The sequence below is a fragment of the Streptomyces sp. RKAG290 genome (assembly GCF_023701695.1).
Taxonomy (GTDB): Bacteria; Actinomycetota; Actinomycetes; order Streptomycetales; family Streptomycetaceae; genus Streptomyces.
In genome coordinates, this window is sequence record NZ_JAJOZC010000001.1 from 6,890,849 (window position 1) to 6,948,519 (window position 57,671).

The 57,671-nt window shown below is 71.2% G+C and carries 42 protein-coding genes, 3 pseudogenes and 1 riboswitch (2 of these 46 running past the window's edge); of the genes and pseudogenes, 25 read left to right on the forward strand and 20 right to left on the reverse strand.

All coding sequences use genetic code 11. The annotated features are described in order from the left end of the window. On the reverse strand, positions 1-290 hold the 5' portion of the coding sequence (locus LNW71_RS30510; protein WP_250972197.1) for a GH92 family glycosyl hydrolase. Its footprint begins 2,992 nt before the window's first position; the window shows 290 of its 3,282 coding nt (coding positions 1-290); its start codon is at positions 288-290; the stop codon falls past the left edge of the window. 330 nt (positions 291-620) lie between these two features. On the opposite strand from LNW71_RS30510, the gene LNW71_RS30515 reads away from it, so the two are divergent. Further along, positions 621-971: a hypothetical protein gene (locus LNW71_RS30515; RefSeq protein ID WP_250971137.1), complete on the forward strand. Its 351-nt coding sequence runs from the start codon at positions 621-623 to the stop codon at positions 969-971. Positions 972-1,003: 32 nt separating this feature from the next. Next, on the forward strand, positions 1,004-1,174 hold the full coding sequence (locus LNW71_RS30520) for a hypothetical protein (protein ID WP_250971138.1): 171 nt from the start codon (positions 1,004-1,006) through the stop codon (positions 1,172-1,174). Between the two features lie 75 nt (positions 1,175-1,249). Here LNW71_RS30520 and LNW71_RS30525 read toward each other — a convergent pair whose 3' ends face one another. Beyond that, positions 1,250-3,460 carry an AAA family ATPase gene (locus LNW71_RS30525; RefSeq protein WP_250972198.1) on the reverse strand — a complete coding sequence of 737 codons (2,211 nt, stop codon included), beginning with the start codon at positions 3,458-3,460 and terminating at the stop codon, positions 1,250-1,252. Positions 3,461-3,671: 211 nt separating this feature from the next. After that, positions 3,672-4,805 carry a GH25 family lysozyme gene (locus LNW71_RS30530; protein WP_250971139.1) on the reverse strand — a complete coding sequence of 378 codons (1,134 nt, stop codon included), beginning with the start codon at positions 4,803-4,805 and terminating at the stop codon, positions 3,672-3,674. Positions 4,806-4,959: 154 nt separating this feature from the next. On the opposite strand from LNW71_RS30530, the gene LNW71_RS30535 reads away from it, so the two are divergent. Further along, positions 4,960-5,775 carry a M23 family metallopeptidase gene (locus LNW71_RS30535; protein WP_250971140.1) on the forward strand — a complete coding sequence of 272 codons (816 nt, stop codon included), beginning with the start codon at positions 4,960-4,962 and terminating at the stop codon, positions 5,773-5,775. A gap of 306 nt (positions 5,776-6,081) precedes the next feature. Beyond that, positions 6,082-6,624 (forward strand): FABP family protein, encoded by a 543-nt coding sequence (locus LNW71_RS30540; RefSeq protein ID WP_250971141.1) that lies wholly within the window; start codon positions 6,082-6,084, stop codon positions 6,622-6,624. Positions 6,625-6,828: 204 nt separating this feature from the next. On the opposite strand, the gene LNW71_RS30545 is transcribed toward LNW71_RS30540, so the two are convergent. Next, positions 6,829-7,644, reverse strand: coding sequence for an alpha/beta fold hydrolase (locus LNW71_RS30545; RefSeq protein ID WP_250972199.1), 816 nt, complete (start codon positions 7,642-7,644; stop codon positions 6,829-6,831). Between the two features lie 142 nt (positions 7,645-7,786). Here LNW71_RS30545 and LNW71_RS30550 point away from each other — a divergent pair, with 142 nt between their 5' ends. The 5 genes from LNW71_RS30550 to LNW71_RS30570 all read left to right on the forward strand — a co-directional run bounded on the left by LNW71_RS30550 (position 7,787) and on the right by LNW71_RS30570 (position 13,404). Continuing rightward, a complete protein-coding gene (locus LNW71_RS30550) occupies positions 7,787-8,245 on the forward strand; it encodes a helix-turn-helix domain-containing protein (RefSeq protein ID WP_250972200.1) in 459 nt (152 codons plus the stop codon). 449 nt (positions 8,246-8,694) lie between these two features. Continuing rightward, a riboswitch (cyclic di-AMP (ydaO/yuaA leader) is annotated at positions 8,695-8,880 on the forward strand. A 5-nt stretch (positions 8,881-8,885) separates the two neighbouring features. Next, the gene (locus LNW71_RS30555; protein WP_250971142.1) at positions 8,886-9,755 is read left to right on the forward strand and encodes a LysM peptidoglycan-binding domain-containing protein; all 870 of its coding nucleotides are present in this window, start codon (positions 8,886-8,888) and stop codon (positions 9,753-9,755) included. A 194-nt stretch (positions 9,756-9,949) separates the two neighbouring features. Then, complete coding sequence (locus LNW71_RS30560) at positions 9,950-11,443, forward strand: FG-GAP repeat protein (protein WP_250971143.1); 1,494 nt, start codon at positions 9,950-9,952, stop codon at positions 11,441-11,443. Positions 11,444-11,848: 405 nt separating this feature from the next. Next, complete coding sequence (locus LNW71_RS30565) at positions 11,849-12,928, forward strand: dihydrodipicolinate reductase (RefSeq protein ID WP_250971144.1); 1,080 nt, start codon at positions 11,849-11,851, stop codon at positions 12,926-12,928. Then, positions 12,925-13,404, forward strand: a complete 480-nt coding sequence (locus LNW71_RS30570; RefSeq protein WP_250971145.1) for a carboxymuconolactone decarboxylase family protein — start codon at positions 12,925-12,927, stop codon at positions 13,402-13,404. The genes LNW71_RS30565 and LNW71_RS30570 overlap by 4 nt, the downstream gene beginning before the upstream one ends. An 88-nt stretch (positions 13,405-13,492) precedes the next feature. Here LNW71_RS30570 and LNW71_RS30575 read toward each other — a convergent pair. Beyond that, a pseudogene (locus tag LNW71_RS30575) lies at positions 13,493-15,135 on the reverse strand (GMC oxidoreductase). Positions 15,136-15,327: 192 nt separating this feature from the next. Here LNW71_RS30575 and LNW71_RS30580 point away from each other — a divergent pair. Beyond that, on the forward strand, positions 15,328-15,516 hold the full coding sequence (locus LNW71_RS30580; RefSeq protein WP_250971146.1) for an antitoxin: 189 nt from the start codon (positions 15,328-15,330) through the stop codon (positions 15,514-15,516). 141 nt (positions 15,517-15,657) lie between these two features. On the opposite strand, the gene LNW71_RS30585 is transcribed toward LNW71_RS30580, so the two are convergent. Continuing rightward, a complete protein-coding gene (locus LNW71_RS30585; protein WP_250971147.1) occupies positions 15,658-15,831 on the reverse strand; it encodes a hypothetical protein in 174 nt (57 codons plus the stop codon). A 135-nt stretch (positions 15,832-15,966) separates the two neighbouring features. Here LNW71_RS30585 and LNW71_RS30590 point away from each other — a divergent pair, with 135 nt between their 5' ends. Continuing rightward, on the forward strand, positions 15,967-18,495 hold the full coding sequence (locus LNW71_RS30590; protein ID WP_250971148.1) for a SpoIIE family protein phosphatase: 2,529 nt from the start codon (positions 15,967-15,969) through the stop codon (positions 18,493-18,495). A 170-nt stretch (positions 18,496-18,665) separates the two neighbouring features. On the opposite strand, the gene LNW71_RS30595 is transcribed toward LNW71_RS30590, so the two are convergent. Next, positions 18,666-20,126, reverse strand: coding sequence for a DHA2 family efflux MFS transporter permease subunit (locus tag LNW71_RS30595; protein WP_250971149.1), 1,461 nt, complete (start codon positions 20,124-20,126; stop codon positions 18,666-18,668). Between the two features lie 79 nt (positions 20,127-20,205). On the opposite strand from LNW71_RS30595, the gene LNW71_RS30600 reads away from it, so the two are divergent. Beyond that, entirely contained in the window at positions 20,206-20,901 is a 696-nt protein-coding gene (locus LNW71_RS30600) for a TetR/AcrR family transcriptional regulator (protein WP_250971150.1), read from the forward strand. Positions 20,902-20,961: 60 nt separating this feature from the next. Here LNW71_RS30600 and LNW71_RS30605 read toward each other — a convergent pair whose 3' ends face one another. After that, the gene (locus LNW71_RS30605; RefSeq protein WP_250971151.1) at positions 20,962-22,287 is read right to left on the reverse strand and encodes a geranylgeranyl reductase family protein; all 1,326 of its coding nucleotides are present in this window, start codon (positions 22,285-22,287) and stop codon (positions 20,962-20,964) included. Between the two features lie 437 nt (positions 22,288-22,724). After that, positions 22,725-23,209 (reverse strand): annotated as a pseudogene (locus LNW71_RS30610) (potassium channel family protein). 351 nt (positions 23,210-23,560) lie between these two features. On the opposite strand from LNW71_RS30610, the gene LNW71_RS30615 reads away from it, so the two are divergent. Beyond that, positions 23,561-26,158 (forward strand): SpoIIE family protein phosphatase/ATP-binding protein, encoded by a 2,598-nt coding sequence (locus tag LNW71_RS30615; RefSeq protein WP_250972201.1) that lies wholly within the window; start codon positions 23,561-23,563, stop codon positions 26,156-26,158. A 92-nt stretch (positions 26,159-26,250) separates the two neighbouring features. Here the strand turns inward: LNW71_RS30615 and LNW71_RS30620 are convergent, their stop codons facing one another. Beyond that, positions 26,251-28,437, reverse strand: a complete 2,187-nt coding sequence (locus tag LNW71_RS30620) for a discoidin domain-containing protein (protein WP_250971152.1) — start codon at positions 28,435-28,437, stop codon at positions 26,251-26,253. Positions 28,438-29,022: 585 nt separating this feature from the next. On the opposite strand from LNW71_RS30620, the gene LNW71_RS36230 reads away from it, so the two are divergent. Further along, a complete protein-coding gene (locus LNW71_RS36230; protein ID WP_374119470.1) occupies positions 29,023-30,360 on the forward strand; it encodes an XRE family transcriptional regulator in 1,338 nt (445 codons plus the stop codon). A 62-nt stretch (positions 30,361-30,422) separates the two neighbouring features. Here LNW71_RS36230 and LNW71_RS30630 read toward each other — a convergent pair whose 3' ends face one another. Then, positions 30,423-33,905 carry a M28 family peptidase gene (locus LNW71_RS30630; protein ID WP_250972202.1) on the reverse strand — a complete coding sequence of 1,161 codons (3,483 nt, stop codon included), beginning with the start codon at positions 33,903-33,905 and terminating at the stop codon, positions 30,423-30,425. A 492-nt stretch (positions 33,906-34,397) separates the two neighbouring features. Here LNW71_RS30630 and LNW71_RS30635 point away from each other — a divergent pair, with 492 nt between their 5' ends. Both LNW71_RS30635 and LNW71_RS30640 read left to right on the forward strand, forming a co-directional pair. Beyond that, the gene (locus LNW71_RS30635) at positions 34,398-35,312 is read left to right on the forward strand and encodes an aldo/keto reductase (RefSeq protein WP_250971153.1); all 915 of its coding nucleotides are present in this window, start codon (positions 34,398-34,400) and stop codon (positions 35,310-35,312) included. Positions 35,313-35,408: 96 nt separating this feature from the next. After that, positions 35,409-36,401 carry an aldo/keto reductase gene (locus LNW71_RS30640; protein WP_250971154.1) on the forward strand — a complete coding sequence of 331 codons (993 nt, stop codon included), beginning with the start codon at positions 35,409-35,411 and terminating at the stop codon, positions 36,399-36,401. Between the two features lie 76 nt (positions 36,402-36,477). On the opposite strand, the gene LNW71_RS30645 is transcribed toward LNW71_RS30640, so the two are convergent. From LNW71_RS30645 to LNW71_RS30655, 3 genes are all read right to left on the reverse strand, one after another. Then, positions 36,478-37,608 (reverse strand): serine/threonine-protein kinase, encoded by a 1,131-nt coding sequence (locus tag LNW71_RS30645; protein WP_250971155.1) that lies wholly within the window; start codon positions 37,606-37,608, stop codon positions 36,478-36,480. Positions 37,609-37,866: 258 nt separating this feature from the next. Then, positions 37,867-38,559 (reverse strand): HAD family hydrolase, encoded by a 693-nt coding sequence (locus LNW71_RS30650; RefSeq protein ID WP_374119471.1) that lies wholly within the window; start codon positions 38,557-38,559, stop codon positions 37,867-37,869. Between the two features lie 24 nt (positions 38,560-38,583). Continuing rightward, positions 38,584-39,069 carry an Lrp/AsnC family transcriptional regulator gene (locus LNW71_RS30655; protein ID WP_250971157.1) on the reverse strand — a complete coding sequence of 162 codons (486 nt, stop codon included), beginning with the start codon at positions 39,067-39,069 and terminating at the stop codon, positions 38,584-38,586. 317 nt (positions 39,070-39,386) lie between these two features. On the opposite strand from LNW71_RS30655, the gene LNW71_RS30660 reads away from it, so the two are divergent. Continuing rightward, positions 39,387-40,895: an FUSC family protein gene (locus LNW71_RS30660; protein WP_250971158.1), complete on the forward strand. Its 1,509-nt coding sequence runs from the start codon at positions 39,387-39,389 to the stop codon at positions 40,893-40,895. Positions 40,896-40,999: 104 nt separating this feature from the next. Then, positions 41,000-42,069 (forward strand): annotated as a pseudogene (locus tag LNW71_RS30665) (lactonase family protein). A gap of 61 nt (positions 42,070-42,130) precedes the next feature. Here LNW71_RS30665 and LNW71_RS30670 read toward each other — a convergent pair. From LNW71_RS30670 to LNW71_RS30695, 6 genes are all read right to left on the reverse strand, one after another. Then, positions 42,131-43,054: a hypothetical protein gene (locus LNW71_RS30670; RefSeq protein WP_250971159.1), complete on the reverse strand. Its 924-nt coding sequence runs from the start codon at positions 43,052-43,054 to the stop codon at positions 42,131-42,133. A 95-nt stretch (positions 43,055-43,149) separates the two neighbouring features. Next, complete coding sequence (locus LNW71_RS30675) at positions 43,150-44,154, reverse strand: BadF/BadG/BcrA/BcrD ATPase family protein (protein ID WP_250972203.1); 1,005 nt, start codon at positions 44,152-44,154, stop codon at positions 43,150-43,152. An 80-nt stretch (positions 44,155-44,234) separates the two neighbouring features. After that, the gene (locus tag LNW71_RS30680; protein ID WP_250971160.1) at positions 44,235-44,912 is read right to left on the reverse strand and encodes a uracil-DNA glycosylase; all 678 of its coding nucleotides are present in this window, start codon (positions 44,910-44,912) and stop codon (positions 44,235-44,237) included. 34 nt (positions 44,913-44,946) lie between these two features. Next, positions 44,947-46,035: an exo-alpha-sialidase gene (locus LNW71_RS30685; protein WP_250971161.1), complete on the reverse strand. Its 1,089-nt coding sequence runs from the start codon at positions 46,033-46,035 to the stop codon at positions 44,947-44,949. Between the two features lie 192 nt (positions 46,036-46,227). Continuing rightward, on the reverse strand, positions 46,228-46,755 hold the full coding sequence (locus LNW71_RS30690; RefSeq protein WP_250971162.1) for a GNAT family N-acetyltransferase: 528 nt from the start codon (positions 46,753-46,755) through the stop codon (positions 46,228-46,230). Between the two features lie 46 nt (positions 46,756-46,801). After that, entirely contained in the window at positions 46,802-47,860 is a 1,059-nt protein-coding gene (locus LNW71_RS30695) for a LacI family DNA-binding transcriptional regulator (RefSeq protein ID WP_285802228.1), read from the reverse strand. Positions 47,861-48,075: 215 nt separating this feature from the next. On the opposite strand from LNW71_RS30695, the gene LNW71_RS30700 reads away from it, so the two are divergent. The 7 genes from LNW71_RS30700 to LNW71_RS30730 all read left to right on the forward strand — a co-directional run. Further along, complete coding sequence (locus tag LNW71_RS30700) at positions 48,076-49,323, forward strand: extracellular solute-binding protein (RefSeq protein ID WP_250972204.1); 1,248 nt, start codon at positions 48,076-48,078, stop codon at positions 49,321-49,323. Between the two features lie 2 nt (positions 49,324-49,325). Next, positions 49,326-50,255, forward strand: a complete 930-nt coding sequence (locus LNW71_RS30705; RefSeq protein ID WP_250971164.1) for a carbohydrate ABC transporter permease — start codon at positions 49,326-49,328, stop codon at positions 50,253-50,255. Positions 50,256-50,259: 4 nt separating this feature from the next. Beyond that, positions 50,260-51,153 (forward strand): carbohydrate ABC transporter permease, encoded by an 894-nt coding sequence (locus LNW71_RS30710; protein ID WP_250971165.1) that lies wholly within the window; start codon positions 50,260-50,262, stop codon positions 51,151-51,153. Between the two features lie 52 nt (positions 51,154-51,205). Continuing rightward, complete coding sequence (locus LNW71_RS30715) at positions 51,206-53,620, forward strand: glycoside hydrolase family 3 N-terminal domain-containing protein (RefSeq protein WP_250971166.1); 2,415 nt, start codon at positions 51,206-51,208, stop codon at positions 53,618-53,620. Between the two features lie 343 nt (positions 53,621-53,963). Beyond that, entirely contained in the window at positions 53,964-57,146 is a 3,183-nt protein-coding gene (locus LNW71_RS30720; RefSeq protein ID WP_250971167.1) for a glycosyl hydrolase 115 family protein, read from the forward strand. 36 nt (positions 57,147-57,182) lie between these two features. Continuing rightward, entirely contained in the window at positions 57,183-57,566 is a 384-nt protein-coding gene (locus LNW71_RS30725; protein WP_250971168.1) for a hypothetical protein, read from the forward strand. Positions 57,567-57,647: 81 nt separating this feature from the next. After that, on the forward strand, positions 57,648-57,671 hold the start of the coding sequence (locus tag LNW71_RS30730) for a DUF1876 domain-containing protein (protein ID WP_250971169.1). The gene runs 249 nt beyond the window's last position; the window shows 24 of its 273 coding nt (coding positions 1-24); it begins with the start codon at positions 57,648-57,650; its stop codon lies off the right edge, out of view.

The following is a 57,671-nucleotide window of genomic DNA, read 5'->3' on the forward strand; positions in this document are numbered from 1 at the left end:
CCGTTGGCGCCCGAGCAGCCGACACCGTTGAGGTGCGTCAGGCTGAAGCCGCGGATCTTCGTCGCGTCGTACTGGTAGCCGCCCGGAGCGGGCGTCGAGACCTGCTTGCCCTTGGAGTTCTGCGGACTCCAGGCCAGCATGCCGAACGGCTGCACCGCGCCCGGATAGGTATTGCCCGCGTTGGACGTGCCGATCAGCGGGTTGACGTACGACACCGGATTTCCCACCGTGCCGTGCGGTGGCGCCGCCGAGGCGGGGGCGGCCGTGGTGGCCGTCCCCAGCGCGGCCATGGCGGCCACCGCGACGGCGCTGATGACTCTGAGCCCGCTGTGCGTCCGATGGTTGTGCGTGTCTGACACCGTTCCTGCCCTTCGTGTGTGACGGACGGTCAACGCGGCGGGAGCAGGTGCGCCGAGACCACTCCGGAACGGCGTCGCCCCGACAACGTTGTCAACGACGTGAGGATGCTCCTCCTGCCGCTCGGAGGTGTCAAGGATTCCCGGAATCCGGCCGTCCGGACAAGGGTGCGGGCCCGCCCGAGTGCGCTCGGACGGTCACGCGGACACGGCGAGGCCCTGTCCGGCCGATCGCACCCGGGCAGGCCCCGGTAGGCTCGCCGTATGCCTTCCGCACTTGTTGTCGGTTACGACCCGCAGGCGATTCCCGGCGTCGACGCGGGCGCCCTGCGCAGCGCTCTCGACGCCGAGTTGGCCCGGTTCGGCGAGCACGGAATGGACGCGGCCATGGCGCTGGTGGTGTTCGACGGCTCGGCCGAGTCCGTCCTCGTCGCCGCCCTGACCGAGCGTCCGTGGGACGTGGTCGTCATCGGCGGCGGCATCCGCAAGACGGAGCAGCTGCTGACGCTCTTCGAACAGGTCGTGAACCTGATCCGCCGGCATGCGCCGCAAGCCGCCATCGCGTTCAACACCAGCGGGGGCGACAGCGTGGAGGCGGCACAGCGGGTTCTCTGAGTTCCGGCCGTTGCCGCACCGGCACGGAGCCGGTGCCCGGCCCGGCTGTCCACGCCACCGCCCGGGCGAGGGTCCTCGCCACCTACGACATGGCCGATGCCGCCACGGGCGTCGTCGGACTCACCGCGGCGCAGGACACCGCACGGGCTGCGCACGACCGCTTCGTCGACGCCACCGTCGCGTACTTCCCCGCACGCACCTGAAGCGGCCGTGTCCCGGCGGCCGAGGTGACGCGCGCCCGTGCCGGACACAGGCCGGCACGGGGACCACGACCGCTCTCAGCGCAGCGACTTCGGCAGCTCCTCCCGGTGGATGATGCCCAGGCGCTGCGTGGCGCGGGTCAGGGCGACGTACAGGTCACTCTTCCCGTACCTGGCGGGCTCCACGACCAGCACATGGTCGAATTCGAGCCCCTTCGCCTGCCGTGGGTCGAGCAGCACCACCGGGTGCGTCAGATCGGGTTCGGCACCTGCCGTGACCCCGTCCAGCGGGGCCGCGATCTCGTCGTGGAGGGCTCTCGGCGCGATGACGGCCAGGCGGCCCTCCGCGGGAGTCAGCTCCGCGACCGCCTGCGCCACCGCACCTGCCAGGTCCGCCCCGGCGTCGCGCGTCCACGGCACCTCACCGGTGGACCGCACCGAGCCCGGCGGCTCGAAGGACGGGTCATCGGCGCGCAGCACCCTGGCGGCCAGCTCCATGATCTCGGCGGGCGTGCGGTAGTTGACCTTGAGCCTGACGTGTTCGTAGCGGTCACCGACGTACGGCTGAAGGATCTTCTCCCACGAGCCGATGCCTGCCTCCTCGGAGGTCTGCGCGGGGTCGCCGACCAGGGTCAGCGAGCGGGTCGGCGAACGACGCATCAGCAGCCGCCACGCCATCGGCGACAACTCCTGCGCCTCGTCGACGATGATGTGTCCGAACGCCCACGTCCGGTCGGCGGCGGCGCGCTCGGCCGCACTGCGGTGATCGGCCTCCTCCTGCCGCTCCGCCATCCGTTCGGCGTCGATGATGTCGTGCGCGGAGAGGACCTCGGACTCCTCGTCCTCGAATTCGTACGTCTCCGAGCCCTGCGACAGTTCCAGTACACCCTGCGCGTACGCGATCCGCTCCTGTCGCTCGGCCTCGGCGGCGGCCTGCTCGGCACTGTCGTCGACGCCGAGGAGCTCCGCCGCCTCGTCGAGCAGCGGGACGTCGGCGGGGGTCCACGCGCCGTCGCCGGGTACCCGCCGGATGGCCTCCGCGTCCTCGTCCGGTACGTACACCGGGTCGGCCAGATATTCGGTGAGGAACCCCGCCGGGGTGAGAGGCGGCCACAGTTCGTCGACCGCGGAGTGCACCTCCTTGCTGAGGGCGACGCCCCTGCCGAGCTGGGCGATGTCGTCGGGGCCGAGGAAGTTCGGTCCGCCGTGCGGGTCGGCGCCGATGCGCTCGGTGAGCTGCGAGGTGAGGGCGTCGATGATCCGGAAGGCGAAGTGCGGGCGGGCGAGGTTGTGGGGCAGGAGGGTGTCGCGGGCCGCCTGCCGGGCCTCGTAGGCGATCTCCCAGTCGAGGACGAGGTCCCCGTCGTCGTGGGGGATGATCAGCGGGGCGCCGGGCTCGGGAAGCTGCTGCCGGTCCCGGACAGCGAGGGCGAGCGCCTCCGCCATCGGCTCGCCGCCCTTGACGGCGGCGGCGCGCGGCGTGTCGGTGCCGGTGGCGTGCACCCCGGGGAAGAGCTCGGCCTGTGTGGCGAGCATGACCCCGGTCTCGCCGAGCGCGGGCAGCACCTCGCCGATGTAGCGCAGGAAGGCGGGGTTGGGGCCCACGATCAGCACGGCGCGCTTGGCGAGCAGTTCGCGGTGCTCGTACAGCAGGAAGGCCGCACGGTGCAGTGCCACCGCGGTCTTGCCGGTCCCGGGACCGCCCTCGACGACGAGAACCCCGCGGTGCGGGGCGCGGATGATCCGGTCCTGCTCCGCCTGGATGGTCCGCACGATGTCGCCCATGCGGCCGGTGCGGGCGGAGTTCACGGCGGCGAGCAGCACGGCGTCGCCGCTCGGGTCCTCGAACCCGGTGCGCTCCCGGTCCCCGACGTCGAGGATCTCGTCGTGCAGCTCGGTGACGAGGCGGCCCTCGGTGGTGATGTGCCGGCGCCGGCGCAGCCCCATGGTCGTGTGCCCGGTGGCGAGATAGAAAGGACGGGCGACCGGCGCACGCCAGTCGATCAGAAGAGGCGTGTGCGCGGTGTCGTCCTCGCGGATTCCGATACGGCCGATATGGTGCGCCGCACCGTCGGAGAGATCGATGCGGCCGAAACACAGCGAACCGTCCACCGCATTCAGGGCAGCCAGCAGACCCGAGCGTTCGGAGACGAGCACATCGCGTTCGAGACGTGCCTGCAGGCCGGTCCCGACCGGTGTCAGCGCGTCCTCGACGTGCTGTGCGGCGACTCCGCGCAGTTCATCGACACGGTCGTAGAGCCGGTCGATGAATTCCTGCTCCTTCTGCAGTTCGGAGCTTTCCCGAGTTGACAAAATGGCTCCCTGGCGGATATGGTGTTGCTTAGTGGCCCCCGGTGAGGGGCCTTTTCTGTGGGCGCACAGAAGAAATCAATATACTCGGGAAAACCCCCGGCCCGCAATTGCGGGCCGGGGGTTTTCCTTGCCGTCGTCACCGCCCGTTCCAGGCGTCCCGGATGACTCCGCGGGGGTCAGAGGTGGGTCAGTTCCAGCGGTCCTGGTTGATGAAGTGGGTGAAGGCGCGCCAGGAGTTGGGGCCCATCACGCCGTCGATCGGGCCGGTGTAGCCGTTCGCGGCGGCCAGGCGCTGGACCGCGGCCCAGGTGTTGGTGCCGGGTACGCCGTCGAGGGGGCCGGTGTAGCCCCAGTTACGCATGTTCAGCTGGAGCGCGGCGTAGGTGCGAGTCCCCGGGACCCCGTCGATCGGGCCGGCGTATCCCGACTCGATCCGCAGCCAGTTCTGCGTCCGCTGCCACATCACCGGCCCCGGCACACCGTCCTGCTCCGTCGACGACTTCGGCAGCGGGTCCTCTCCGGGATCCGGCGGATCGGTCGGCTCGGTGAGGTCGAACGCCCAGGAGCGGGCGAGGCTGAGGTCGACGGGGGAGGCCCCGCCGGCGGAGCCGACGGACGTGTACTGGTGGGCGGCCCAGTCGGGATAGTGGCCGCCCAGGTCGGGCGCGCCGGGCCAGGTGCCGTCGTTGGGTCCCCAGGAGGCCGCCCACAGGTGCGCGCCGGCGGCGACGGTGCGGCTCCAGGTGCCGGCGCGCAACGCTCCCGTGCTGATGTAGAACCAGGGCACGTAGCTCCCGACCCGTTCCCGGACCCGGTTGAACCAGGCGGAGACATCCGTGTCGTTCCACATGCGCGTGGAGTCGTCGAGTACCTCGACGTCCAGCGCCAGCACATCGCCGACGCGGTAGTCGTGCAGGTGGTCGACGAAGTAGTCGGCGGCCGCGGTGGGGGTGAGGAAGTCTCCCGACAGCCAGTAGTGCCCCACTCGCAGACCCGCGGCGCGGGCGCCGTCGACATGGCCGGGGTAGGAGGACGTGGTGTAGGCGCCCTCGGCCAGCTGGCACCCGCCGGCCTTGACGACGACGAACTGCCGGCCCTCCGCGGCGGCGCGGGCGTAGTCGATGCCGAGCTGGTTGTTCGAGACGTCCAGGCCCTGCAGGTCGGCCGCCCGGGGGAGGGGTGGGCGGTGGCGGCGGCTGCGCCGGTGGCCGCGAGCACTCCGGCCGGGGCCAGGGCTGTCGCCACGGCGCCACGGATCAACGTTCTTCTGCGCATGCTTCCTCCGGTGAGGGTGGGGGGCTCCCCGCAGGGGATGTGTCATGTGCTTGATGTCATGTTCTTATCAAAATCTATGCGCGTAGGCTACCGTGGCTTCGCGTCGCGAGGACAAGCCAAGTCGCTTTATTCATAAGGGAGTTGCTGTGCGCGAGACTGACGGGGGCGACGACGGCCGACAGGTGAGGCCAGGGATCGGAATGAGCCGGCGCACGCTGTTGCGCGGCTCGGTCACCACGCTCGGTCTGGCGGCCGGCGGGGTGCTGTTCTCGGGGAACTCCGCGCAGGCCCTGGACATCTACAACCCCTTCAGCGGATACCAGCTCACCGGAACCTGGCAGGACCACCTGGACGACGGCTCCCTGGGCGGGCTCGACTACGGGATGGGTGTCGGTACCGCCTTGCCGGCCGCCGGCGCCGGTGTCATCACGAACATCCCGAACAACGGGACGGGTGGACACACGGTGACCATCACCCACAGCGACGGGTACCGGACCCAGTACATGCACCTGTCCCGGTTCCTGCTGGCCGACGGCGCCACGGTCGGCAAGGGAGGGATCGTCGGGTACTCCGGCGGTGCCGTCGGTGCCCCCGGATCCGGAAGCTCCACCGGACCGCACGTGCACTGGCATCTCATCACCCCGGGCGGCACGCGGGTCAACCCGCTGAACTATCTGGGAGGGGGCGGCGGCGGGCTGCCGAAGTCGTCGACGGAGCAGGACGGTGTGCCGGGGCCGGTGATGTGGCAGCGGACGCAGAACTGGCTGCGGATCGAGTCGGGATACGCCGGCCCGATCGACGGGGTCCCGGGGACTCGCACCTACGCCGCGCTCCAGCTGAACATGCGTAACTGGGGCTACACCGGCCCCCTCGACGGCGTACCCGGCACCAACACCTGGGCCGCGGTCCAGCGCCTGGCCGCCGCGAACGGCTACACCGGCCCGATCGACGGCGTGATGGGCCCCAACTCCTGGCGCGCCTTCACCCACTTCATCAACCAGGACCGCTGGAACTGACCCACCCCGGCGATGCAGGTACGCGGGTCGGCCGCGCGGGTCGGTATGCGGGTCGGCCGCGCGCGTCGGTCCGCGGGTCGGCATCGCCGGGGTGGGGACGAGGGCGTGTCGTCGCGCCCGCAGTCGGTGTACCCGTGGTGCACGACAGCCTGGTCGTAGGCCCGGCCGAGCAGCTGATCGCGGGGCGGCAACTGTTCGGGTACGGCAGTGTGCACGAGCCCCCGCTGCCTCCGCCAAGGGCGTGGAAGCGACCCGCCAGCCCTTAGGCTGCGACCCGGCACCCGCCTCGACCCAGGAGCGCACCACATGTTCGACCCCGCCCAGAAGTACCCGTACCCCGACGCCCTTCGAGCGGACGAAGCGCCCGCGCCGCATCCGCTGCTCGCGCCGCTGACCGGCTTCCTGGGCACCTGGGCCGGCCGGGGCCGCGGGGAGTACCCGACGATCGACGGGGAGTTCGTGTACGCGCAGGAGGTCACCTTCAGCCACGACGGGCGGCCCTTCCTCCACTACGAGGCGCGAGCCTGGCTGCTCGGCGCGGACGGTGCCCCGCTGCGTCCGTCGGCCCGGGAGAGCGGCTGGTGGCGGATGCAGCCGGACGGGCGTGTCGAGGCACTGATCACCCAGCCCACGGGCATCGCGGAGATCCTGACCGGCCGCGCGGCCGACGGCGGGGTGGACCTCGCCACCCATCAGGTGGCTCTCGCGCCCACCGCCAAGCAGGTCGACGCCACCCGCCGGCGCTACGCCCTGACGGAGGACGGCACGCTCGAGTTCTTCCATGACCTCGCGGCGGTCGGGCAGCCGCTGCAGCACCACCTTTCGGCGCAGCTTCGACGCGAGAGCTGAAGCCGGGGCGCCAACGCCATGAAGCTGGTCGAGGAGGCCCTCCTCGGCGACATGGAGGGCAAGGCGCGCGAGCTGCGCCCGCGCCGGCGGGCGCGATCCTGACTCCCGGGCCTGCGTGCCGACTTGGCTCCCGCGTAGTCCGGGGCCTCGGCGGCGAGCGGGGAACGGCTCAGCCCGGACCACATCGTCGGGGGCCGTCCGCGCTCATGCCCCGGCCAGGACGCCCCGCAGCCGGGCCGCGTACGCCCGCGGATGCGTGGTGTTGCCGTTGTGTCCGCCGGGAAACGTGACGACATCCCGGCCGACCAGCTCGGCGAGGTTCCGAGCGCACTGTCCGACGAAGACGGACGGCGCGGTGGTGCTGCCGCCGGCGGGCACGATGCGTACCGGAGTCGACCGCAGCGCTTTCACGTCGAGTTCGGCCTCGATGACGGCGGTGAAGTCGTGGTTGATGAAGAAGTCGAAGTTGGCGACACGGCGCGGAGTGAGTGGCATCGGAGTGAGGTCCGGCTCGGTCTCCTGGCGCGCGGGATCGATGCCGAGCACTCTCGCGATCTCGGGAAATGCGGCCTTGAGCCCGCCGTCGCGGTGGACCTGCTGGAGGTGCGCGAGCTCGGACGTGTGACGGTCGCGCTGCGCGGCGGGCAGCAGTGACGGCGCGACCGGGTCGTGCGCCACCAGCAGACCGAGCTGGCCGGGATGGGCGACCGCGAGGTGCAGACCGATCGCGGCGCCCATGCTGCACCCGAGCATCAGGGCGGGCTCGTCGGTCAGTTCGGCCAGCAGCCGGTGCACGTCGTCGGCGTGCTGCGCCATGGTGACGGGCTGTCCGGGGCGGCGGAGCGTGCTCCGGGACAGGCCCCGGCGGTCGTAGGTGACGACGGTGAACCGGTCGACGAGCAGGTCGACCAGGTCGGTGCTGCGATCGGCGTCGCCCTCACCGCTCTGCGAGACGAGCAGCAGCGGGCCGGAGCCGCGGACTTCGTAGTGGAGTTCGGCGCCTTCGGTGTCGAGGAACATCAGGATCTCCCGGTCGGGTGTGGTGGGAGGCGCCTTGAGCGCCGCCCTGCGCTCCAGACCGTAGTCCATCTATTTAGATGCATCAATAAGGATGCATCGTTAGTGATGGAATCGGCGTAGTATTCCGGCCATGAGCCCCTCGATGACCCCCGTCCAGCTGTTCCTCCTGGGGCGGACCCTCATGAAGATCGGCGAGGAAGCCCTGCCGGATCCGCGTCCGTCGGCCCACGCGCACCAGGGCGGCACCCGCGCGGCCCTGGTCGTGCTGAGCGACCTCCTGGCCCACCCGGACACGTCGGTGAGTGCGATCGCCGTGCGCACGGGTCTGCCCCAGAGTCAGGTCTCGGGCGCCGTGGCCCGGCTGAAGGAGACGGGCTCGGTGGTGACCGCACCCGACCCGGCCGACGGCAGGCGGCAGTTGATCCGCAGGGCGCCCGAAGTGTCGGAGCGGGTGGCCGAGGTGCGGGCGGCGCGGATCGACGGGGCCCTGGCCACCGCCCTCGGCACCGATGACCCGCAGCAGCTCCTCGCGGTCACCGAAGCGCTCGACGTACTCGCCCGTCATCTCACGCCGGAGGCCATCGGCCGCCTGCGGCCGTGAGCACCGGCGCCGGGGAGGCGTGACGCCGGCCTGCGCTCTGAGCGCCGGCCTGTGCGCAGCAGTGTCCGGACACTCAATGGTGCGTGCCCGGATCCGCCTCGCGGCCCGTGGCCGGGTGCTCCTTCTTCCGCGCGGCGTGCCGGATCGCTGAATGTCCTATTTAGGGTGTTTTTTCATAATCAATCCCCGTGGGTACGCAAGGTCGCCTTTCGCGTGTCAAAAGATCAAAGTAGAGAGCAAATCGCCCTTTTCGGGCACAGTGGCCAGTGTCACTTCCCCGCCCCCGGACGCACGACTGCCGGCCTCGGTTCCCTGTCGCGCCAAGAAAGTTGACTTCTTCCGCCGGGGTCGGTCGCGGGGATTCCCTTTAATTGATCTTGCGAATCAATTGAGATCCGGAATTCAGGACTTGTTTCGCTCCGCGTTTCTCGCTTACGGTCACCGTCAATCCGGATGGAACGCCGAATCCTGCCGCCGTCCGGTAACCCGACCACTCACGTACGGCAGGAGCGGGGGACCCAGGTTTGCCGCCGGTCCGGTATCCGGAGCGGCTAGGGGTGAAGTCGCATTCACATGCGGCCGGACATCTCCAGTCCGAACCCGACAGCTCACCTCGCAGGCGGCGGAGAGGAAAAGCGCCATGCCCATCAAGGGTAAGCACCGTCGTGCCAAGTCCATGTCCCTGACCCGCGGTTTCATCGCCGTGAGCACGGGCGGAGTCGTTCTCGCACTCCCCATGATCGTTGCCGGATCGGCATCCGCCGCACCGGCACACTCTGCCGTCGCAGAAAAGGCAGTAGCCCCGACTTCCGTTGCTGCCAAGGAAATTGCCGGACAGAAGGTGAAGTCCGCCACCTATTCCGTGGTCTCCGGTGATTCGCTTTACAAGATCGCCCAGGGGCATTCCCTGAGTGGCGGCTGGGAGCGGCTGTACAAGGACAACCGGAGTGCCGTCGGTGGTAACCCCGACCTGATTCACCCGGGCCTGAAGCTGACCATCGGCGCCAAGTCCGCTACCGCCGCGCCGAAGTCGGCACCCAAGACCGAATCGAAGGCAGCGACCGGCGCCTCCCAGTCGTCGGCCGACCGGGCCGAGGGAGCCGACCGTGCGGACCGTTCCGAGCGGACGGCCACGCCCGTCCTCGAGGAGACCGCCGCCACCACGCCCGCCCCGGCCGCGACGGCGTACACGGACGACCTCGACGGCTGGATCAAGGAGTCGCTGGCCGTCATGGCCGAGCACGGCATCCCCGGCAGCTACGACGGCATCTACCGCAACATCATGCGCGAGTCCTCGGGCAACCCCCAGATCGTCAACAACTGGGACTCGAACGCCGTGGCCGGCACCCCGTCGAAGGGGCTGCTCCAGGTCATCCAGCCCACGTTCGACGCCTACCACGTTCCCGGTACGTCGATGGACATCCTCGACCCGGTCGCGAACATCACCGCCGCGTGCAACTACGCGGCTGCCACGTACGGCTCGATGGACAACGTGTTCGGCGCCTACTGAGGCCGAGTGACCGCCCTCACGGGCACGTCCTCCTGAAGGGGTGGAGAAGAGCCGGGCGGCTCTTCTCCACCCCTTTTCCCGTGCCGTACAACCCTTGCGCCTCATAGGCGGTCAAACGGGGCGCCAGGAAGGTAACGGGCTCTTCCCGGCGTCCCCCGGCCCCGCCCGGTCGTCCTTGAACCAAGGAGCCGCTCGTGCGCACCTACCGTCCGGCCGCTGTCGTCGCGGCCTCGTTCCTCCTGATGGCAGGGGCCGCCGTCGCCGCGCCCTCCGCCTACGCCGGTACCCCCGGCGGAACGCACGCGAACGACCGCAACACCGATTTCAACGGTGACGGTTACGAGGACGTGCTCGTGGGCGCGCCCGCCGGGGCCGTCGGCGGGAAGAAGGGCGCGGGGTACGTCACCGTGCAGTACGGCTCGTCGACCGGCATCGGCACCAACCGGTCCGCGGTCCTCAGTCAGAACACCAACGGGGTGCCGGGAACCGCCGAGGCGGGTGACGGCTTCGGCCGCGCCCTCGCCACCGGCGACCTCGACGGGGACGGGTTCGACGACGCGATCGTGGGTCTGCCCGGCGAGGACGTCGAACCGGTGCCCGACGCCGGCGGCATCGTGGTGCTGTGGGGTTCCCCGAAGGGGCTCACCGGCACCGACAGCGACTGGCTGCAGGCGGATGAGCCCACCGGCAGTGCCCAGTTCGGCGGCGCGCTCGCGGCGGCGCACTTCAGCCCCGACATCCCGGGCGACCAACTGGCCGTGACCGACCGCGAGAACCTCACCCTCTACCAGTACGACGCGGCGGCGAAGCAGAAGTCCGCGCCGCCGGCGCCCGCCTCCCGCAACCGGCTGACCCCCGGCACCCCGGGCCGCCAGATCGTGCCCAAGGCGCTGACCACGGGCGACTACGACGCCAGCGGTCTCGCCGACCTCGTCGTCTCCGGGGTCACCGTGGGCGACGAGCCGGGGTATGGCTGGTCGTCGCTCTTCTTCGGCGAGGTCCAGGGGCTCCGCTACGACCGTGATCTGCGCGGCGGCCCCGCCGTCGCGTCCGGCGACATCAACAACGACGGCTACGACGACCTGGTCACCGGGGAGCCCACCAGCCCCGACGACGGCGGCGAATTCGTCAACGGCGGCGTGGTCGGCGTGTACTACGGCAGCGCCGGCGACGGCCCGGTCGGCGCCGAGGGCCCCGGCACACCGCCGGTGTGGTGGACCCAGGACACCGCCGGTGTCCCCGGCGCGGACGAGCGCGGCGACGGCTGGGGCACGGACCTGTCCGTGGCGGACACCAACGGCGACGGGTACGCGGACGTGGCGATCGGCGCACCGGGCGAGGACATCGGCACGGTCCTGGACGCCGGGGCCGTGTGGGTGCTGCGCGGCTCGGCCGGCGGACTGACCGCCGACGGCGCCGCCTCGTGGGACCAGGACTCGGAACACGTCCCCGGTGTCCCGGAGCGGGGTGACCGCTGGGGCGGCCAGGTCAGGCTGACCGACCCGAACAAGGACGGCCGCTTCGGCCTGCTGACCGCGGCGCCCGGTGAGGACGCGGGCAACGGCGTCGTCTGGGTGTTCTCGGCGGGCACGGCCGGGGTCACGGCCGCCGGCTCGTGGACGTACGACGGCGGATCACTCGGCGCCGCGTCGGCGGTCGCCGCGTTCGGGGCCACGATCGACGAGTAACCAGGCCCACCCGGCCGGACCGGGCGACCGGGGACCGGGGGAGGGCGACCGGGGCAAAGAGCGTGCGGGCTCGGCCCCGGTCGACCTTCCGGCTTCCGGCGAGGAGTCCACCGGGCCGGCCGTCCGGCAGAGCGTGCGGGCTTGGCCGTCCGTCGTTTTCCCGGCGAGGAGTCCACCGAGCCAGCTGTCCGGCAATGTGTGCAGGCTTGGCCGCCCTTCGTTCTCCCTGCCGTCCGGCAGAGCCTGCGGGCCTGCTCCGGTCGTCTTCCCTCCCGGCCGGCAGGGCGTGCGGGCGTGTCCCATGCCGCGCCGACCGGGAGAGCTCGGCGCGGGCTCGGACAGCCGTCTCAACCCGGTGGGCGATGGCACTATGAACCTTTCATCCCGCGCGCTACCCTCCGCCGCATGATTTCCACGGTGGTCTGGGGAACCGGCAATGTCGGCCGCGCGGCCATCCGCGCCGTCGAGGCCCATCCGGCCCTGAAACTCGCGCACGTGCTTGTGCACGACCCCGGCAAGGTGGGCCGCGACGCGGGCGACCTCGCCGGGATCGGCCGCGATCTGGGTGTCGTGGCGACCGACGACATCGACGCGGTGCTGGCCGCCGCTCCCCACGCCGTGGTGTACGCGGCCTCCGGGGACATCCGCCCCGACGAGGCGCTGACCGACGTCACCAGGGCGGTCCGGGCAGGCACGGTGGTGGTCACGCCCGCCCTCTACGCGCTCTACGACCGCCGCGGCGCCCCGCCGGAGTTCAGCGAACCGGTCCTGGCAGCCGTCGCCGACGGTGGAGGCTCGCTGTTCGTCTCCGGCGTCGACCCCGGCTGGGGCAACGACGTGCTGCCCCTGCTGATCAGCGGACTCGGCAGCACGATCGACGTGATCCGCTGCCAGGAGATCTTCGACTACTCCACCTACGACCAGCCCGACTCCGTCCGCCACCTGATCGGTATGGGGCATCCCATGGAGTACGAGCCGCTCATGCTCGCACCCACCGTCCCGACCATGGTGTGGGGCGGGCAGATACGGCTGATGGCCAGGGCTCTGGGCGTGGAGCTCGACGACATCCGCGAGACGATGGCCCGGCGGCCGCTCGAAGCGACGGTGAGCACCAGGACGATGGGCGAGTTCGAGGCCGGCACCCAGGGCGCGGTGCGGTTCGAGGTGCAGGGCATCGTCGAGGGTGAACCCCGCATCGTCATCGAGCACATCACCCGTATCCACCCCTCCGCCGCCCCGGACTGGCCGTCACCTCCCGACGGGGCCGGGGCCCACCGCGTGATCATCGAGGGCCGTCCGCGCATCGAGGTCACGGTCGAGGCCACCGACGAGGGTGAGAACCGGTCGGCGGGCGGCAACGCCACCGCGGTCGGCAGGCTGGTGAACGCCATCGACTGGCTGGTGGACGCGGAACCCGGACTCTACGACGCGCTCGACGTCCCCCTGCGTCCCGCAGCCGGCAGACTCGGAAGGAAACAGCCATGATCATCGACATACCCGAGGGCCAGGAACCGATCGGCTACGTGTGGGGCGACATGGTCCCCGGCATCGGGATGGCCGCCGCGAACTTCTCGCTGTCGGTGTACCAGCACACCTCGCTCGGGCTCCGTGAGTTCGAGGCCGCCCGGCTGCGGATCGCACAGATCAACGGGTGCCTGTTCTGCCTCGACTGGCGCACGGAACGGGACGGCGACAAGGTCGAGGAGGAGTTCGCCGACGCGGTGACCGAGTGGCGTACCGCCGACCGCTTCGACGACCGGACGCGGCTGGCGGCCGAGTACGCCGAGCGCTACGCCCTGGACCACCACGGTCTGGACGAGGAGTTCTGGACCCGGATGACCGCGCACTACAGCCAGCACGAGATCGTCGAGCTGAGCATGAGCATCGGCTCCTGGCTGGCGTTCGGCCGGCTCAACCACGTACTGGGTCTCGACGCGGTGTGCGTACTGCCCGGTCACTGACCGGGCAGTACCCGTCCGCCCCGCCCGGCAGGAGGCCGGTCCCGCGGCCTCCTGCCGGGCGGCTCGCGCCGCCGGACCGCCGGCCGTGTCACAGATCGGTGGCGATGATCTTCTCGATGTTCCGTTCGGCGAGCGCAGTGATGGTGACGAACGGGTTGACGCTGGTGTTGCCGGGGATCAGTGAGCCGTCGATCACGTACAGGCCCGAATACCCGTGCAGGCGACCGTAGTTGTCGGTTGCCCGGTCCAGCACCGCGCCGCCGAGCGGGTGGTAGGTGAGATGGTCGCCCCAGATCTTGTAGACGCCGAACAGGTCGGTCCGGTAGATCGTGCCCTCCTTGGCGTTGATCTTGTCGAAGATCGATTTGGCCATGTCGATGGACGGCTGCTTCCACGAGGTCTGCCAGTTCAGGTCGACCTTGCCCGTCGCGGCGTTCCAGGAGAACTGGGCGCGGTTCGGGTTCTTCGTGATCGACAGGTAGAACGAGGCGAACGTCTCGATCCCGGTCGGCAGCGGTGCGACTTCGGCGAACGCGCCGCCTGCGTTCCAGTTGTCGATACCGCCGCAGGGGATGCTCGACTGGACCGCACCCGTCGGGTCCCACAGGTGGTTCGCGCGGCCGCACATGACGTTGCCGTTGTCGCCCCAGCCCTTGCCGATCTCGTCGTTCAGGCCGGGCAGTGCACCGGTGGCCTTCAGCTGGGTCAGCAGCTTGCTGGTGCCGACGCTGCCGGCCGCGAAGAACACCTTGTCCGCCGTCACCGTCTTGGTGGCCGCGGTGCTCCCGTCGGTCTGGAGCTGGTCGATGACGACGGTGTAGCCGCCGGCCGGCGCCGGGGTCACCGAAGTCACCTTGTGCAGCGGCGAGATGGTGACGTTGCCGGTCGCCGCGATCTGGGCGAGATAGGTCTTCTGCAGGGACTTCTTGCCGTAGTTGTTGCCGTAGAGGATCTCGCCGTCCAGTGCCGACTTCGGGACGGTGCCGGCCGCCTCCTGCTCCATGTAGTCCCAGTCGTACACGTCGGGCACGAAGACGAACGGGAAGCCGGAGCGCTGGGCCTGTTTGCGGCCGACCCGGGCGTACTGGTAGCAGGCGGCGCTGTCGAACCAGGCCGGGTCGACGGTGGCGACCCCGAGGCCCGCGTTGGCGCGCGGGTAGTAGGTGGCGTACATCTCGTCGGCGTTCACCGAGGGCAGGACGGCGCCGAAGTTCTCGCGCTTGGGCGTCACCGCCATGCCGCCGTTGACCAGCGAACCGCCGCCGACGCCGCGCCCCTGGTACACCGTGATGCCGCTGAAGTCCTCGGCGTCCAGGATTCCGGTGTAGCGGGGGATCGACTTGTCGATGGGGAAGCCGAGGAAGTTGCTGAGGGGCTGCTTGGTCTTGGTGCGCAGCCAGTACGAGCGGCCGTCGGGCTTCGTCGTGTTGGCGAAGATCTTGCCGTCCGACCCGGGGGTGTCCCAGGACATCCCATCTCCACCATGTGGACGTGGATGCCCGCGCGGGCGAGCCGCAGGGCGGCCACGGAGCCGCCGTACCCGGTGCCGATCACCAGCACCGGGACGTGCTGCCCGTTGCCGATCACAGCGGCTGTGCCGACGCTCCGTGCCTGGGCGGCGGTGGCATGACCCGAGAGCGCTGCGGCTCCCAGGATGAAACCTGTTCTAGCCATAAATCTGCGGCGTGAGACACCACTGGATCCCTTGTCGGATAAGCTTGAGTCCGTCATGTGACCTTCCTCACTCTCGACCGAATGGGAACGAGTTCTACTGGCGGTCGCGTGAGAAGTCACTACATACCAGTGGGTAATTTCCCCGGGTCCCACGCCTCCGGCGGCCACCGCGGCCCCGCCGTCCCGGGGTGCGGCACCGGGGCATCGCATGGATGCTGGGATGGTCAGCGTTCCATGAGGAGGACAGTCATGAGCATGCTCGACAAGATCAAGGGTCTGATGAAGGGGCACCCCGACCAGACCCGTCAGGGAGTCGAGAAGGGTGGCGACTTCATCGACGACAAGACGCACAACAAGTACAGCGGGCAGGTCGACTCCGCCCAGCAGAAGCTCAATGACCAGACCGGTGACCGCCGCCCGCCCGCCGACGGACGGTAGGGCGTCGGGGGCTGCCCGTCCCCCGCGTCCACCGGTCGTGGGGCCTCGTGCACTCGCGAAGGAGCGGTAGTCGCCATCGGTGGCGACTACCGCTCCTTCGCGTATGCGGGCGTAGGCGGTGGGTCGTGGAGCGCCCGGGGTTCAGTTGTGGCCGAACTTCCGCTCGCGCTTGTGGGAGACCTGCTCGGAGATCGCCTTCACCGGATCGGACCCGGATGATGCCGTGCTCGTCTGCTCCTTGGTCTCCGCGTGCGCGGAGGGCTCATGGCCGCCGGTGCGGGCCCCGCGGTTCTGCCTGCTCTGCTTCTTGCCCATGATCGTGCCTCCTGTGCGGATGGTGGACGATGGGCCGCCTTTAGAGTTACATACAAGTACGAAGAGTGCATTTCGGTCAGCTGTCTCCCGCCCTCTGAAGTGCGGGGCACGGCAGCCGGGGAGCATGCTTGACGTGTGACCTGGTACGGCGCGGCCCGGCGTGCTCCGCTCAGCGAGAGCGCAAGTGTGCCCGGCCCACTGGACGACGGCCGGGCGCCGGACGAACTGTCCCTGGTGCTCGCCCAGGCCGTCGTGGGCGCGATCGAGTCCGCGGGCGGGCAGGCGGGCGGCGTCTACCTGCCCTCCAGTACGCCGGGCCTACTCCGGCTCGCGGTACTCGCAGGGCTGCCCGGACTGCTCTTCCGCCCCTGGTGGCGGATGCATGTGAACCGCCCGTTCCCGGTGGCCGAGGCCTTCCGCTCGGGCCGACCCGTACACCTCGCCGACGCCGAGGAGGCCATGCGCCGCTTCCCGCAGCTGATGGCAGGCCTGCCGTTCCCGTTCGGCTCCCTGTACGTACCGGTCATCAGCGGTGGCGAGTCGGTCGGGGTCCTGGTGGTCCTGCGTGCGGCGACCCCCGGCAAACCGGTGGGCTCCACCGACCGGCGCAGGCTGCAGCGAGTCGCCGAGCAGCTGGGCGGCGCTCTGGCCGGCCTGGCGTCCGCGGGTGCGAAGCCGCAGTGGGACGAGGAGCCGCTCCCGGTCCAGCTGCCCGCGGGCAGCTCGCCACCCGTACGGATCGGCCGCTTCGACTGGGACCTGGAGAGCGGCGCCGTGGGTGCGGACGCCGAGCTGTGCGCGATCCTCGGCACCGGACCCGCCGAGTTCCCCGGCACCATCGACGCACTTGCGGCACGCATGGCGCCGGAGGACGTGTACGGGCTGTGGACCCTGGCCCGCCAGGCGGCGGGGTCGGGCGGACCGGTCGTGCGCAGAATGCGGTTGCGCGGCCCGGACGGGCGCTCGCATCTGCTGGAGGTCTCCGGGCGCAGGGAAGGCGGGACCGGCGCCGGCGCCGCGAGCCATCTGACCGGTTTCCTGGTGGACCTCGGTATCGGCCCGGTCGTCGCGGAAGCGGCCGACCGGCTGCCGCGCGGCATCTTCTCGCTGGACCGCTTCGGCCGGATCACCTACATCAACCGGCTGGGCGTGGAGGCTCTCGGCCGCGCCAGATCGGAGCTGATCGGGCGGGTCCTGTGGGAGGTCCTTCCGTGGTTCGCGAACCCGGCGTACGAGGACCACTACCGGGCGGCGATGCTGTCCGACGCCCCGGTCCACTTCCTCGCCCGGCGCAACCCTCCGCCCTGGCTCTCGGTCTCCCTGTACCCCGGCCACGACGGCCTGACGGCCGTGCTCACCCCCACCGAGGAGCCGGTCTACACACCGGGCTCCGTGGTCTCACCGGGGCTGGGGCTCGGTTCACCGGCCGACCGGTCCGCGGCCCTGTACCGGCCGGTCGCGCTGGCCATCGCGCTCACGGAGGCCGTCACCGCACGCCAGGTGTCCGCGGTGGTCACCGAGGAACTGCTGCCCGCCTTCGGCGGCAGGCAGCTCGCGATCTACCTGCTCAAGGAGGGCCACCTCTACCTGGAGTGGGAGACCGGCTTCCCCCGGGGCTTCCTGAACCGGTTCGACGGTGTCGGCCTGGACGCCCGCATTCCCGGCGTGGAGACACTCACCTCGGGCCGCCCCATCTTCTTCGAGTCGATGCAGCACCTGGCCGCCGCCTACCCGGGTATCCCGATGGACGCCGACGTCGGGGCCCGGGCCTTCCTGCCGCTGATCGCCTCCGGCCGGCACGTCGGTTCGTGCATCCTCGGCTTCAACCAGCCGCGTGGCTTCAGCCCCGAGGAGCGCACGGTCCTCACCGCACTGGCCGGTCTCATCGCCCAGGCCCTCCAGCGGGCCCAGCGCTACGACACCGAGGCCGCCCTCGCCCGCGGTCTGCAGAACGTCCTGCTCCCGCACCGGCTGCCCGTCGTCGACCGGATGGACACCGCGGGCCGGTACCTTCCCGGCACCCAGGGCATGGACGTCGGCGGCGACTGGTACGACGTCATCGAGACCGGCGAGAAGCTGGCCCTGGTCATCGGGGACGTGCAGGGGCACGGTGTCGCGGCCGCCGCGACGATGGGCCAGCTGCGCAGCGCCGTCCGGGCCTTCGCGCTCAGCGGGCACGACCCGCAGGAGGTGGTGAGCGGCACCAACCGGCTGCTCATCGATCTCGACCCCGGACAGTTCGCCAGCTGCTGCTACATCGTCATGGACCCGGCCACCGGCGACACCCAGGCCGTACGCGCCGGACACCCGCAGCCCGTGCTGCGCCGCCCGGACGGCACGGCCGAGGTCATGGACCTCTCGGGCGGAATCGTGCTCGGTGTCGACGCAGGCGCGTCCTACCCGGTCACCGAACTGAACCTGGCCCCGGGCGCGATGCTCGCCCTGTACACCGACGGAATGGTCGAACAGTCCGGTACGGACATCGACGTCGGCATCGAGCGGCTGCGCCGTACGATCGCCGACTTCGGCCCGGCCCCGCTGGCCGACACCGCCGACCATGTGATCGGGCGGGCCAGGCAGGCCCCGGACCGGCCCGACGACATCGCCCTGCTGCTGGCCGCCCGCTGGGCCGACGGGGACGGTCCGCCGGCCCGTAATCCGTGATCCGGCGCTGCCCGCCGGCGGTTGCGAAGGGGCGCTCGCCTTCAATGACCCGAACTACCGCCGGGGTACGCGTCATTGACGGTGAGCGCCCGCAGTTCGTCGGCACCGGTGCGGGCTCGGCCGGCCGGGCTTGTCGCGCACCGGTGTCCGGTCCGAAGGCCGGCCGGGGTTCAGGCGTGGTCGGGTACCGGCCGTGTTCCGGCGGCAGGCTCACCCGAGGCGGGTTCCGGCCGTGGTCTGCCCGGCAGCAGCAGACCCGCGACGAAGACCACGACAGCCCCGGCGACCGGCCACCAGAAGGCGTCGGCGAACGTGCCGGCGCCGGGCGTCGTGCCGGAGCCGCCGCTCTGCAGGATCAGTGCGACGACCGCGATGCCGAGCGACGCACCGATCTGGTTCAGGATGAAGACCGCGCCGGTGGCACCCGCGACCGCGTCGCCGGGGACCGTCCGGTAGACCGAGCCCATGGTGGGCGCGCCGACCAGGCCCATGCCGAAGCCCGCGGCGAACTGCGCTGCGGTCAGCGTGATCTGGGACGTGCCGGCATCGGATCCGGTGAAGACCAGGGCGCCGGCCCCGATGAGCAGCGCGCCGGCGGGCACGAGCCGCCGGGCGCCGGCCCGGTCCGCCAGACTGCCCGCCACCGGCATGCCGATCAGGGTGCCGAGGCCGAGCGGGGCGAGCAGCAGACCGGATTCGAGCACGGTGTGTCCCCGGACCTGCTGGTAGTACAGCGGCAGCAGGAAGAGCAGCGAGAACAGGCCGCCGCCGAGCAGGAACATGGTGGTCACGCTCGCGCTGAATCCCTTGCTCGTGAAGAGCCGCAGATCGAGCAGGGGCGTGCCGGTGGTGCGCAGCGCGTGCACGGCGTACGCCACGAAGAGGGTGAGGCCCACGGCTAGCCCGACGATCACCTCGGCCTCGCCGAATCCCGCCCGGCCGGCCTGCGACAGTGCGAACACGAGGGCGGCGAAGCCCGGGCAGAGCAGGGCGACACCCAGGGCGTCGAGCGGCGCGGGGACGCCGCCCGGCGCCGGGTCGGCCGGCAGCACCCGGACCGCCAGCACGATCGCGGCGAGGGCGAAGGGGATGTTGACCAGGAACATCCACTGCCAGGAGAAGCTGTCCAGCAGCAGCCCGCCGATGACGGGGCCGACGACCGGTCCGAGGGTGAGGGGGACGGAGACCAGCCCCATCACGCGGCCGATCCGGGCGGGGCCCGCGGCGCCCGCGACGACGGCCATCATGATCGGGTCGATCATGCCGCCGCCGAGACCCTGGACGATGCGGAAGGCGATCAGGCTCTCCGCGTTCCAGGCGCACGCGCAGAGTGCCGAGCCGATCAGGAACACCGAAAGTCCCAGCAGCCACATGCGCTTGGCGCCGAAGCGGACGACGGCCCAGCCGGCCGCCGGGATGGCCAGTGCGACCGCCAGCAGATAGCCGGTGGTGACCCACTCGACGGTGGCCAGCGTCGCGTGGAACTCGCCACCCAGCGTGCTGATTCCGACGTTGACGATCGTCGCGTCCAGGTAGGACATCATCCCGCCGAGCACCATGACGCCGACGAGCGTGAGTAAGGGGGCGTCGAGCCGGGCAGGCCCGCTCCCCGCTGTCTCTTTTTCAGGCACGGAAACTCCTTTTAACCATGTCAGCCAGTGAATTTTACTGGGTAGTTAAATTCTATGGCTGGGACGGTAGCATGGCGGAATGAGTGCCGGCGAGAACGCACAGAGGGCCGCAGGGGCCGGGGACCGAGGGCGGCTGGACAAGCGCCGCGCGATCGTGGATGCCGCCCTGCGGGTCTTCGCCCAGGTCGGATATGCACAGGCGAGCCTGGACGTGATCGCGGTCGAGGCCGGGGTCTCCAAACCGACGATCTACAACCACCTGGGATCGAAGGAGAAGCTCTTCCGGTACGTGATGACGGAGACGGCCGCCCGGTCCAACGCCAAGACCCTGGAGGTGCTGACCGCGTTCCCCACCGACCCGGCAGAACTACGGGCGGGCCTGGAGGACGTGGCGCACAAGCTCGTCGACTGTTACTGCGACGAGCAGTCCGAGGCGGTGCGCCGGCTGCTGTACGCGGAGGCCGTGCGCTTCCCCGACCTCTACGACGTGGTCCGGGCCGGCGGCCCGGACCAGTTCACCGAGGCGCTCGCGGGGCGGCTCGCCAGGCTCGCGAACGCCGGGTACCTGCGGGTCGAGGACCCGGTCCGGGCGGCCAACCAGTTCATCGCGCTGGTCTACGAGGAACTTCCCTCGATGAGCGCGCTCGGCACCCGCCCGCTGGGCCGGGCGGACGTCTCGAAGCTCGTGGCGGCGGGCGTCGACACGTTCCTGCGCGCCTTCGGCACGGACCCGTCCGCCGCCGGCCCGGCGGCGGACGGCGCCCACGCGCACTGACCGGGTCAGCGCAGTGCCAGGAGCGGTGCCGAGCCCGCCCCGGTCCGTCCCCGGGGGCGGTCAGCGCCGGCGCGCGCCGGGGGCGGGCACGAGACGCACCGCGGTGTTGAGGACGTGGTCGATCATGTCGCGCGAGGGCTTGTCCGTCAGGTTGCTGAGCAGCCGGGCCAGGGTGTTGAGCAGGAACGGTGAGCCCATCACATAACGGTTGAGGACGGGCTGGAACCCGGACCGGCTGAAGACGAGATCGGCAGCCGTGTTGCCGAGCCGGTAGTAGCGCCCCCAGCGGCGGTTCATCTCGACCGGATAGTGGTGGAGCGCCCGCTCCCGCCTCGGCCCCTGCGGCATGGCCAGGGCCAGCGCGGCGCTCTCGGCCGCGACCTCGCCGGCCTCCAGTGCCTGGCCGATGCCCTCACCGTTCCACGGGCTGATCATGCCCCCGGAGTCGCCGACCAGGAGCAGGCCGCGGGTGTAGAGCGGATGACGGTTGAGGCCCAGCGGCAGCGCGGCGCTGCGAACGGGCCCCTCGGCATTCTCCTCGCGCAGCCCCCACTCGGGCGGCGTGCGGGCCAGCCACTGGTCCAGAGTGGCCCGCAGGTCGGCGTTGCCGTGGCGACGGTGGGGGATCGCGCCGAGCCCCACGTTGACGCGGCCGTCACCCATCGGGAAGATCCAGCCGTACCCGGGCAGATAGCGCTCGCTCCGCGGGAAGCGGAGGTCGGCCCAGAGCTCCAGGAACTCCTCCCGGGAACGCTCGGGGCTGCGGTAGTAGCGGCGGGCCGCCGTGGCGATCTGACGTTTCGCGTCCCGCTGCAGCCCCATGGCGAGAGCGAGCCGGGCGGACGCACCGTCGGCGGCGATGACGACCGGCGCCCGGTGGACCACCGGTCCTGCCGTCGCGGAAACCGCTGCGACGCCGGTGATCCGTCCGGCCCGGTCGGTCACGGGCTCCGTCACCTTCGTACCGGTGCGCAGCCGGGCTCCGGCGGCGACGGCATGGCGCGCCAGGATGTCGTCGAAGTCGTGCCGGCTGCGGGTGAGGCCGAAGTCCGGGTAGCCACCCAGCGAGGGCCAGTCGATCTGCACCTGCCGGTCCCCGGTCACCCATCGCATCCCGCGCGACCGCGTCCAGCCGGGGGCCTTGATGTCGACTCCCATCCGGATGAGCTGATGGACCGCGCGCGGGGTGAGGCCGTCCCCGCACACCTTCTCCCGCGGGAAGTCGGACTTCTCCAGGAGCAGCACGTCCACGCCCGCTCTGGCGAGGTGGAAGGCGGCGGACGAGCCGGCCGGTCCCGCCCCCACCACGATCACCTGGGCCTCCTCGGACACGCCGGGGGCGGACTGTTCGTCCGGCGAGGACTTGCCTGCATGCGCTTCCCGCATCAGAACCCTTTCCTGGGACGGCCGGCACCGCTCGAGGACGGCGGCCCTTCACATCGACATCTTGCCGGTTCGCGATGCTCAAGGGCAGGTGATCAACAGGGTGGGTGCGCGGGCCGTCGGTCCGTTCGCAGGAAAGGGGCGACGCGGACCGGGGCCGCACCGAATGCGGCCCCGATGACGACGGAGGAGCGGCGCGCAGCGCGCGCACGCGCCCGGTCAGTACGGCAGCGGGCGTCCCGACGGAGTGCGCAGGTCGAGCGGCGGCGGCCGTGACGGAAGCTGGGGACGCCGGACGACTCTGATGCGGCCCATTGCCACCACCTCCTCGGTCACCGGTCCTATGCCCGACCGTGCACCGTTCACACGTCGGCGGGCCGATGAACGGGTCCCGCAGCCGCGCTCCTGCGCGGGCGAAGGGCGTGCGGGCGAAGGGCGCGCTACTCCGGCGGTCTGCGGCCCGAGTCGGCGAGCAGTTGCTCGATGCGGTCGAAACGCGCGTGCAGGAGCTGCGTGGTCTCTTCCCGGACGTGCCGCGCCGTCTGCTCCGCCGCGGTGGTGAGCCGGTGGCTGCGGTTCTGTTCATGCCCCACGAACCAGGTGGCGAGGGCCGCGGTGACCATCCCGTAGGTGGTGATGCCCACCCCCATCACCACGACGGCGACGAGCCGCCCCACAGGGTCACCGGGAAGAAGTCCCCGTATCCGACGGTCGTCGCGGTCTCCGCCGACCACCACAGGGCCCGGGGGTAGGTGGTGAGGGTGGCGCGCGGTGCGTGTTGTTCGGCCACGAGCACCGCCCAGGAGCCGACGAGCAGGGTCAGGGCGAGGACCACGGTCGCCCAGCCCACCGCCTTGAGGTGGAGCGAACGGCCTTCCCGGCCGAGCAGCAGCTCGACCGCCTTGGTCAGAATCACAGGCACCATTTCCGGATCATGCGCGGCGACCGGTGGCGCCGGTGGCCGGGCGCGCACCGACCCGGGCTGCGTCACCCGATCGGAACGCGTCCACCGCCCCCGGTGCGGGCGCGGCCCCACGCCGCGGGCCTTCTCCGCGTTCCGGCCCCGGCAATTCGTGTTAAACCTGAATATGTGTGTGGTAGAGGTCGGTTCCGGGCGTGGTTTCGAGGCCCCGCCCGGCGGCCGCATCGACACGATGACGGACGCCCGGGCGGTGACGAGCATGCGTCTTGCGGACCGAACGTGAAACGGTCCTCACCCTTGCGGCGGCTGCGCTCCCTCTTCAACACCCGCACCGTGGCCGGGCAGGTCTTCTTCATGATGCTGGGGATCGTCCTGCTGCTCGTGGCGGCAGCGGTCTTCTCACTGGTGGTCCAGGGCAGGCGCGACAGCACCCACGAGGCCGAGGCCCGTTCGATGAGCGTGGCGCAGACCTTCGCCCACGCGCCCGGAACCGTGGCGGCGCTGGACAGCAGGAACCCCACCGCCGTCCTTCAGCCGCTCACGGAGAAGACCCGGAAGCTGACCGGCGTCGAGTACATCGTCGTGGCCGGGACCAACGGAACCCGCTACACCCACCCCGACACCGCGCTGATCGGGAAGCACATCATCGGCCCGTACAAGGAGGCGCTGGAGGGCGAGTCCTTCACCCGGACCTTCACCACGAGCCGCGGGCCCGCCGTCGTCTCGGTGGTGCCCGTACCGCGGCCCGACGGCTCGGTGGCCGGACTGGTGTCCGTGGGCATCACTGTCGAGAACGTCAACGCGGTGGCCGACCCGAGCATCCCGTTCGCCATCGGCACCGCGGTGGCCGCGCTGGTCCTCACGACGGGCGCCGCGGCACTGGTGAGCCGCCGCCTGGGCCGCCAGACCCGCGGCCTGGGCCCGGCCGAGATGACACGGATGTACGAGCACCACGACGCGGTGTTGCACGCGGTGCGCGAAGGGGTCCTCATCATCGGCGCCGACCACCGGCTGCTGCTGGCCAACGACGAGGCCCGAAGGCTTCTGGGGCTGCCCGCCGACGCCGAAGGACGCGCCGTGACGGACCTGGGGCTGGAGCCCCGCACGGCGGAGCTGCTGGCCTCCGGCCGGGTCGCCACGGACGAGGTGCGGCCGGCCGGCAACCGGCTGCTGGCCGTCAACCTCCGCCCCACGGGCGAACGCGGCGGGCCACCCGGCATCGTCGCGACCCTGCGGGACACCACGGAGCTGCAGGTGGTCACCGGCCGCGCGGAGACCGTGCGGGAGCGCCTGATGCTCCTGTACCGCGCGGGCGCACGGATCGGCACCACCCTCGACGTCACCACGACCGCGCGTGAGCTCGCGGAGGTCGCCGCACCGGGATTCGCCGACAGTGTGACGGTCGACCTCGCCGACTCCGTCCTCCGCGGGGAAGAGCCGCAGCCACCAACGGGCGAGGCCATGAACATGCGCCGCACAGCCGTCTGCGGCACCGAATCGGGCCACCCCCTGTACCCGCTCGGCAAGGTCATCGGATTCGTGCCCACCGGCCCCGAAGCCATCGGCAGCAGCAGCGGCCACACCTGGATGGTGCCCGACCTGACCGCGTCCTCGCAGTGGCGGCAGGCCGATCCGGAGCAGTCCGCGAAGATCCTTGAGTACGGATTCCACTCGCTGCTCTCCGTACCGCTGCACGCGCGCGGCGTCATCCTCGGCATGGCCAACTTCTGGCGCGCCCAGAACGAGGACCCCTTCACCGCCGAGGACCTGTCGTTCGCCGAGGAGCTGGTGGCCCGGGCCGCCGTCAGCGTCGACAACGCCCGGCGCTACACCCGCGAGCACGAGATGGCGGTGACCCTGCAGCGCAGCCTGCTCCCGCGGGGCCTTCCCGAGCAGAACGCCCTGGATGTCGCCTTCCGCTACCTGCCGGCGCAGGCCGGGGTGGGCGGGGACTGGTTCGATGTGATCCCGCTCTCCGGCGCCCGGGTCGCCCTGGTGGTCGGGGACGTGGTCGGCCACGGTCTGCATGCCGCGGCCACCATGGGCCGGCTGCGCACCACGGTGCACAACTTCTCCACGCTGGACCTGCCGCCCGACGAACTCCTCGGCCATCTCGACGAACTCGTGCTCAGGATGGACCAGGGCGAGGAGGCGGACGGCCGCGGCGGGATCACCGGGGCCACCTGCCTGTACGCGATCTACGACGCGGTCTCCGGGCGCTGCTCGATGGCCCGGGCCGGTCACCCCGGGCCCGCTCTCGTCCTGCCCGACGGCACCGTCCAGTTTCCCGAGATCCCGGCCGGTCTGCCCCTCGGCATCGGCGGGATGCCCTTCGAGGCGGCCGAACTGGAGGTGCCCGAAGGGAGCCGGCTGGTCCTGTACACGGACGGTCTCATCGAGCGCCGTGACCGGGACATCGACGAAGGCATGGAGCAGCTGCGCCAGGCCCTGGCCGACCGCGACCGGACGCCGGAGGAGACCTGCGACGACGTGCTGGAAGCGATGCTGCCCACCCGTCCGGGCGACGACGTCGCCCTGCTGGTGGCCCGCACCCGCACCCTGGATCCCGCCCGGCGCGTGCAGTGGGAGGTGGTCCCGGATCCCTCGGCCGTCTCGGGGGTCCGCAAGCAGGCCATCCGCTGGCTCGCCGACCAGGGACTCGACGAGGAGGGGTTCGTCACCGAGCTCATCCTGAGCGAGCTGGTCACCAACGCCATCCGGTACGGCTCCGAACCGATCATGGTGCGGCTGCTGTACGACCGGGCCCTCATCTGCGAGGTGTCGGACTGCAGCAGTACCTCACCGCACCTGCGCTACGCCGCGACCACGGACGAGGGCGGGCGGGGTCTGTTCCTCGTCGCCCAGTTCGCCGAGCGGTGGGGGACCCGCTACACCGAGCGCGGCAAGGTCATCTGGTCCGAGCAGACGCTCGAAGGGCCGCCCGCCGGGTAGCCGTCCCCCTCGGGAACGGCCGCACCGACGGCGACGCGGGGCCCGGCAGCGACTGCCGGGCCCCGCGCTGTGCGGTCAGCTCATCCGTCGTGTCACGGGAAGGACACCACGTTCGAAGGGACGGTGGAGGTACCGGAAGTGGGTGCTCCGGTGTTGTTGATGACGTGTTCGTACTGGCCCTGGCCGCCGAGCGAGACGACGAGCAGGTCGTGGAACTTCACGCCGGGCTTCACCGGTGCTTCGAAGCCGTGGTCCTGGCGGATCGTCGGATCGACGTTGAAGTAGCAGTAGCTGCCCAGGCCCCAGCCCTCGTGGGTGGTGACGGAGTCGTCGACCTTGTAGGCCGCGAATCCCTTGGTGCTGCCGTTCTGGACGGCGGCCTGGTTGGGGGCGTCGTACGCCTTCTCGTTCTGGAAGAAGATCGTCTTGCCGTTCTCCCCGGACCAGCGGACGTCGTACTTGTTGAAGTGCTCCACGAACAGGCCGGTCGCCAGGACGTCGTCGCCGTTGACCTGGAGGCCGTAGTCGGCCCGGTTGGTCTCCCAGCCGACGCCGTCCCCGTGGTCGGCACGCCACAGCCAGGTGTGGTCCACGATGGTGTCGTCGTTGTTGATCACCATGCCGGTGGTGGCCTTGCCCGCGCCCGCACCGCCGACGCGGATGAACACGTCCTGGACGGTGGTCGGGTTGGCCGAGTGATCGGCGGAGGCTCCGGTGGGGCCGACCTGGACCAGCACCTGGGAGTTCTGCGGACCGGCGTCGACGAGCAGGCCGGCGAGCTTCACGCCGTCCACGTCACCGACCTTGATGGCGGTCACCCCGTTGTCCGGGATGATCGTGGCCAGGCCCAGGCCCAGCACGACCGTGTTGGCGCGGTCGATGTTGATGGTCTGGTTCACGTGGTAGATGCCGGGCGTGAAGAGCAGGTGCAGACCCTGCTGGACGGCGGCGTTGATGGTGGCCGCGGAGGCGCCGGGCTTGACCACGTAGAACTGGCTCAGCGGGATGGACTCGCCCTGCGGGGTGCCGTTCCACGAGACACCGCGTGCGTTGGTGCGCTTGGCGGGGACGAACACCTTGTAGTCGTTGCCGTCCAGGTACAGGAACGGCTTCTCGCGGGAGACCGGGGTGTTGTTGAGCGTGGTGTACGGCGGCTCCGGGAAGCTCTGGGCGGGTGCGCCCTCGACACCGGAGAACGTCATGTTCCAGACGCCGTTGCCCCAGCTGCCGACCGAGCTGTCGCGGGTGTACCACTGCTGCTGCGAGTACGGCCCGACCTGGCCGTCGATCTTGCTGTCGGCGATGTACCCGCCGCTCGCCCAGCCGTAGCCGTTCGGCGCGAGGTTCAGCCCGCCCTTGACGTGCATCCGGCGGAACGGGGCGGCCTGCGAAACGGCCCAGCGGTCCGTGCCGCTCACCGGGTTGAGCGCGAGGTTCTCGGCCGAACGCCAGAAGTTCTGCGTCGCGTTGCCGTTGAACCAGCCGGCGTCGACGGTCACATCACCGTTGAAGGTGGTGTCGTCGGGCTTGAGACCGAGACCGGCGATCGAGGTGTAGAACCCGATCTGCGCGTTGATGTTGTTGTACGTACCGGGCTTGAACATCAGCGCGTAACGGCCGGTGCCGAACTGTGCCGACTCCTGCTGCTTGAAGATCTCGTCGACCTTGGCCTGGATGTTGGGCGTCGAGGGGTCGAAGACCAGGACGTTCGGGCCGAGGTCGCCGCCGCCGGGAATCTGCGGGCCGCCCGGGTCGGTCCCGGTGGTGCCGAAGACCTGGAACTCCCAGAGGGAGTAGCCGTACTGGGTGGCCCGGGCGGTGCCGGTCAGCCGGACGTAGCGGGCGGTGCCGGAGACGTTCAGGGTCTCGGTGCCGCCGGGGCCCGTGGTGGTGGAGTAGGCGGTGCTCCAGGTGCTGTTGTTCGTGGAGAACTCGATCCGGTAGCCCTTGGCGTAGGCGGCCTCCCACTTCAGCGTGATCTGGCTGACCGAGGCGGCGGCACCGAGGTCGACCTCGATCCACTGCGGGTCGGAAGCGGCGCTCGACCAGCGGGTTCCGTTGTCGCCGTCGACGGCGGAGGTGGCGGGGGTGCCGTAGTTCTCCTGGCTGGAGGTGGTCACCGTCCTGCCCTGCGAGAGCAGCGTGGGCGCGGCGCTCGCCGGGGTCGACGGCACGAAGGCCAGCAGTGAGACGACCAGACCGGCGACGGCGGCCAGCACGCCGGTGCGTCTTCTTCCGGTCGGGGCCGCGGGTCTGTGGAACACGGGGGGTGCGTACATGGGGATGTCTCCTGGGTCGCGGTACGGGTGCACGACACGAAGCCGGAGAGCGCTCTCTCCGACCGATGGGGATACTTCTCCCTTGTTTCCTACGCGTCAATAGGTGTGCAACACCCGCTTGGCCGGGCGCCGTTGAGAACAAGAGTTGATGACGGATACCTCCCGATTGACCGTGTTCCGCACGCCTTGAAGGCGCCACGGCAAGGGATCTGACGCACCGTCGATTCAGGGGATGATGCGGCGTACACATGGAGTGACGGAGGGGCGGCATGCCGTTGCCACCGCAACTGAACACCGGCCGGACGCATCCCGGCGCGTCGGAAGTTCTGCCCACCGCAGGCCACCGCGCCTGTTACCGGACATCTTGCCGACGTCCCGGGGACAGCGGATACGGGTGCTCGCTATCCTCCGGGACATGAGCCGTGAGCGCGGTACGCGCAGCGCCCTTGACCAGGCGCGACGGGCCCCGGGGTGACCGAGGACGTGGGCCCTGTGCCGGCGGACCCCCGTGGCGCGCAGGCATGGAGATCCTTCGGGGTCCGGTTACGCCAGTGGCGCGGACGGGCCGGTCTCACCCAGGCCCAGGTGGGCGCCCGCGTCGGCTACGACCACACCGCCATCAGCAAACTCGAACACGGCAGCCGCAGGACGCCGCTGCCGCTGGCCCGCAGGCTGGACGACCTGCTGGCCGCGGGCGGTGACCTGCTGGCCGCCTGCGAAGCGGCCGTGGCGAAGCAAGCGGCGGGGGACACGGACGGGGCGGACCGCGGGCCGCGGACCGCGGACGCCCCGGCCCGCCCGGGCCCTCTGCCCGGCGAACCCGCGGGCGGTGCACTCCTGGCGATGCTGCCCCCGGGGACCGCCCTGCCCGCCGGCCTGCCCGCGTACGGGCTCGCCTGCCCGCTGCACAGCCGGGACGGCTGCGCCGTACCCGCACTCACCGACGCCATAGAACTGCACGCGGCCTTCTGCGCCCTGGACCCGGACACGTCGTCCCACCCCGCACTGGACACCGAGACCGTGCACGCCCTGACCGCCCTGCTCGCCGTCTGCCTGCGCGCCGAGGAGGAACGCGCCTGGCCGGGGGCGACCGCCGTCGTCGAACGCACACTGCACGCCATGCTCCGGTGGATGGCGCTGCCCGCGGCCCGCTACCAGCGCCAACTCGCCCCGCTGGCAGCCGAGTACGCACAGTCGGCGGGCTGTCTGCGGTTGCTGTGGGGCCGCAACGGCACCGCGATGGCCTGGCTCGACCGGTCGCTGCTCTGGTCCGCCATGGCCGGTCACGTGGGGACCGAGGTCGCGGCGCTCAGCGACATGAGCACCCTTGCCCGGTTGGAGGGCGACGGTCCCTCGGCCCTGGCCTACGGGATGGCCATCCGGCAGGCCGCCGCGAACCGGCCCTGGGCGGGCGCCATGAGCGATCTGTACCAGGCGCGCGGTCACGCCGTCCGGGGGGACGCCCCGCAGACCCTGAGCCACATCGACCGCGCCTGGTCGCAGATGGACCGGGTCCAGGAGCGGGACGAGACGGAGGCACCCTGGCTCTCCGTCGCCTCGGTGCGCCTGCGGGTGGAGTCGGGCGCGGCGGGCGCGCTGCGCGACCTCGCGGCGGCCACCGGGGACCGCCGGTTCGCGCTCCGGGCGGTCGGGGCGGCAGGCACCGCGCTCGGCTTGCTGCCTCCCGGCATGCACTCGGCGCGGATGCTGTTCCTGGTGCGGATGGCCGACGCCCATGCCTGCGCGGGTGACCCGTCGGCGGCGCTGGCCGTGGCCGGTCCGGTGCTCGACACCACCGAGGTCACCCCGTCGACGCTGCTCGGCCAGGAGCTGCGCGGACTGCACGGCAGACTGGCCGCGCACCGGGCCGGCAGGCCCGAGATCGACGAGTTCGTCCGCCGCCTGGCCGCGGTGGTCCGCTGAGACGGCGGGGCGGGGCGTGTGAACCACCACGCCCCGCCCCTGTGCGTACTGCTGATGACTGATCAGCTCACGTCGAGCGTGACATCGTCCACGACGAAGCTGGTCTGCAGGTAGGCGTCCTCCTTGCTGGTGAACCCCAGCGTCACCGTCTGACCCGCTGCGGCGGCGACGTCGAAGCTCTGCTGGACGTAGCCGCTGCTCGCGTCGAGATTCGAGTACGTGGCCAGCGTCCGCGACCCCAGCTTGACGGTGAAGGTGTCGTACGCGGTCGCGTCGCCCGCCGACTCGTCCGTGTCGGTGCGCACGTAGAACGACAGCTTGTACGTCGAGCAGCCCGCCGGGACGGTCAGCGACTGCGAGGCGCTGTCACTGTGGGTGCTGCCCCAGCCGCCGAACCAGGCCTGGTAGGCGCCGCTGTGTGCGGGCTTCTCCGAGGTCCTGTTGTTGATGACCCCGTCCGTCTGGGTCCACGGCGCCGTGCCGTTCTCGAAGCCGCCGTTTGCGACGACCTGCCGCGCCTGGCAGCTGCCGCCGCCGCCGACGACCAGCGAGTACGTGGTGGTGTGGGTGGCGGTGCCCGTTCCGGTCACGGTGAGGGTGTAGGTGCCCGCGGTGGTCTGGGCCCCCGCGGAGACGGTCATCGTCGAGGAGGACCCGGACTGCACGGAGGACGGGGCGAAGGAGACGGTGACGCCGTTCGGCGCCCCGGAGGCCGTCAGCCGGACACTCTGCGCGGAACCACTGGTGGTGGCTGTGGAGACGGTCGCCGTGGCCGAGGCCCCGGGCTGGACGCTGCCGGAGAGCGGGCTCACCGAGACGGAGAAGTCGTTGGCGGGTGCGGTGGTGCCGACCGCCGTCTTCCACACCGAGTACGCGATTCCGTCGGCGCTGCGGTCGAGTGCGGTCGCGTTGATGTTGCTGGTGGTGTCGCACGCCTGGTGGTAGCAGGAGTCGTACGAACGGCCTGCCGTGCCGCCCCACTTGGTGGCCTGCGCAGCAGACTTGGTGTCACTCGCGCCGGTGGCGTAGCCCGACGTCGCGATGCCTGCCTGCTGGAACGAGTAGTCGTCGGAGCGTCCTTGGCCCTCGACGTTCTCTTCCGGAGCGAGGCCGAGGGAGCTCCAGTACTCCTTCATCGGGGCCGATGCGGCGGAGTTGAGGTTGTTGATGAAGTAGCCGCCGTTGGGCGAGGCGACCATGTCGAAGTTGTAGTACGCCGTGATGGCGCTGCGCTGGGCGGACGTGAGCTGCCCGACGTAGTACTCGGAGCCCTGCAGGCCCTGCTCCTCGCCGTTCCACCAGGCGAAGCGCACGTGCTTGGTCATCGTCGGGTTCTGCTGGGCCAGGGCGAGCGCGTTCTCCAGGAGAGTGGCGGAGCCGGAGCCGTTGTCATTGATACCGGGCCCGGCGGCGACACCGTCCAGGTGCGCGCCGAACATCACGGTCCGGTCGGCGGGGCCACCGGGCCAGTCCGCGATCAGGTTGTTGCCGCGGTAGCTGCAGCTGGTGCAGGACTGCTCGCTGACCGTGTAACCGGCTGCCTGGAGCTTGCCCTTCACATACGCGAGCGAGGCCGTGTAACCGGCGCTGCCGGCCCGCCGGTTGCCGCCGTTCTGCGAGGCGATGGTGTTGAACTGCGACAGGTGCGACTGCACATTGGCGACGCTGATGTCAGGAGGAGTGCCACCGGGGCCGCCGCCGCCGTCATTGACGGTCAGCGTGTACTGCGCGGTGTGTTCCTGGGTGCCGGCGCCCTTCACCGTGAGGGTGTACGTACCGGGGGCCGCGGCCGACGTGGCCGACACGGTCATGGCCGAGGTCGCGCCGGACTGTACCGCGGACGGGCTGAAGGAGACGTTGACACCGCTCGGCTGGCCGGTCGCGGACAGATTGACCGGCTGCGCGCTGCCGGAGCTCACGGTCGTCCTGACCGTGGCCGTCACCGCACTGCCCGGCTTCACCGAGCCGGCGGCCGGATCCAGGGAGAGCGAGAAGTCGTTGTTGCCACTCGGCGCGCAGGTCGGGTCGCCGCTCTGCGCCGGGACGCTGACCGCGTCCCAGGCGGCCTTCGTCCGGTTGAACAGCACACAGCCGGCGTCCAGGGCCTTGGCCGAGGTGAGCGTGGCGGTGCGGTAACGCTTGTACGTCATGCCGCTGGTCTTGAGCAGCATGCCGCCGTAGAAGACCTTGCCGGCGCTCTGGATTCCCACGCCGGTGACCGAGGAGCTGTTGCAGGTCGGGCTGGACGGTTTGCCGCCGCCGGGGCTCGATCCCTCGGCCAGCAGGTAGAACCAGTGGTTGAGCGGACCGGCCGCCGCGTGCTCCTCGGTGCTGGGTATGGAGGAGCTGTAGCAGTTCGGGTCACCGATCTGACCGGGGTTGTACATGATCCGGATCGGCCCGTCGCCCACGAGGTCGATCTTCTCGCCGACGGTGTAGTCCGGGTCGTCGTACGGGGTGGGCTCATTGGTGTACGCCTCGGTCAGCGCCCCCATGATGTCGCCGGTCGCCTCGCCGAGACCGGACTCGTTGTTGGCGCCGCCGGGCGTGTACTGGTCGATGCCGTGGCCGAACTCGTGGCCCACGACATCGATGGCCCCGATCCACTGGTTGGCGTTGTTGTGGCCGATGGAGACGGTGGACCCGTCCCAGTAGGCGTTCACGTCGTTGAGCCCGACCTTGACCGGCCAGCTGCGGCCGTTTCCGTCGTGGCCGTTGCGCCCCAGCCAGTCACGCAGCATGTCCCACTCGTGCTGGGCCGCCCACATGACGTCGACGCAGCCGGTCTCCTTGCTGGAGGCGCTGCCGGTGCCCCAGGAGTCGGTGGCCTTCGTGAAGACGCCACCCGTGCTGTAGTCGGCGCAGCTCAGCCCCGGCCTGCCCGGGTCACGTAACGAGTAACTACCGCCGGAAGAAGTGGTGTTGATCGACAGCGGGGACGGTCCGTTCCACTGGCTGTTTCCGGTGCCGGCCTTGACGTCGTCGTAGCTGTCGAGCACCGCGCCGGTGCCCGCGTCGACGAAGACGTGCAGATGGCTCGGTGCCTTCGCGGTGCGGCCGGTGAGTACGGTCTCCCAGGCCAGCCGGGACTTCTTGCCGGTGGCCCGGACGACCAGCCGGTGACTGTCCACCCGCTTGACCGAGCTGAGCTTCCTGCGCGCGGCGGTCTCGGCCGCCCCGGCCGAAACGGTCGCGGTGGTGGGTACGTTGATGCGCCGGGAGACGGCCGACTGGGCGCCGTGGACCCGCCCCTTGGAGTCGGCCACCACGACGGCGTCCCCGCCGACGACCGGGAGACCGCGGTAGGTGCGGGCGTACGCGACGGAGTAGAGCCCGTTGACCCACGGGGTCACCATCTGCCGCTCGTACCGTTCCTCGGGCCCCTTCGCCAGGGCGTCCAGCCCACTGGCCGCTGCCCGGTCGGCCGCCGACACGGCAGCGGCGAGTGGGGTCGGGGCCGGCGGAGAGGGTTCTGCAGAAGCTGACTGGCCACTGGTGGCGACCAGCATTCCGGCGAGGACGGCCAGGGTTGTCCCGGCCGTCATCGGTCTGCGTTTCATCGAGGCTCCTCGGTTCGTGGGGACCTCGGTCACGGGCAGCGGCGTGCGGAGACACACCCGCCTGTGCGCCGGCTCTCGGCCGTCCGCCCAGGTGGTGTCCGTGATCGAGCGACCGAACACTCACACGCGGTCCTGACCTCGTCAACGAACTGGGCGCGCCTGAAGGGGACTTGGCAAGTCTGGTCAAGTCGCGGTGGTGGGATCGCACAGCCGGCGCACAGCAAGCGCACAGAAAAGGGGCGACTCGGCGGCGGAACAGGGCGCGCGAGATCGCCGGCGCGGAGGCGCCCAGGAGCCGGAAGGGGAGGTGAAGTACTGGACAGATTCCCGGGGGTGGCGTTAATCTGCACCCGCACCAGACGGTGACGCTCCAGGGATATCCACCGTGACTTTATCACCAACAAGTCAATTACGCAAGCCCCGCTCCTGCTCCACCACTTGGGCTCTCCGGCCCGTCGCCTACAGGAAGAATCGTTCATGACCTCGGCAACACCCACCGCAGCGGCCGCCGGTACCTGGCAGCTGGGCGACCTGACCGTCAACCGGATCGGTTTCGGCGCCATGCGTCTGACCCAGAACGGCAGCGCGTTCAGCGACGACCGGACCCCGCACGACCGGGACCGGGCGATCACCGTGCTGCGGCGCGCCGTTGAGTTCGGCGTCAACCACATCGACACGGCAGCCTTCTACTTCTCGCCGTTGCGCTCGGCCAACGAGCTGATCAACAGCGCGCTCGGCCCGTACCCGGACGACCTGGTCATCACCACCAAGGTCGGCCCCGGCCGGGGGCCGTCGGGCGACTGGCAGGAGTGGGCCCGGCCCGAACAGCTGCGTGGGCAGGTCGAGGAGAACCTTCGCCAGCTGGGCCGCGACCACCTCGACGTGGTGAACCTGCGCGTGAACGGGCCTGCCCCGATCGCCGACGCGTTCGGTGCACTGGCCGATCTGCGGAAGGAGGGGCTCATCCGTCACCTGGGGCTCTCCAACGTCGGGCTCGAGCAGATCGCCGAGGCCCTGCCCATCGCGCCCGTCGTCTGTGTGCAGAACAGGTTCGGCATCGGCACCGGCCGCGCGGACGGCGAGGAGGTGCTGCGGATCTGCGGGGAGCGGGGAATCGCGTTCGTGCCGTTCTTCGCGATTGTCGGCGAAGGCCGCGAGTCCGGGGGGCACGCGGCCACCGACGAGGAGGTGCTGTCGTCCGTCGCCGCGGCGCACGGCGCCTCGACCGCGCAGATCCGGCTGGCCTGGACGCTGCAGCGCGGCTCGCACGTACTCGCCATCCCGGGCACCGGCGACCCCGGCCACCTCGTCGAGAACGTGGCAGCGGGTGCGCTGCGGCTCACCGAGGACGAGATGCGGCGGCTGGCGGCACTCGGCCAGGACGCCGGCTGATCCGGGCCCCTGGCCGCCGCGGCGCCGGAGGCGCGGCGGCCAGGGGGCAGGCGGTCACGCCCCGTTGCGGACGGCAGCCACCCTCACCGACGTAGCATGATTCCCATGGAGCAGCGTGAACTGGGCAGGACCGGACGGGACGTATCGGTCGTCGGACTGGGAACTTGGCAGCTGGGCGGGGACTGGGGCGAGGTGCCGGAGGCCGATGCCTTCGGGACCCTCGACGCCGCGGTCGAGTCCGGGGTGACCTTCTTCGACACCGCGGACGTGTACGGGGACGGCCGCAGCGAACAGCTCATCGGCCGCTATCTGAAGGAGCGTCCGGACGCCCGGGTCCTCGTGGCGACGAAGATGGGCCGGCGTGCCGAGCAGGTGCCGGAGAACTACGTCCTGGACAACTTCCGTACCTGGAACGACCGCTCTCGGTCCAACCTCGGCGTCGACACCCTCGATCTGGTGCAACTGCACTGCCCGCCCACCGCCGTGTACTCCTCGGACGCGGTCTACGACGCCCTCGACACGCTGGTCGCCGAGGAGCGGATCGCCGCCTACGGGGTGAGCGTCGAAACGTGTGCCGAGGCCCTGACCGCCCTCGCCCGCCCCGGCGTCGCGAGTGTCCAGATCATCCTCAACCCGCTCCGCCTCAAGCCGCTGGACGAGGTGCTCCCGGCCGCCCGCGCCGCCGGAGTCGGCATCATCGCGCGCGTGCCGCTCGCCTCCGGGCTGCTCTCCGGCAAGTACACCGCGGACACCGTGTTCGCCCCGGAGGACCACCGCACGTACAACCGGCACGGCGAGTCGTTCGACCAGGGCGAGACCTTCTCGGGCGTCGAGTACGGGACCGGGGTGGCGGCGGCGGCCGAGTTCGCCGCGCTCGCTCCCGAAGGGGCGACTCCGGCGCAGACCGCGCTGCGCTGGATCATCCAGCAGCCAGGAGTCACCGCCGTCATCCCCGGTGCCCGTTCGGTCGAGCAGGCCCGTGCCAACGCGGCCGCGGCGGCGCTGGAGCCGCTGCCGCACGAGACGCTGGACGCGGTACGTGACCTCTACGACCGCAGGATCCGTGCGGCGGTTCACGACCGCTGGTAGTCGCGGGCCCTAGGGGCTTTCGTTTGGGTCAGACCCGGCGAGCCCGGCATGATCCAAACGAGAGGCCCTACCGGCCCTAACGGCTCTCTGCGGGCGACGGTGACGCGGGACCGCTCGTGGAGGCGCCGTCTCCCGGCGGCGTCGTGGCCGAACTGGAATCCGGGGAGAACAAGCTCATCCCCAGATACACGGCGGCGAGGAAGGCGACCGTACCCGCGATGGCACTGGCCACGCGCGGGCGGCGTCTTATCGCCTCACGGGTGGAGCGCCGCCGGGTGGCCCGGGACCGGGCCGGAGCCGCGCGCCGCCCCCGGCCGGCTGTCGGGGGCAGCCGGTACGTCGTCGAAGCGTCACCGGACCGCTGCGCGGCCGGCGGGGGCGCCGGCGCATAGGTGGTGGCCGGCGTCCGCGAAGGAGCGGGCCGGTACATCGGCAGCGGCTCCGCCCGGCCCCGCCAGGCCTCGCTGTGGAACCAGTCGGAGACCTGCTGAGCCGTCGGCCGGTCCTCGGGCTGCTTCGCGAGCAGGCCCAGCAGGTACGAGTCGAAGGCGGCCGACATGTCGACGCCGCGCTGCCGCAGCGGCACGGGAGGTGTGTCCACGTGCTGGTAGAGCGTGGCGGTCGGAGTGTCGGAGCGGAACGGCGGCTGGCCGAGCAGCAGTTGGTAGATCACGCAGCCGAGCGAGTACATGTCGGAGGCGGCGCCGGCCGTACGGCCCAGGGCCCGTTCCGGCGCGAGGTAGAGGCTCGTGCCGACGATGTGGCCCGTCGTGGTGAGCGCGGCGGACGGATCGTCGACGAACTGCGCGATGCCGAAGTCGCCGATCTTGACGGCACCTTCCGCGTCCAGCATCAGGTTCCCGGGCTTGATGTCGCGGTGGACGATGCCCTGCCGGTGCGCCGCGGCCAGGCCGGCGGCCGCCTGACCCGCGATACGGGCCACCTGTTCCGGTGCCAGCCGTTCCTGCGCCAGGAGCAGGTCGCCGAGGCTTCTGCCCTCGACGAGCTCCATCACGAGGTAGAACCGGCCCTCCCAGGAGCCGAAGTCGAACACGGCCACCAGATGGGGATGGCTCAGCCGGGCGGCGGTCTGCGCCTCCAGCCGGAAACGTGCGGTGGCCGACTCGTCCGCGTGCTCTCCCAACAGCAGCTTCACGGCGACGGACCGGCCGAGGACCTCGTCCGTGGCGCGCCAGACCTCACCCATCCCGCCACGACCGATAGCGGATATCAATCGGTACCGACCAGCAACCAGCACCTGCGCACACCTATCTCGAATGTCTCGGGCCGAGGGCGGCTTCGACTGCCGCGGCTGCGACCTCATCGGTAACAGGACGGGGTGGGGGACACGCAGCAAGATCAGGATATCCGGCGCGCGGCCTCCGGACGACCGGCGGGCGCCGCCCACGCGGACGTCACCGCGGCGAGGGCCGGACGGACGGGCAGCGCCGGACGGGCGGCACCGTCACGGTACCGGGAACAGCCACCCGAAGGCGGCCTGTGCGCTGAACTCGCCCTGCCCGCCGCGGAAGAGCAGACCCGCTGCCGCGAACGCCGGATCGTCGGCCGTCGCCGCCACGTAGGGAACCGCGATGCAGCGCATGCCCGCGGCCTGCGCCGCAGCCGCGCCCGGCGCGGCGTCCTCCACCACCACACAGTCGGCCGGGGTCGCCGCGAGGCGCCGGGCGGCCTCCAGGAAGACGTCCGGCGCCGGCTTTCCGTGTGCCACTTCCTCGGCGGAGACGTACTCGGTGAGGTACGCGTCGAGGCCGGTGCCCTTCAGTACGACCTCGATCACCTCCCGCGACGAGCCCGACGCCACCGCCATGGCGACGCCCTTCGCGTGCAGCAGCTCCACGAACTCGCGCATCCGGGGGAAGACTTCGGTCGAGGCGCGCGCGAGCTCCAGATAGCACGCGTCCTGGCCCGCCACCAGTTCGTCGACGGGCGCCTCGATGCCGTACTCGGCGCGCAGGACGGTCAGCGCCTCCCGGTTGCTGATCCCGAGGAAGCGGGCGTTCTGCTCCCAGGTGAAGTCCGGCACTCCGTACCGTCCGAGCAGCAGCCGAGCCGATTCGTAGGCGTTCGGCTCGCTGTCCACGAGGGTGCCGTCCAGGTCGAAAACGACCGAAGTCGCCTGCGCGCGTGATGAGTTCATGGCGGCCATGATCTCATCACGCGATCACTCCGGGCCACCCGCCGCCGCGCGGCCCACCGATTCCACCAGCGGCAGCAGCCGGTGCGGCACCCGTTCGCGCAGGGCGACCTCGGTCCGGGTCCTGACCACACCGGGCAGCTGGATCAACTGCTGGATCACATCCTCCAGATGCCCGTTGTCCCGGGCCACCACCCGGGTCAGCAGGTCGCCGCCGCCCGTGGTCGAGAAGGCTTCGACGATCTCCGGCACGGCGGCGAGGGCCTCGCCCACGTCGTCCAGATGCCCCTGCGTGACCTCCAGGTGCACGAAGGCGAGCACCGGATGGCCGAGGGCGGCCGGCGAGAGGAACGGGCCGCTGCCGGTGATCACCCCGTCCCGCTCCAGCCGGTCGATGCGGGCCTGGAGGGTGCCCCGGGCGATGGAGAGGATCCGGGCGTACTCGCGCACGCTCGTGTGCGGCTGCTCGATGAGCAGCCGCAGGATACGGGTGTCGAGGGCGTCCACCGCCATGGTCCGCGAGCCTCTTTCCGGTACGTCGATCGGGGCTGCGACTGTACCAATGGCGCACTGAAGAACAGCTGCGATGGGCCACTGCCCCAGGACGTCCCGCGGGGCGGGTGCGCAGGGGGTGCGCCGTCTGGTGGTCCGATGGCTGACTGATGGTGCCGCAGGTGGTCGATGTCTGAGCCAATGGCACAGTCTTTGGAGGTCAATTTGAGCCAACAGGCCGATGGATGCTCTGATGTACCTGTCGATGGCGCTGCGGACCCCCGCGGCGCCTTTTTCATGCCGGTGCACGGAGCCGGCGGCGGAGGCGGGGAGCAACTGTGCTGAAGAGAGCGTTCGTGGCCCGGGACCCCGGACGACTGCGGCTGCGCAGCGCCGGCCGGGCCGTCCTCGGCATCGGCCTCGCCGTGACGGTCTGCGGACTGGTCGGCCACTCGCTCGTCGCCGCCGTCACCGGTGGTCTCGCCGCGCTGCTCGCCCTGTTCACGGTGACCGACGCCACGGTCAGGGGCCAGGCGCTCACCACCGCGCTGCTGCCCGCCGTCGGCTTTCCGGTGCTCGCGCTCGCCGCGGTACTGCACGGCCACCCGGTGGCGCGCGACGTGGCCTTCCTGGCGGTCATGGGCGCCGGGGTGTACGCCCGGCGATGGGGGCCGCGCGGCCACTCCCTCGGCGTGTTCGCATTCATGGCGTTCTTCAGCACGCAGTTCCTGCACACCCTGCCGGGACAGCTGCCCGAGCTGTACTCCGCGGTGGCCCTCTCGCTGCTCTCCTCGTCGGCCGTCCGCTTCGGGCTGTGGTGCTACGAGCGCCGGCTGACCCCGGCCGCCGTGCCCGCCCCCGTGAGCGGCACCGGCCTGGCCAGGGTCACCACGCGCCAGGCGATCCAGGCGGCCTCCGGCGGAACTCTCGCGCTCATGGCCGGCCAGCTCCTCTCCGACCAGCGCTGGTACTGGGCGGTGGGGGCCACCTGGTGGGTCTTCGTCAACACCGCCTCGCGCGGCGAGACGCTGGTCCGCAGCTTCCGCCGGATCCTGGGGACGCTGATCGGCATCCCCATCGGTCTGGGCGTCGTCGTCCCGCTGCACGGGGCTCCGGTCCCCACCGCCGTCCTCGTGGCGCTCGGGGTGTTCGGGATCTTCTACACCGCGGCGGTCTCGTACACCTGGATGATGTTCTCCGTGACCGTGATGGCCGGCGCGCTCTACGGGGCGCTCGGAGTGCTCGACCCGGCCCTGCTGGCACTGCGGCTCGGCGAGACCGCCGTGGGGGCGCTCGGCGCGATGATCGCGGTGCTGCTCGTGCTGCCGGTCACCACGCACGCCACGACCGACGCCTGGATCCAGCGGGCCCTGCGCTGCGTCCACGCCTGCACCGAGGAGGCCGCCGCCCGGCTCTCGGGATCGGCGACGGCCGACCCGGCGCCGCGGGTCGCCGAGCTGGAGGCGCTCCTGGCGCGGGTCCGGCTGTCGCTGGCCCCGCTGGTGCATCCGCTGAGCCCGCTGCGCGCCCGCCGGGCCAGGGCCGGGCATGTGCTGGCCCTGCTGGACGAGTGCGCGCGGGAAGTGCGGGGGCTGGCCTCCGTGGCGGCGGACCCGGAAGCGTCCCACGACGCCCGGCTCGCCGCTGCCTGCTGGCGCGTCGAAAGCGCCGTGGAAGCCCTGACGGCTCCGGAGCGGCCGGCGCGGACCCCGCTCGCCGTCGGTCTTGCGGCGTCCGCCCCCGCGGCGGAACCTGCCCTCGTCCATCTGCACGGCCTGGAGCGCGCGCTCGCCGAACTCGCCGCGCCGCTGCACAGCTCCCCGCGCGCGCCACTCGTACCGGCCTGAGCCCGCCCCCTTGGTCCAGACCACAAAGGGCGCACTGCTACGGTCGCCGCGGAAGATCGCGGCGGTCCCCACGTCGTGATCAGGCGACGGAGGAGGGCAGCGCGGTGGACAGCAGCAACGGTGTCGGACGGGCATACATCGGGTCGTTCACCTCGGCGGGCGGGCGGGGTATCACCGTCGCCGCCGTGGACCAGGAGACCGGGGCGCTCACCGTCCTTGGTGCGACGGACGCCGTTCGCGATCCCTCGTACCTCGTGCTCGGCACGGGCAGAGGCCCGGGTGGCGCGGTGCTGTACGCGGTCAGCGAGACCGAGCAGGGGCGGCCGCGGCGTTCGACATCAGCGAGGACGTCCCACGGCCGATCGGCGACGCCCGGCCGGTGAATGCCGAGGGCCCCACGCACCTCGCACTCGCGGGCGGGCATCTGGTCACCGCCAACTACGGCTCCGGCAGCGTCACGGTCCTGCCCGTCCTGGCGGACGGCTCACTCGGCGCGACAGGCGGGGTGTTCCCGCACGAGGGGAGCGGACCGGACGAAGACCGCCAGGAGGGCCCGCACGCCCACCAGGTCGTCGCCGACCCTTCGGGGGACTGGGTGCTCAGCGTCGACCTGGGAACGGATTCGGTCCGTGTCTGCGCGCTCGACCCGGACACCCGGGAGCTGCGCCTGCACGGTGAGACGGCGCTGCGGCCCGGCACCGGGCCGCGCCATCTCGCCTTCCATCCGGAGGGTGCTCACGCCTATGTGCTGCACGAGCTGGAACCCACGGTCACGCTGTGCCGGTGGGACGCAGCCGCCGGAGTCCTCGAAGCGGTGACGGAGACGCCCGTACTGCCCGAGGAGGCGCGGGGGGACGCCGGTACGGCGACCTACCCGTCCGAGGTCGTGGTCTCGCACGACGGCCGCTTCCTCTGGGTCGCCAATCGCGGGCACGACAGCATCTCGGTGCTCGCCCTCGACGCCACGGGTGAGCGGGCGTCCCTGGTCACGACGGTGAGCTGCGGCGGGCACTGGCCGCGCGACCTCGCGCTCGACCCCACCGGCCGACGGCTGTACGTGGCCAATGAGCGGTCCGGGAACGTCAGCTGGTTCACCGTGGACCCGGAGACCGGGATTCCCCGCCAGGAGGGCTCCCTGGAGGCTCCTGCGGCCTCCTGTGTGATCTTCGGCTGAGGCCCCGCACACGCGCATGGGGTGACCCGCTCGGGTCACCCCATGCGTGCGTCGGAACGGATCAGTGAGCCTGCGCTCCCTGTGCCACCGCCGGAGCGATGCCGAGCGCCGTGGTGTACATCGACAGCACCAGCTTGCCGATCGCCGGATAGGCGCCGAGCGGCTCGGCGCTCGCGCAGCCCGCCTCCTTGACGGCGGCGTCCAGCAGCCCCTCGGCCACCTCGGGGCCCACCAGGTACGGCGCGACGGCCAGCTGCAGCGAGCCGGAGTCCTTCAGCTGCGCGGCGATCGATGCGACCGAACCCTCGACATCGAGCGCGGCGGCCATCACCGGCACCGCGAGCCGCGCGGCCAGCAGCATGCCGGTGATCCCGGCGGCCTGCACGGCCTCCTCGCCGCCCACCGTGGCCAGCACGATGCCGTCGGCGGCCGTGGCCACCGTGAACAGCCGGGCACGGTCCGCGCGGGCGAGGCCGGCCTCGGAGAGGCGTACGTGCAAGGCCTCGGCGAGGAGCGGGTGCGGGCCGAGCACATCGGTCAGCTCGGCCTGGGCCTGGCTGTCCGTGATCCCTTGGCGTATCCGCTGGACCAGGGCGTTGTCCGGTCCCGCGAGCAGCGGCACCACGACGGCGGCCGGGCCCTCGGGCGGGGCGACCTCGCGGCCGGCGGCCCGCGCCTGCTCGAAGCGCCCGATGCGCTCGGCGGCGGAGTGCGCGAGCACGGAGGCAAGAGTGGGGTACTCGGCATCGTCGCCGTCGAGGTAACCGATCAGGGCGTTCAGACCGGGCAGCTCGGAGCGGGCAATGCTGATCACCTCTTCGGCCAGACTGCGGGTGGCCGAAGAGGGGGTACCGGGAACGGCAAGAACGAGCGCGGCAGCGCCCTCAGGTGCGACCACGGGCTCCGGGCGGCGGTGCCGTCCGGACTGGCGAGGTCGCGGCATTCGTACAGGCAGGCCGGAAGCGGGCCCAGTGGGGGTGCTCATGGCGCCGCATGCTACTGGTTTTGGGTACCCCGCTGCTCAGGGAGGGTCCGGTCGAGCGTCGTCTGTCCGCATTTATCCGATGAGTGGCTTACCGGTCAACTGCCCTGCTCTGTCACCCCTGTGCCCGGCTCCCGTTCCGGTCCGGACACCGGAACACAGAGCAGCGTGGGATGGTGCGGAAGGCGCAGGTCATCGGCGGCCAAGGCCTGAGCGATGCGCAGGGCGCCGGTCAGGGGGTCACCCGAACCGGGGACCGCCCGGGCGTGCGGCAGCTGTCGGGCCAGCGCCTCGCGCAGCGGTACGAGCAACGGGTCGCCCATCCGGAACAAGCCACCCGTAAGCGCCACTTCGCAGCCCTCGTCGTCCGCTCCGGCCTTCGGGCAGACCGCGGCGGCCGCCTCCGCGATGTGCCGGGCGGCGTCCCGGAGAATGCCCTCGGCGACGGGATCGTGCGCCGCGCACGCGGCCACCTCGGGGGCGAACGAGGCCAGGACCGCGGGCCGGTCGGTCCGCGGATAGAGCAGGCCGGGCAGTTCGGGCGCCGGCCCGAACACCGCCTCCAGCCGGGCGAGCAGGGCCGCGGAGCCGCCGCGCCGCCCGTCGTGGGCGCGCATCGCCGCATCGAGACCGGCCCGGCCGATCCAGGCGCCGCCTCCGCTGTCCCCCAGCAGGTGTCCCCAGCCGTCGGCCCGCCGCCACCGCGTCAGGTCGGTGCCCAGCGCGATCAGACCGGTGCCGCCCGCGACCACCGCACCGGGCCGCTGTCCGACCGCTCCGGCGTACGCGGTCACCGCGTCGGCGGCGAGCGCCAGCCGGTGCACACCGAGCGCGTCCGCCAGGGCCGCGGGAAGCTCGGCCCGCAGCTGTCCGCCGAGCGTGGCCATGCCTGCCGCGCCGATCGCCGCGGCGACGACCCGGGTGCCGCCGCCCTGCCGCGTGAGCAGGTCCCGGACGGTGGGCAGCAGTTGTGCCAGCAGGTGGGCAGCGTCGATGCCGGACGGCCCGGTCCGCACCGGTTCGGCACATTCCGCCACGGCCGGCGGGGTGTCCGCGCCGACGGCGCCCAGCGCCACTCGCAGCCCGGAACCACCCGAGTCCACCCCGAGGACGTACTCCCCGCCGGCCCCGGCAGTCCCGGGCCCGCCGGTGCAGGCCCGGTCGGGCGCACCGGACGCGGCCGTCACGGCAGCCGCCAGTCGACCGGCTGGGCACCCTGGCGCTCCAGCAGTTCGTTGGTCCGGCTGAACGGCCGCGAACCGAAGAATCCGCGGTCCGCCGACATGGGAGAGGGGTGCGAGGACTCGATCGCCGGGAAATCGCCCAGCGACGGCCGCAGATTGCGGGCGTCGCGGCCCCACAGGACCGACACCAGTGGGGTGCCCCGCGCGACCAGTGCCGAGATCGCCTGCTGGGTCACCTCTTCCCAGCCCTTGCCGCGGTGCGCCGCAGGCCGGCGGGGGGCCGTCGTCAGCGCCCTGTTGAGCAGCAGCACGCCCTGCTCGGCCCAGGGAGTCAGGTCACCGTTGGCGGGACGCGGAAGCCCCAGGTCCGAGTGGAGTTCCCGGAAGATGTTGTCCAGGCTCCCCGGCACCGGCTGGACGTCGGGCGCGACGGAGAAGCTCAGCCCCACCGCGTGCCCCGGCGTCGGGTAGGGGTCCTGACCGACGATCAGGACCCGTACCTCGTCGAACGGTTGCTGGAACGCCCGCAGGACGTTCGGCCCCGAGGGCAGGTACGTGCGCCCCGCCGCGATCTCGGTACGCAGGAAGTCACCCATCGCCGCGATGCGTTCGGCCACGGGCTCCAGGGCCTGCGCCCAGCCGGGCTCGACAATTTCTTTCAGAGGTCGTGCTGCCACGGGCGGCACTCTACTGCTGATACGACGGTATGGATCAACCGCCGATGGCTGCCGCCCGGACGCAGAGGACGTCCGGCAGGTGTGAGGCGAGCCGCTGCCAGCTGTCGCCGTCGTCCGCGCTCGCGTACACCTCGCCGTTGCGGTTGCCGAAGTAGACGCCCGCCGGATCGGCGTCGTCCGTGCAGAGCGCGTCGCGCAGCACCGTGCCGTAATGGGCCTCCTCCGGGAGTCCTTCGGACAGGGGTTCCCAGCTGTTGCCCGCGTCGCGGGTCCGGAAGACCCGGCAGCGGTGCTCGGCCGGCACCCGGTCGGCGTCGGCGTTGATCGGGAAGATGTATGCCGTGTCCGCACGGTGCGGGTGGGCGGCCACGGCGAAGCCGAAGTCGGAGGGCAGCCCGGCGCCGATGTCCGTCCAGTTGCTCCCGGCGTCGTCGCTGCGGAACACGCCCCAGTGGTTCTGTAGGTAGAGCCGGTCGGGATCGACCGCGTCCCGGCTGACCTTGTGCACGCACTGGCCGAACTCCGGGTCCGGGTCGGGCAGGAAGACGGCGGACACCCCCTTGTTGGCCGGGGCCCAGCTCGCGCCGCCGTCCGCCGTCCGGAACACCCCGGCGGTGGACACCGCGACCGTCACGGCCTGGGCGTCCCGCTCGTCGGTCAGGACCGTGTGCAGCCCCTCACCGCCTCCGCCCGGTACCCATTTCGAGCGCGTCGGGTGTTCCCAGAGCGGGCGGACCAGCTCGAACGACTCGCCGCTGTCCTGCGACCGGAACAGCGCGGCCGGTTCGGTGCCCGCGTACACGACCTCGGGCGCCTCGGGGCCCGCCGGGTGCAGCTGCCAGACCCGCTCCAGCGACGTGCCGGTGAACTCCGGGAACTTCACGGCCGGTGTGCTGGGCTCCACCCAGCTGGCGCCCAGGTCGTCGGAGTGGAAGACGGAGGGGCCCCAGTGCGCGCTGTCGCCGCCGACCAGCAGGCGGGGGACTTCCCTGCGGGTGTCGATGGCGACCGAGTAGATCGCCTGCGCGTTGAAATGCGGACCGTCGAACTCCCAGGTACCGCCCTGCCTGCGCCCGATGAAGAGCCCTTTGCGGGTGCCTACGGTGAGCAGAACATCGGTCATGACCGAACCTCCCGAAACGCCGTTGTGCCGGATACGGGCCAGTCTGCACCCGGCCACCGACAGTGGCGCGCAGGACAGCTCGGGACACTGGGCCCTTCCGCAGTCGCAGTCGCCCCGGTGTGGTGCCCGGCACCGGGAAAGCGCTTACTGGTGTGAATTCGGAAGGTGCGGCAGCCGCGGCCGGCTGGGCCTCTAGCGCGGCTGACCGCCGTCGGGCCCGGCCCGGCGGGTGAGGAGCACGGTGGTGCTGCCGTCCTCCTCGGTGAGGTCCCGGACGTGCCGGAAGCCGATCCGGCGCAGCAGCGCGAGCGAGGCCTCGTTGCCGGCGGCGACGGTCGCGTGCACCTCGGTGAGGCCGAGGGTGTCGAAACCGTGGGCGACCAGGGCCTGCGCGACCTCGGTGCCGAACCCCTGCCCCCACGCGCCGGGAGCCAGGGCGTAGACGATCTCGTGGCCCTCGGCATCGCGGGACGGCTTGATCTCCGCGTGGCCGACCGGGCGGCCGCCCTGACGCACGGCCCACACGTCGAAGAGCTCCTGCGCGTACACCTTCGTGAAGATGCGTCCGAACAGGGCGCGGTCGGCGGCCTCCGTGGCGGGGCCGTCGCCCATCCAGCGGGACACCCGGACGTCCTGGAAGAGCGCCATGAAGGCGTCCTCGTCGGCGGGTGTGTACGGATCCAGCCGCAGCCGCGCCGTGCGCAGGACGGGAGTTCTCATGGCGCGCGACGCTACGCACGTGGCCCCCGTCGCGCAACGGGGTTGGTCAGCGTCCGGGTGCGGCCGTGCTGCTGCGCACCACCAGGTTGGTGGCCAGGTCGACCCGGGTCGTCGCGGGCTGCCTGCCCCGGCCCAGGTCGATGACCAGGCGGGCCGCGGTCTCGGCCATCTCCGTGAGCGGCTGGCGCACCGTGGTCAGCGGTGGGCCGATCCACCGGGTGAGCGGCAGGTCGTCGAAGCCGACGACGCTGAGGTCCTCGGGGATGCGCAGGCCCAGTTCGCGCGCGGCCTCGTACACGCCGAGCGCCTGCAGGTCGTCGCCCGCGAAGATGGCGGTCGGCCGGTTCTCCTGCCGCAGCAGCTCAAGACCGGCGGTGTAGCCCGCCTCGTGCTGGAACTCGCCCTCGCGGACCAGGGCGGGATCGATCGGCAGCCCCGCGGTCTCCAGGGCGGCGCGGTAGCCGTCCACCCGGGCCCGGCTGCACATCATGCGGGACGGACCGCTGATGACCCCGATGCGCCGGTGCCCGAGTCCGGTGAGGTGACGGGTGGCGGCCAGGCCGCCCTGCCAGTTCGTCGTCCCGACCGAGGGGACGTCGTCGCCGGGATCGCCCGCCGGGTCGACCACCGCGTAGGGGATGCTGCGGCTGGTCAGCTGGGCGCGCTGCGCGGCCGTGAGGTCCGACAGCACCAGGATCACCCCGACCGGACGGCGGGCCAGCACCCCGTCCACCCAGGTCTGCCCGGGAGTGAGGCGGCCGGCGCTCTCCGAGAGCACCAGGCTCAGGCCTTCCTCCCTGGCGACGTTCTCCACGCCGCGGACGACCTCCATGGCCCATGCGCTGTCCAGCTCGTGGAAGACCAGGTCGATGAGCTGGGACTGGGTCGTGGAGCCGCGTCTGCGCCGGTAGCCGTGCAGCAGCAGCAGCTCCTCCACCTTGGTGCGTGTGCCGGCGGCGACATCGGCACGCCCGTTCAGCACCTTCGAAACTGTCGGAGCCGAGACTCCGGCCGCTCGGGCGATTTCCGCCAGGGTGGCGGTGCCGTCCGACGATTCGCCGGCGGGCGCATTCTCCTGATGTGACTGGACGTTTGCGGGGCTCATACCGGGAATCGTAGCCGCCCGGTGCGGCGGGGGCGGGTCGGGTCCCCGAGGGGAGTTCTCTGCTCCGCACCCCTTGACTGGCTCGAAACACGACCGTACCGTTCCGGCAACATTCGCAAGTAGGACCGAAACATTCGACAGAGGGTGCGGTCATGGGGTCGGGAATTTTCACTCGGAGCACGCGTGTGGCGAGATGGACCGCGGCGGGTGCTGCCATGGTCATGGCGGGCGTGCTGACCGGCTGCGGATCGGACGGCGGCAGCGGTGGCGGCGGCGGCACGATCACGGCGTACGTCTATGGCGACGACTCCGTCAAGATCCAGCAGGCGGCGGTCAAGGACTTCAACAAGACCTCGAAGGTCAAGGTCAAGCTGATCCCGGTACCGGGCACGGAGTACGTCAACAAGCTGCGCAGCGCCATGGGTTCGCCCAGCGCCCCGGACATCTTCTACAACTGGGGCGGCGGCTCCATCAAGCCGTACCTCGACGCGGGCCAGCTGGTCGACCTGACCTCGACCGTCAAGAGTGACGCCACCCTCAAGGACGGCTTCCTCCCGTCCGTCGTCGAGGCGGGCAGCCTCGACGGAAAGATCTACGGGGTGCCGATGCGCGGCATGCAGCCCGTGATGCTCTTCTACAACAAGAAGCTCTTCGCCGAGAACAAGCTGGAGGCGCCCAGGACGTGGGAGGACCTCCAGCACGCCATCACCACGTTCAAGGCCAAGGGCATCACCCCGTTCGCGCTCGGCGGCCAGGAGAAGTGGCCCGAGCTGATGTGGATGGAGTACCTGCTCGACCGGATCGGCGGCCCCGAGGTCTTCAGGAAGATCCAGAACGGGGACTCCTCCGGCTGGGGCGACCCCGCGGTCCTCAAGTCCGCTCAGACCGTCAAGCAACTGGTCGACGACGGCGCCTTCGGCAAGAACTTCAACTCCGTCGACTACGGCAGCGGCGCCGCCCCCACCCTGCTCAGCAAGGGCAAGGCGGCCATGCACCTGATGGGTTCGTGGGAGTACTCGACCCAGCTCGGCAAGGCGCCGGAGTTCGCCAGGAAGGACCTCGGCTGGGCCGCCTTCCCGACCGTGGCCGGCGGCGTCGGAGACCCGGCGGACGTGGTGGGCAACCCCACCAACTACTGGTCGGTCAACTCCAGGACGAAGCACAAGGAGGCGGCCATAGCCTTCCTGAAGACCATGGCCGCCAAGTCGTACGCCCAGGCCCTGGTCGACAACGGTGACGTGCCGACCACGTCCAACGCCGCCTCCATGCTGAGCGGATCACCCAACCCGAAGTACGCGGCCGACCAGTACGACATGGTCCAGAAGGCCCCGAGCTTCACTCTCTCGTGGGACCAGGCACTGGAGTCCCAGTACGCCACCCCGCTGCTCACCGAGATCAGCAAGCTGTTCGCCGGCAAGTCCACGCCCGAGCAGTTCGTCGCCGCGATGAAGGCCGTCAAGTAGCAATGTCCCACGTCTCTTCGTACAGAAAGGTGCGTGGAGGAAGGAAGGCGGCCGCCGGCAACGTCGGCCGCCCGCCTGTCGCCTGGGCGCTGCCCGGCATCCTCTTCTTCGCCCTGTTCGCGATCGTCCCGCTGGCGATCGCCGTCTATCTCTCCTTCTGCCACTGGGACGGGCTGAACTCCCCGACGCCCGTGGGCACGGACAACTGGACCCGGCTGTTCAAGGACCCGGAGTTCCGTCAGGCCGCCTGGCTGAGCCTGCTGCTCACGTCGGTCAGCTGGGTGTTCCAGACCCCGGTGGCCCTGCTGCTCGGCGTCTGGGCGGCAGGCCACCAGCGCAGCCGGGCCGTGCTCTCGGCGGTCTTCTTCATTCCGCTGCTGCTCTCCACCACGGCCATCGCGATGCTCTTCCACGCGCTGCTCGACCCCAACTTCGGCGTGATCAAGAAGATCGGTCCCTGGTTCGGCATCGACCCGAACGTCATGGGGTCGTCCACCGGGGCCCTGCTCACCGTGGCGTTCGTAGGCGGCTGGCAGTTCATGCCCTTCCACACCCTGATCTACCAGGGTGGCGCCCGGCAGATCCCGCAGGTCCTCTACCAGGCGGCGGAGATCGACGGAGCCGGCATGTTCCGGCAGTTCTTCCACATCACCCTGCCGCAGCTGCGCAACACCGTCACGACCTCGTCGGTCCTGATGATCGTCGGCTCGCTGACCTACTTCGACACCGTACTGATCATGACCAGGGGCGGCCCCGGCACGGACACCACCGTGCTGCCGTACCTGATGTACCGCACCGGTTTCCAGACCTACGACCTCGGCTACGCCGCGGCGATCGCCACGGCGCTGGTCGTGGTGGCCACCGCCCTGTCGCTGATCCTGGTCCGCTTCAGCGGCTTCGGGAACATGCGGTCCACCCGGGAAGGTATGTGACGAGATGTCGATCGACACCCGCCCCGCTGTGCGCCCGGCGCCGCCGGTGACCCGCGGCCGGCTCGCCGCCGCCCGGCGGCGCCGGCGCTGGGGCAATCCGCTGGCCGGTCTGGGCTCGCTGGTCTGGCTCCTGCTCGTGGTCGTCCCGCTCTACACGCTGGTCTCCTCGTCGCTGATGCGCCAGGACGAGGCGCTCAACGGCGATCCGCTGGCGGTCCCGACCCACCCGACGCTCGACAACTACCGCACCGTGCTGGACAGCGGCTTCTCCACGATGCTCACCAACACGGCGGTCGTCGCGGTGGCCACCGTGGCCATCGTCCTGCTGCTCTCGGTCCCCGTCGCCTACGTCGCGGTGCGAACCCGCAGCCGGCTCTCCTCGCTCGCCTTCCGGACCTTCCTGCTCGGCGTGGCGATCCCCGCGCAGGCCGTGATCGTGCCGCTGTACCTGCTCATCAGCAAGATGGGCCTGTACGACAGCCTGCCGGCCATCATCCTGCCGACGGCGGCGTTCGCGATGCCCGTGGCGGTGCTCATCCTGAGCGGGACCATGCGTGACGTCTCCGAGGAGATGTACGAGGCGATGGCGCTCGACGGCGCGACACCCCTGCGGATGCTGTGGCAGCTCGCGATCCCGATGTCCAAGGGGGGCATCGGCACGGTGGCGATCTACACGGCCCTCCAGGCGTGGAACGGCTTCCTGTTCCCGCTGATCCTGACCCAGTCCGAGGAGCACCGCGTGCTGACCCTCGGCCTCTTCAACTTCATGTCCCAGTTCGGGATGAACATCCCTGCCGTGCTGGCCGCGATCGTGCTCTCCGTCGTGCCGATCTTCGCCGTGTACCTCGTGGCACGCAAGGCACTGGTCAACGGACTGATGGGGGTGGGCGGCAAGTAGCGCCTCCACGCCGCCCCGTACCACCGCACTCTTGAGAGGAACCCCTGCCGCCATGGCAATCCCCCCTGTCCCGCATGCCCGCAGGACCGAAGCGGCGACCGCCGTCGACGGCCCCTGGCAAGACCCCACGCTCGCCCCCGAGGAACGTGTGGCCGACCTCGTCTCCCGGATGACCCTCCAGGAGAAGACCGCCCAGCTGTACGGAATCTGGGTGGGGGCCGACGACGACGGGGACGGGGTCGCCCCGCACCAGAACGACATGATCGACGCGATCGACTGGGACGGGCTGATCCCGCGCGGTCTCGGCCAGCTGACCCGGCCCTTCGGCACCGCACCGGTGGACCCCGCCGTGGGAGCGATCTCCCTGGCCCGCGCCCAGCAGGCGATCGCCGACGCGGGAAGGTTCGCCATTCCGGCGCTCGCCCACGAGGAATGTCTGGCCGGGTTCACCGCCTGGGGCGCCACCGCCTACCCGGTGCCGCTGTCCTGGGGCGCCGCGTGGAACCCGGACCTGGTGGCGGAGATGGCGCACCGGATCGGCGGCGACATGCGCTCCGTGGGCATCCACCAGGGCCTGGCCCCCGTGCTGGACGTGGTGCGGGACCTGCGCTGGGGACGCGTCGAGGAGACCATCGGCGAGGACCCGTACCTCGTCGCCACCATCGGCACCGCCTATGTGCGGGGCCTGGAGTCCGCCGGCATCGTCGCCACTCTCAAGCACTTCGCCGGCTACGCGGCCTCGGCCGGCGCCCGCAACCTCTCGCCGGTCCGGGCCGGGGCCCGGGAGCTTGCCGACGTCATCCTGCCGCCGTTCGAGATGGCCCTGATCGAGGGCGGCGCACGGTCGGTCATGCAGTCCTACACGGAGATCGACGGCGTGCCGTCGGCCGCCGACCCGGCCCTGCTGACCGGACTGCTCCGCGATACCTGGGGTTTCGACGGCACGGTCGTGGCCGACTACTTCGCCATCGGGTTCCTGGAGACGCTGCACAAGGTCGCAGAGGACCGCGCCGACGCCGCCCGGCTCGCGCTGCGGGCCGGTGTCGACGTGGAGCTGCCCACCGTCCGCAGCTACGGGGACGAGCTCGTCTCCGCCGTGCGGAACGGCAGCGTGGCCGAGGAACTCGTCGACCGCGCGCTGCACCGGGTACTCCTGCAGAAGTGCGCACTCGGGCTGCTCGATCCCGACTGGTCCCCGTTGCCCGAACAGCTGCGGGGGGCCGGCCCGGAGCAGGTCCGTGACTCGATCGACCTGGACCCGCCGGAGAACCGGGCGCTGGCCCGGCAGCTCGCCGAGCAGGCCGTGATCCTGCTCGCCAACCCCGGCGGCACCCTGCCGCTGAGCGGCGCGGGACGGATCGCCGTCGTCGGGCCACGCGCCGACGACGCGCTGGCCATGCTCGGCTGTTACTCCTTCCCCAGCCACGTCGGTGTGCTGCACCCCGAGGTGGCCACGGGGATCGACATCCCGACCGTGCTCGAAGCGCTGCGTGCGGAGTTCCCCGGCGCCGCCGTCGACAGCGCGCCGGGGTGCGAGGTGGACGGCGGGGACACCTCCGGCATCGCCGCCGCCGTCGGGCTCGCCCGGGAAGCCGACATCTGTGTCGCCGTGCTCGGCGACCGCGCCGGACTGTTCGGACGTGGCACCTCCGGCGAGGGCTGCGACGCCGACGACCTCGCGCTCCCCGGTGTGCAGGGCGAACTGCTCGACGCGCTGCTGGACAGCGGAACCCCGGTGGTACTGGTGCTGCTGACGGGCCGCCCGTACGCGCTGGGCCGCTGGGCGGACCGGACGGCGGCCGTGGTGCAGGCGTTCTTCCCCGGTGAGGAGGGCGGTCCGGCGCTCGCCGCGGTGCTCTCCGGCCGGGTCAACCCCACGGGGCGGCTGCCGGTCGGCGTCCCGCGGGACCCCGGCGGCCAGCCGTGGACGTATCTGCAGCCGCCGCTGGGGCTCGCCAACGGAGTCAGCAACCTGGACCCGACGGCCCTGTACCCCTTCGGCCACGGTCTCTCGTACACCTCCTTCGCCTGGGAGCCGGGCGCCCCGGCGCCGCAGGAGATTCCCACGGACGGCTCGGCCGACATCGAGCTGACGGTCCGCAACACCGGTGACCGGGCGGGTGCGGAGGTCGTCCAGCTCTACGTGCACGACCCGGTCGCCCAGACCACACGTCCCGACAGCCGGCTCATCGGCTACGCACGGGTGCCGCTCGACGCCGGCCAGGAGGCGCGTGTGAGCTTCCGGTTCCACGCCGATCTGGTGTCCTTCACCGGCGTCGGCGGCCGACGGGTCGTCGAACCGGGTGCGCTGGAGCTGCGCCTCGCGGCGTCCAGCGGCGCCGCCGACATCCGGCACACGGTCCGTCTGCGGCTCACCGGGCCCGAGCGCACGCTCGATCACCGTCGCCGGCTCGTCTGCGGCACCTCCGTCGAGCCCGTGAAGGCGGCCGCCCCCGCGCGGGGCTGACCGTTCCGCTGCCGCCGGGTGGGTGCGGCGCGGCCCGCACCGCCGTGCCCCGCCCGGTTCCGCTTCCGACGCCGTGCACCTCCCCGTGCCGCTGTACCGGCCTCCGCCGGATATGCGGGGAGGTTCACGAAACTTTCGACATATCCGCACCCGTACGCACGTCGACGCCGACCCTGCTCGACGCGGACCACCACGCCAAGCCCGCGTACAGCGCCCTGAGCGACGACCTGAAGCTCGCCGCGCGCCGGGACTGACGGCCCGCGACGACCAAGGCCCCTGCCCGGACCCTTCCGGGCAGCCACCCATCCGATGTGCCGTGAATACGAACAAATAGGGGAGCAGTATGGACGACAACGTCCCGCAGTACGCCGGCCGCCGAGCTGTGCTGGGGCTCGGGCTGGGTCTCACCGCCCTCACCGCGACCCCCCTCGGCTCCCTCCTCGGAGTGTCCGCCGAGGCGTCCGCCACCGGTCACGGGCCGGCGGTGCGCCCGACGGATCCCGGCGCGTACATCTCGTTCGCGGCCAGGACCGGCAGCTTCGCACTGGTCAGGAACGGCCGTGCGGCTCCGATCCTGGTCAGCGACCGTGACTGGGCGGGCGTCGTCCGGGTGGCGGGCGACCTGCGGAGCGACATCGAGCGCGTCACCGGAATCCGCCCCGCGCTCTCGCACGGCGCGGTGCCCGAGGGGCGCGAGATCACGATCATCGGCACGGTGGGCCGCAGCCCGCTCATCGACGGACTGGTCGCCCGGGGCAAGCTCGACGTCACCGCGATCCGGGGCAAGTGGGAGACCAGCCTCCAGACCGTGGTGGACAAGCCGCTGCCCGGCGTCGACCGCGCCTTCGTGATCGCGGGGAGCGACCAGCGCGGCACGATCTTCGGTGCCTACGACGTCTCGCGGGGGATCGGGGTATCGCCCTGGTACTGGTGGGACGACGTCACCCCCGTACGCCGGGACGAGATCCATGTGCTGCCCGGCCGGCACACCCAGGGCACCCCGGCCGTGAGGTACCGCGGGTTCTTCATCAACGACGAGAACCCCGCACTCGGCACCTGGGCCCCCGCCTTCTTCGGCCCCGGCAAGGCCCCCGGCTACGAGGGCGGCTTCCACGCCGGCTTCTACGCCAGGATCTTCGAGGTCATGCTCCGGCTCAAGGCCAACTACCTGTGGCCGGCCGTCTGGGGCCGGGCCTTCGCCGAGGACGATCCGCTCAACCACGCCACCGCCAAGGCGTACGGCGTCGTCATGGGCACCTCGCACGAGGCACCCATGATGCGCGGCATCGAGGAGTGGAACCGGCATGCGGTCGCGGCGGTACGCGACAGTTCGGGCAACATCACCACCCCCGGGCACGACCCCTACGGCGGCACCGGCGAGTGGTCGTTCCGTCGCAACGCCGAGGCGATCAAGGCCTACTGGGCCGACGGCATCCGCCGGATGAAGGACGAGGACTTCGAGGGCGTCGTCACCCTCGGCATGCGCGGCAACGGCGATGTCAGCCTTCCCGACGGCGACGGCATCGAGCTGATGACCGAGATCATCGCCACCCAGCGGCAGATCCTCGCCGACGTGTCCGGCAAGGACGTCACCACGATTCCGCAGGTCTGGACGCTGTACAAGGAGGTCCAGCACTACTGGGACCGCGGGCTCCGGGTGCCCGACGACGTCACGGTGGTCCTCACCGACGACAACTGGGCCAACATCCGCAAACTGCCCGACCTCGACGACGACGCCCGCCAGGGTGGCTACGGCCTGTACTACCACTTCGACTACGTCGGGGTCGGCCGCAACTACAAGTGGGTGGACACCGCTTCGCTGCCGAACATGTGGGACCAGCTCCACCAGTGCGTCGCGTACGGGAACCACGGGCTGTGGGTCACCAACGTCGGCGACCTCAAGGGGAACGAGCTGCCCACGCAGTTCTTCCTGGAGTACGCCTGGAACCCCGAGCGCTGGACCCTGGACCGGCTGCCGGAGTGGGAGGAGCAGTACGCCCGGCAGAACTTCGGCGAGCAGCAGGCCGCAGCCGTGGCCGGCGTCCTGCGCGGCTACGGCCGGCTGCAGTCGCGGCGCAAGCCCGAACTCCTCAACCGGAAGATCACCCTCGATCCGGCCAAGGACCCCGCCGGGGACGCCTCGGCGGTCGTCTACGACGACCGGGCCACCCCGTTCAGCATCGTCGACTACCGCGAACTGGAGCGGGTCACCGAGGAGTGGCGCCGGCTCGGCGCCGAGGCAGACCGGGTCGGACGCCGGCTGCCCGGCTCCGCCCAGGACGCCTGGTACGAACTCGTCGGGTACGAGGTGCGGGCCACCGCCAACCTGTACGCGCTGCGTGCGGCGGAGTTCACCAACCTGCACTACGCCGGACAGGGCCGGGCCCTCACCAACGACTTGGCGGCCGCCGCCGAGGCCCGGCTCGCCGACGACCTGGCCCTGGCGGAACGCTTCGGCACGCAGGTGGCCGGCGGGAAGTGGCGGGGCTTCCAGACCCAGCCGCACATCGACTACGGCGACGTGGACCGCTACGGACCGAACGCACCCTGGCAGCAGCCCGAGATCGACAACGTCGCCCTCAGGGACGTGCTCTTCCCGGCGGTCAGGCGCATCGACCTGCCCGCCGCGGCCGAGATGGGGGTGGCCGTCGACGGCTCGACCGCCTGGTGGCCGCAGGAGAGCGGGCAGGCCGTGCTGCCGGTCTTCAGCCCCTACCAGAGCCAGCCCGCGCAGTACATCGAGGTGTTCAACCGGGGGCGGGCGCCCTTCGACTACCGGGTGCGCACCGGCGTCTCCTGGCTGACCGCCGACCACACCCGGGGCCGGGTCGACAAGCAGGACCGCATCACCCTGCGCGTCGACTGGGACGAGGCTCCGAAGGGGGTCACCGAGGTGCCGGTCACCGTCACCGGGCCGGACGGCCTGGAGGTGGTCGTCCGGGCGGTCGTCGACCGGCCGGCACTCGACCGCTCCCGGCTGGACGGCTTCGTCGAGGCGAACGGCTACGTCTCCATCGAGGCCGACCACTACAGCCGGGCCGTCGGCGCCCGCGGCATCAGCTGGCAGCGCATCCCGGGAATCGGCCGGACCGGAGCGGGGATGGAACCCTTCCCGGTCACCGCCGGCCGGCAGACGCCGGGCGGCAGCGGCCCGCGGCTGGAGTACCGGGTCAGCCTCTTCACCACCGGACCGGTCACCGTCCACGCCTACCTGTCGCCCCGCAACAACCCGCTGCCGACCGACGGACTGACGTACGCCGTCTCCCTCGACGACGCCGCGCCGCAGCCGGTGAACGTCACCGAGGTGACGGGGGCCGACGACGGGACGATGAACGCGCAGTGGGCCCGCAACACCTCCGACAACGTCAACGTCACCAGTACGGTGCACCACATCGGCACCGCCGGAGTGCATGTGCTGAAATTCTGGATGGTCGACCCGACGGTGGTGCTGCAGAACTTGGTGGTCGACACCGGCGGCCTCAAGCCCAGCTACCTGGGCCCGCCGGAGAGCCTCCGGCTGCGCTGAGCGAGGCGGGGGACCGGGCGAGGGAGAGCAGGGCGAATGAAGAGCGGGCACGACGAGACCGGAGCGCCGGCCGAATACCTGGAGGTGACCCCCGTCGCCGCCGGGGTCGAGGTCAGGGTCGGCACACCGTCGGGAGAGCTCTCGCTGATCTGCACCCCTGACCGGGCCCGGGAAGTGGCTGCCGCTCTCGGCCTCGCGGCGGACGAGGTCGAGAGCGTCCGGTCGGCGGACCCCGTCACGGTCCGGGCGGACGAGCTGCGCCGCGGAGACGTACGCGACGGCGAGCGCGCCATGACCGTGGACGGGATCAGAATCGACGGGGCCACCGCCCATGTCACCTGGAAGTCGGGTGCCGGGCGCAGCTGGAACCAGCAGTACGACGCGGACGCCCGCATCACCCTGCGCCGCCGCGGGCGGTAGACCCGTCGGCGGTCCCCTCCCGCCGCGCACTGCCGCGGGACGGGGCGCACCCTGGAGTGGAGATCCCCGGAGGTGAGCGCCATGACGCAGACAGCAGTCGGATGG

Excerpts from the sequence above, each read along its gene's own strand:
- LNW71_RS30580 (WP_250971146.1), top strand. The coding sequence starts at position 15,328 with ATGAGCATGCTCGACAAGATCAAGGGTCTGATGAAGGGGCACCCCGAC.
- LNW71_RS30700 (WP_250972204.1), top strand. The coding sequence starts at position 48,076 with ATGGTCATGGCGGGCGTGCTGACCGGCTGCGGATCGGACGGCGGCAGC.
- LNW71_RS30640 (WP_250971154.1), top strand. The coding sequence starts at position 35,409 with ATGATTCCCATGGAGCAGCGTGAACTGGGCAGGACCGGACGGGACGTA.
- LNW71_RS30585 (WP_250971147.1), bottom strand. The coding sequence starts at position 15,831 with ATGGGCAAGAAGCAGAGCAGGCAGAACCGCGGGGCCCGCACCGGCGGC.
- LNW71_RS30655 (WP_250971157.1), bottom strand. The coding sequence starts at position 39,069 with ATGGCGGTGGACGCCCTCGACACCCGTATCCTGCGGCTGCTCATCGAG.
- LNW71_RS30695 (WP_285802228.1), bottom strand. The coding sequence starts at position 47,860 with ATGAGCCCCGCAAACGTCCAGTCACATCAGGAGAATGCGCCCGCCGGC.
- LNW71_RS30555 (WP_250971142.1), top strand. The coding sequence starts at position 8,886 with ATGCCCATCAAGGGTAAGCACCGTCGTGCCAAGTCCATGTCCCTGACC.
- LNW71_RS30710 (WP_250971165.1), top strand. The coding sequence starts at position 50,260 with ATGTCGATCGACACCCGCCCCGCTGTGCGCCCGGCGCCGCCGGTGACC.
- LNW71_RS30540 (WP_250971141.1), top strand. The coding sequence starts at position 6,082 with ATGTTCGACCCCGCCCAGAAGTACCCGTACCCCGACGCCCTTCGAGCG.
- LNW71_RS30545 (WP_250972199.1), bottom strand. The coding sequence starts at position 7,644 with ATGTTCCTCGACACCGAAGGCGCCGAACTCCACTACGAAGTCCGCGGC.
- LNW71_RS30515 (WP_250971137.1), top strand. The coding sequence starts at position 621 with ATGCCTTCCGCACTTGTTGTCGGTTACGACCCGCAGGCGATTCCCGGC.
- LNW71_RS30550 (WP_250972200.1), top strand. The coding sequence starts at position 7,787 with ATGACCCCCGTCCAGCTGTTCCTCCTGGGGCGGACCCTCATGAAGATC.
- LNW71_RS30630 (WP_250972202.1), bottom strand. The coding sequence starts at position 33,905 with ATGACGGCCGGGACAACCCTGGCCGTCCTCGCCGGAATGCTGGTCGCC.
- LNW71_RS30645 (WP_250971155.1), bottom strand. The coding sequence starts at position 37,608 with ATGGGTGAGGTCTGGCGCGCCACGGACGAGGTCCTCGGCCGGTCCGTC.
- LNW71_RS30620 (WP_250971152.1), bottom strand. The coding sequence starts at position 28,437 with ATGTACGCACCCCCCGTGTTCCACAGACCCGCGGCCCCGACCGGAAGA.
- LNW71_RS30635 (WP_250971153.1), top strand. The coding sequence starts at position 34,398 with ATGACCTCGGCAACACCCACCGCAGCGGCCGCCGGTACCTGGCAGCTG.
- LNW71_RS30600 (WP_250971150.1), top strand. The coding sequence starts at position 20,206 with ATGAGTGCCGGCGAGAACGCACAGAGGGCCGCAGGGGCCGGGGACCGA.
- LNW71_RS30690 (WP_250971162.1), bottom strand. The coding sequence starts at position 46,755 with ATGAGAACTCCCGTCCTGCGCACGGCGCGGCTGCGGCTGGATCCGTAC.
- LNW71_RS30535 (WP_250971140.1), top strand. The coding sequence starts at position 4,960 with ATGAGCCGGCGCACGCTGTTGCGCGGCTCGGTCACCACGCTCGGTCTG.
- LNW71_RS30650 (WP_374119471.1), bottom strand. The coding sequence starts at position 38,559 with ATGAACTCATCACGCGCGCAGGCGACTTCGGTCGTTTTCGACCTGGAC.
- LNW71_RS30570 (WP_250971145.1), top strand. The coding sequence starts at position 12,925 with ATGATCATCGACATACCCGAGGGCCAGGAACCGATCGGCTACGTGTGG.
- LNW71_RS30670 (WP_250971159.1), bottom strand. The coding sequence starts at position 43,054 with ATGAGCACCCCCACTGGGCCCGCTTCCGGCCTGCCTGTACGAATGCCG.
- LNW71_RS30565 (WP_250971144.1), top strand. The coding sequence starts at position 11,849 with ATGATTTCCACGGTGGTCTGGGGAACCGGCAATGTCGGCCGCGCGGCC.
- LNW71_RS30615 (WP_250972201.1), top strand. The coding sequence starts at position 23,561 with ATGATGCTGGGGATCGTCCTGCTGCTCGTGGCGGCAGCGGTCTTCTCA.
- LNW71_RS30705 (WP_250971164.1), top strand. The coding sequence starts at position 49,326 with ATGTCCCACGTCTCTTCGTACAGAAAGGTGCGTGGAGGAAGGAAGGCG.
- LNW71_RS30605 (WP_250971151.1), bottom strand. The coding sequence starts at position 22,287 with ATGCGGGAAGCGCATGCAGGCAAGTCCTCGCCGGACGAACAGTCCGCC.
- LNW71_RS30685 (WP_250971161.1), bottom strand. The coding sequence starts at position 46,035 with ATGACCGATGTTCTGCTCACCGTAGGCACCCGCAAAGGGCTCTTCATC.
- LNW71_RS30530 (WP_250971139.1), bottom strand. The coding sequence starts at position 4,805 with ATGACACATCCCCTGCGGGGAGCCCCCCACCCTCACCGGAGGAAGCAT.
- LNW71_RS30720 (WP_250971167.1), top strand. The coding sequence starts at position 53,964 with ATGGACGACAACGTCCCGCAGTACGCCGGCCGCCGAGCTGTGCTGGGG.
- LNW71_RS30715 (WP_250971166.1), top strand. The coding sequence starts at position 51,206 with ATGGCAATCCCCCCTGTCCCGCATGCCCGCAGGACCGAAGCGGCGACC.
- LNW71_RS30725 (WP_250971168.1), top strand. The coding sequence starts at position 57,183 with ATGAAGAGCGGGCACGACGAGACCGGAGCGCCGGCCGAATACCTGGAG.